Genomic DNA, 41,328 nt, shown 5'->3' with positions numbered 1-41,328 from the left:
GGCCAGACGCAGCACTGCGTCAACGCCCATTTCGCCTTCTTTGCCTTCCAGCGCCATACGTGCCGAACCTTTGATGATTGGCAGGTCGTCGCCTGGGAATTCGTACTTCGACAACAGCTCGCGCACTTCCATTTCAACCAGTTCCAGCAGCTCTGCGTCGTCGACCAGGTCGCACTTGTTCAGGAACACGATGATGTATGGAACGCCAACTTGGCGGGCCAGCAGGATGTGTTCGCGGGTCTGTGGCATTGGGCCGTCAGCTGCGGAGCACACCAGGATCGCGCCGTCCATCTGCGCGGCACCGGTAATCATGTTCTTGATGTAGTCGGCGTGGCCTGGGCAGTCAACGTGAGCGTAGTGACGGGTTTCCGTTTCGTACTCGACGTGGGCGGTGTTGATCGTGATACCGCGCGCTTTTTCTTCTGGAGCTGCATCGATCTGGTCGTATGCTTTAGCTTCGCCGCCGAATTTCTTCGACAGAACCGTTGCGATTGCAGCGGTCAGCGTGGTTTTACCGTGGTCGACGTGGCCGATGGTGCCGACGTTGACGTGCGGCTTGGTCCGTTCGAATTTACCTTTTGCCATTTTGAACTCCTAATGATTTGATTAGATTGCTCAGGCACACGCCCGACGGTCTGGTTTGAATTGCTTCTGTGCTGCCTGCTGCGAATTCTGGTGCCCTTGACGTGGATCGAACACGTGGCCTCTCCCTTACCAAGGGAGTGCTCTACCACTGAGCTACAAGGGCTGTAATTTGTTGCATGCGATGCATCAAGCATCTGAACGGAAACTGGAGCGGGTGAAGGGAATCGAACCCTCGTCGTAAGCTTGGAAGGCTTCTGCTCTACCATTGAGCTACACCCGCGAGGTATCGTTCACTTTATCTTCACTTGCTTTTTGCTACTACCCAGTTTTCCTTGCAAAAACTTGGTGGAGGGGGCTGGATTCGAACCAGCGTACTCATAGAGAACAGATTTACAGTCTGTCGCCTTTAACCACTCGGCCACCCCTCCGCGGGAACCGCAGAGTATGAAGCATCTACTCACAACTGTCAACCTTATTTACTGATGCCTGACTGCTGCATTTGCTTATAAAGAAGAAGTTGGCTGCTTCGGGGCGTGATTATAAGCTCCCGATTTGAGAATGTGCAAGGGTTGGCGCGAAAAAGTCGTCTTTTTTCGCATTTTTTTTAAGTCCCTCCCTTGCAGGCCGCATTTTCCCGTCTTTTGCCCCATATTCCCCCTGCTCAACGGGCATCGGGCGGGTGCATCCAGGAGGTGCCATGCGGCTTATATTTACGCAACAACTGCTGATGCAGACCGGACAGCACGGGCAATTTGGGGTTGCGCGGATCCAGGCGGCGCACGCCGGCAATAAAAACCAGCGCCTGCTGCCCCATGCGCTCATCCCAGCCTTCGTGCTCCAGGCATTTCAGCACGGCCACGGCCGCATTGAACACCACTTGCGGATTGTCGGGCAGGCGCGTGACAGCCTCGCCCATCAATTCAACGGCGCCGCGGAAGTCGCCCTCGCCCGCCCTGGCCGCGCCGGCCGCCACCATGTCGGCCACTTCCTGGCGGCTTTGCCGCGCCAGGGCCTTGGCCAGCTCCTCGCGCCCCGCCTGCTCAAACACGGCCATGGCGCGCGTCATGGCGGCGCTGTCGGGCGCATTGCGCATGACTTCGCGCATCACCTCGGCGGCACCATCCTCGCGCCCGTGCGCCAGGCAGTGGCGCGCCAGTTCCGTCTTCAGCGCATTCGAGCCGCCCACGCTGTGGCGGTTGGCGGCCAGGGCCGCGTCCAGCGACTGCTGCAGCCGCTCGGCGTTGCCCGTATGCGCATGCAGCATGGCGCTGCACAGGGCGCTGCACAGTTCCGCATTCTTTTGCCCGCCCATCGACTTTTCGAGGTCGCGGATGACGGCGCCCACCTGCAGCGGATCGCCCTTGCGCACCAGGGTCTGCACCAGGCGCACATGGTCTTCCGGGTCGCGGAATTCGGAATACTTGGCCTTGCTGACGACCAGCTTCAGGGCTTTTTCCGCCGTCTCGATATCGTCGGCCGCCAGGGCCGCCTCGCCCAGGCGGCGCAGACGGCGCACGGCGTGCGGCGACAGCGCCACCGCCTCGCTCAGGGCCGCTTGCGCCAGCTCCGGCTTGCCTTGCGCCAGATGCGTGCGCGCCAGCCAGTCATACGCGTCGAGAAAGCGCTTGTTGTTTTCCAGCAAGCCTTCCAGCGTGCCTTGCGCGGCGTCGTACTCGCCCAGCAGGAACTGCGTCTTGGCTTGCCCCAGGCGCGCCCAGCCGATGGCCTTGCTTTCATACAGGGCCGCGTAAATGGGTTCCGCGTCGGCCGCCTCGCCCAGCAGCAAATGCAGCTCGGCGCGCAGGCGCAGGAAATCGGTGGCGTAGCGCGGATACAGGCTGGCGCCCTCCGCGCAGGCGGCAATCGCCGCGCGCTCGTTGCCCACGTCGATCAGCGCGTACACGGGCACGAAGGCATTGCGCTTGTCGAGCGCGCGGCCGATGCGCTCAAGCATGTTATCTGCAGTAAACGGCTTCAGGATGTAATCGGTGGGCAAGAGCTCGACGGCGCTGACCACCTTGGCAAAGCTGCCTTCGCCCGTCACCATGAAGAACATGGTCGAGGCATGCATCAGTTTGTGGTGGCGCAAGTCTTCCAGCATCTGCTGGCCATCCTGCCCGCCTTCGAGGTCGTATTCGCACAGGATCAAATCATACGACTTGCTGCCCAGCATGCGGATCGCCTGGCCCGAACTGGCCGCGTCATCGATTTTCGCCAGGCCGCACAGGTTGAGCATATTGTGCAGGCTGGAACGCATGCCCGGATGCGGCTCGATGATCAGTGCGCTGAGGCCCTTGAGTTCTTTCATGTCGTGATGTCCGAAAACTCAGCGGCGCGCCACACTGGTGCGTGGCGCCAGCCAGCATGAGGCTGCCGAGTATATGACGGCGCCGCGCGCAAGGGAATGGCGCGGCGCCGAATGGCGAGGAAAAGCGGCAAATCAGGCGACGGCGCGCTCCGGATGCCACAGTTGCGGCTCGTGGTCGATCAGGTCGAGCAGCGCGGCCACCACTTCCGGATCGAACTGGCTGCCGCTGCGCTGCTCGATATATTCGCGCACCTGCGGATACGGCCACGGCTCCTTGTAGGGCCGCTCGTGCAGCAAGGCGTCAAAAACATCGACCACGGCAACGATGCGCGCGGCGACGGGAATGTCGCGCCCCTTGATGCCGTTCGGATAGCCGGCGCCATCGAAATGCTCATGGTGGCCGCCGGCGATCTGCGCGCCATACGTCAGGTAGCTGACGCCGTCGACCATGTTGGCGGCCCGTTCCAGAATGGTGCGCCCGACGCTGGCGTGCAGCTGCATCTGCGCCCGCTCCTCGTCCGTATGGCGTCCCGGTTTCAGCAGCACGGCGTCCGGCGTGGCCACCTTGCCGACGTCGTGCAGGATGCTGGCCAGGCCGATCATGTCGAGCAGCTGCGGCGTGAGCTCGTCGGCATACACGCCGCGCTGCTGCATGCGGCGGGCGATGGCGTCGGACAATTGCTGCACCCTGCGCACATGGCCGCCCGTGTCGCTGTCGCGGAACTCGGCCAGGTCGGCCAGCGCCACCACGGTGGCCTCCTGCGCCTTGCGCAGCTGGCCGAACATGTACAGATTGTCGAAGGCGGCGGCGATGCGCTGGCAAAACACTTCCAGCAGATCGCGCTGGATCTGCGCCAGCGGCCACGGCGGCGTGACGGAAATGGCCAGCTCGCGGTTGCCTTCCGTGTGGATGAACAGCACATTGGCCGGATGCTCGAACTGGCTGCGCTTTTCCGCGAAGGCCTTGTCGATGGTGGGCGTCAATGCATGGTCGGCCGGCAAGGCTTCCGATTCGGCCAGCACGGCATAGGTGCCCGTGGCGGCCACCACTTCGGGGCGCCCGGCGCCGCCCTGCATCAGGCACAGCACGCCGTCGGCGCCCACGTCGAGGATGGCGCTGACCTGGTTCAGCACGCCGGAGGCGAACTCGCGCAGCGAATGGATCTGGTACAGATTGGTGGCGCCGGCGAGGATCTTGCCCAGGCCGATGCGGCTGCGCTCGAGCATCATCAGGCTCTCGTAGGCGCGCAGGGCCGAGATGACGGTGGTAAACAGCTTCTGCGTCGTCAGCTCCGTCTTGGCCTTGTAGTCGTTGATGTCGTATTCGATGATGACGCGCTGCTCGGGCGCCTGGCCCGGCTGGCCCGTGCGCAGCACGACGCGCACGATGGCGTTGTTCAGCTCGGCGCGGATGCGCTTGGCCAGGATCAGGCCCGCGTCATCCGTTTCCATCACCACGTCGAGCAGCACCAGCGCGATATCGGGCGTGTCGCGCAGGATCTCGAACGCCTCGCGGCCGCTGTAGGCGGAAAACAGTTCCAGTTCGCGGCCCTTGAAACTGACATTGCGCAGCGCCAGCCGCGTAACCGCATGCACATCGACATCGTCATCGACTATCAAGACACGCCACAGGCGCTGGTCGGGTGCGGCCAGCCCGGCAGGACTGGCCACCGGCTCATCCTCGTCGAGCAGCCAGTTATCATCTGCATCGGCTTTGAGGTCGGTCATGAATACTCCTAATGGATAAGTTCGATGTGGACGCTGCATTGACGCCTATCAAGCATAATCAGATTAGATGCTGCTTACAACAGGATTCTGAGTGCCGGCTTCGCCAATGGACGGGTTGGCGGCGGTCGCGGGCGTGCCATGCTTGGCCTTGTCGCCGCAGCCATCCTGGCCGGGTTCGACCACCTGATAGCGGACTTCGTACTTGCCCGCGCTGAGCTGTTCCACCGTCAGCTTGTCATGCGCCAGGATGAACAGGTAGCGCACGTTCGAGCGCCGCTCCGTGTCGTACAGCTTGACGAACACGGGCGCCGCGTTGGCGCTGTTGTCGATGGTCAGCGCCAGTTCCTCGCCCTTGTTACCAATAGGGAAGCCATCCACATAACCGGACTGCGCCGGCCACGGTTCGCCATTCGGCGCCACCAGCGCGGGCGCGGGACCGCTGTCATCGCACACGGGCTTGCTGCTTTTCAGCACCAGCTGAGAGACGGCCTGCACGCGGATCTCGGGCGACCGGGCTTGCGCTGGCTCGGCCGCATAGGGCTTGCCCACGGCCCAGCTGTCGACGGCTACCGCTTCCGGCTTGGCCGCCGGCAGCAAGCCGGGTTCGCCCTCGGCGGACGCCGGCGCGCGCGGCTTGCCGCCATCGCGGGCCAGACCGCTCCAGGCCGACGCCAGCGCGCTGGGCACGGGCTGCGACGTATCGAGCATCAGCAAGGCGGCCAGCCAGCCCAGCAGCAGGCAGACCAGCAAACTCAGCCACCAGCGCCAGTTGCGCCAGATCGGCACGTGGCCGCGCCGCGCCTTGCCCGCAGGCGGCACATCCTGGGCCCAGCCCTGCTCGGCCTGCTGCGCATGGTGGCGGCCTTCCCTGGCCTTGCCTTCTTCCTGATGGGTGCTTTCCAGCCATTCGATTTCCCACTCCTCGGCGGCGATCCACTCGTCATGCTCCTTGCGGCGCTGCGGGTCGGACAGGGTGCCATAGGCGCTGTTGAGGATAGCCATGATGCGGGCCGCCTTCTCGTCGCCGGGATTCTTGTCGGGATGGTATTTCTGGCTGAGGGCCTTGTACGCGGCACGTATGACTTCCTGCGGCGCCAGGCGCGCCACTTTCAGGTTGTCATAGTGTGTATGTATCTTTCCCATCGTTCTATCTTGAAATCGGTGCGCGGCGACGGGTTCTTGCAGGATGGAACCGTGCTGTATCAATCATCATATACGATATGACAAGATAATAACCACCGGCGGACAGGAAATTGCAGGACGCGCACGCCCTGCCTTGACCTGGCTTGAGCGATTACAGGCGGTGGCTGCGGTCGCCTGACAACAGGGCTTCCGGCAATTCCACCCGGTGGCCCACCGTCAGCACCTTGAACAGCTCGCCCATCTCGGCCGGCGACAGCAGTTTCTGCACGGCGCTGGCCTGCGGCAGGTAAGTCTTGACTTCCTGCGGGTCGGTGCGCAGCAGCAGGTCGCCGATGCCGGCGCCCAGCAGGAAGGTGGCCTGGTTCATGTAGGCGAGCACATCGAGGCCCGCATCCTGCGCCGCCACGGCCATGGCCGTGAAGTCCACGTGCGCCGTGATGTCCTGCAAGCCGGGCAAATAAAACGGTTCCGCGTGGGCATGGTGGCGGTAATGGCACATCAGGGTGCCCGTGGCGCGCAAGTCCAGGTAATACTCGTGCGCGGGAAAACCATAGTCGAACAGCACGGCCGCGCCGCCCTTGCCATTGGTCAGCATCTGCGCCAGCGAGCGCATGAAACCGCAGGCCACGCCGTGGATTTCCGTGACATAGCCAACGGGCAAGGCATCCGCCTCGGGCACCTGCGCGGCGATCTGCGCCGCCACGTCGGCGCCGGCGGGCCGTTCCACAAAGATGAACTGGCCATCGGCGATGCTGACGTCAAGCTCGCACCAGCCGCCTGGCGTCTTGCTGATCAGGTTGACGGGCATGGCGTCCAGCACTTCATTGCCGAACACGGCGCCCTCGAAACTGTCGGGGAAGCCGTCAAGCCACACCACTTGCGGGAAGGCGGCCAGCGCCAGCTCCTGGCGCGCGCGCAATTCGCCGGACAATTCGACGATCGCATACTGTTCGATAGCGATGCCGGACTGCGCCGCTTCCGTCAGGATGTCGAAGGCCAGCTTGCCCGTGCCGGCGCCGAATTCGAGGATGCGCGGGGCCGTTTGCGCCATAATAGCGGCTGCCACATGGGCCAGCGTGGCGCCGAACAAAGGCGAGATTTCCGGTGCGGTTGTAAAATCGCCATCTTTGCCCAGCTTGGCGGCGCCGCCGCTGTAATAGCCGAGGTCAGGCGCATACAGCGCCAGTTCCATGAAGCGGACAAAGGGAATGGCGCCGTCATTGCGCGCGATTTCGGCGGCAATCTGGTGCTGCAAGGCATGGGACGCGGCCAGCGCGTCGCTATCGGGTGCGGGAAGAGACATACCGTATTGTAGCGAATCGGCGGCGCGGGCCGCCAGTACCGGCCCTGGCAAACCCGCTCACTTCACATATCAATACAGTAAATACATGACACCAGCATCGACATTGCCACACAGCACACCCCGCGTCGCCCTCGTCACGGGCGCGGCGCGCCGCCTCGGCCGCGCCATCGCCTTGGGCCTGGCGCGCGACGGCTGGGATATCGCCGTGCACTACCGCGCCTCGCATGAGGAAGCGCAGAGCCTGGTGGCGGAAATCACCGCCCTGGGCCGGCGCGCCCAGGCCTTCCCCTGCGACCTGGCGCAGGAAGACGCCGTGCGCCAGCTGCTGCCGCAGGTGCAGGCGGCGCTGGGGGCCGTGACTTGCATCGTCAACAACGCTTCGTTGTTTGAATACGACAATGCCGGCGATTTCTCGTTCACCGCGCTGGACGCCCACATGCACGCCAACCTGGCCGCGCCCATCCTGCTGGCGCAAGCCCTGTACCAGGCCACGCCCAGCGGCGGGCAAGCCGTGGTCATCAACTTGCTGGACCAAAAACTGTACAATCTCAATCCTGATTTCTTGTCGTACACCTTGTCCAAGGCGGCGCTGCTGTCGGCGACCACCATGCTGGCCCAGGCGCTGGCGCCGAAAGTGCGCGTGGTCGGCATCGCCCCCGGCATCACCATGGTGTCCGGCGAGCAAACGCAAGCGAACTTTGCCAAGGCACATGAAAACACGCCACTGGGCCGTTCCAGCACGCCCGAGGACGTGGCCGACAGCGTCTGTTATGTGGCCGGCGCGCGCGCATTGACGGGCACGACCTTGCTCGTCGACGGCGGCCAGCACCTGATCGGCTTGCCACGCGACGTCATGTTTTTAACCAAATAATCAGCAGTCCTGCCAAACAACCAGCATTCCAGCATTCCAGCATTCCAGCATTCCTAAAAGGTAAAACTATGTCGTCCGCCCTGTTCCACCCCCGCCTGGCCGATTGCCGCCGCCTGTTCCTGCGCAATTACGAGGTGCTCATCAATATCGGTGTCTACGACTTCGAGAAAAAGGGCGAGCAGCGCGTCCTCATCAACGTCGACCTGTACATTCCCCTGGCCCTGTCGACACCGAAGGATGACCAGCTGGAAGAAGTGGTCGATTACGACTTCATGCGCGAAACCATCGCCAAGCGCATGGCGCAGGGCCACGTGCAGCTGCAGGAAAGCCTGGTCGACGATGTGCTGGCCGCCATGCTGGCGCACCCGCGCGTGCGCGCCGCGCGCGTGTCGAGCATGAAACCGGACGTATATCCCGACTGCGAAGGCGTGGGCGTGGAAGTATTCAAGATCAAGGATGAAGCATGAACGACATGAACAACACAGCAATACTGGAAACGGCCGTGGAAATCCCCGCCAACGTGGAAGCGCAGAAACTGGCGCGCAAGAAGGCGGAAAAGATCGCCCTGGAAAACAACAAGCTGCACAAGCGTTTGTGCCGCCTGGTGGGGCAAGCCATCGGCGACTTCAATATGATCGAAGACGGCGACAAGGTGATGGTCTGCCTGTCCGGCGGCAAGGACAGCTACGCGCTGCTGGACATTTTGATGACCTTGCGCGAACGCGCGCCGATTCACTTCGATATCGTCGCCGTCAATCTGGACCAGAAGCAGCCGAACTTCCCGCCGGAAATCCTGCCCGCCTACCTGACGGAACTGGGCGTGGCCTTCCACATCGAAAACCAGGATACCTACAGCATCGTCAAGCGTTTGATCCCGGAAGGCAAGACGACGTGTTCGCTGTGCTCGCGTTTGCGCCGCGGCATCTTGTACCGCGTGGCCGACGAACTGGGCGCCAACAAGATCGCCCTGGGCCACCACCGCGATGACATCCTGGAAACTTTCTTCCTGAATATGTTCTTCGGCGGCAAACTGAAAGGCATGCCGGCCAAGCTGCAATCGGACGACGGCAAGCACATCGTCATCCGCCCGATGGCGTATGTGAAGGAAGAAGACACGCAGCGCTATGCGGAAGTGAAAGGCTTCCCCATCATTCCATGCGACCTGTGCGGCTCGCAGGAAAACCTGCAGCGCAAGCAGATCAAGGGCCTGATGCGCGAATGGGACAAGAAATTCCCCGGCCGCGTGGAAAGCATCTTCTCGGCCCTGTCGAACGTGGCGCCGTCGCACCTGATGGACCCGAAACTGTTCGGCTTCAAGGACTTGAAGGCCGACGGCCTGGCCAACCCCATGGGCGACATCGCCTTTGACGAGGAACCCTGCTCGACGCCGACCACCTTTGGCACCATCGCGCTGCAGCCGCTGTAATCGGCTGTTGTAAACTCCTGTTGTTTCGCCGCCACCGCCCAGGTGGCGGCGCCCTGCCCCTTTCCCCCCGCGTCCATTTGAGGTACCGTAGTTAGCTCTGCCGGTATGCGATGTGTCACGCGCGCATCCCTGCCCGGCGGTCAGCACGCATTCTTCCGACAACCTCACTGGAATGAACCATGACGCCATCCGCGCTCAAGCGCCCCCTGCTGTTCTCCCTGCTTGCCCTCAGCCTCGCCACCGCCTTCGCCGCCCCTGCGCAGGTCCCCGTACCCACCGACCGCCAGGCCGACCGCTGGGATCTGACCGCCTTGTATCAAAACGATGCCGCCTTCGATGCCGATGCCAAAAAGTTCTCGGCCCAGCTGCAGCAGCTGGCCGGCTGCAAGGGACAGTTGAAAACCTCGCCAGCCCGCCTGAAAAGCTGCCTGGACCTGTACGCGGATGCGCGCAAGCGCGTCAACATGCTGTACACGTATGCGGCGCAGTACTACGACCAGGACACGGGCGACAGCAAGGGCAACCAGCTGAACCAGCGCGCCGCCCTGCTGGGCAATGAGTTCAACCAGGCCACCACGTTCCTGCAGCCGGAAATCCTCGCCCTGGGCAGCAAGCGCATCGACGCCATGCTGGCGAAGGACAAGGGCTTGCAGCTGTACCGTTTTCAACTGAGCAACATGCTGCGCAGCGCGCCGCACACGCTGGACGCGGCCGGCGAGCAGCTGGTGGCGCAGTTCGGCCTGGCGACCAGTTCGGCCGCCAGCGTCTACCGCACCCTGGCCAACGCGGAAATCCCCTGGCCTACAGTGAAACTGTCGGATGACAAGGAGGTGCGCCTGGACCAGGCGGCCTATACGAAATACCGGGGCGACGACAACCGCGCCGACCGCAAGCTGGTGTTTGACGCCTTCTTCGGCAAGTGGAAAGAGTACGAGCGCACGTTTGGCGAAACCCTGTACGGCCAACTCAAGACGGATGCCGCCTACGCGAAAGTGCGCCACTACGCCGACTCGCAAAGCGCCGCGCTGGACGCCGACAATTTGCCGCCGGCCGTCTACCAGACCCTGATCGCCCAGACCAATGCCAACCTGCCCACGCTGCACCGCTACTTCAAGCTGCGCGCGCGCATGCTGGGCGTGAAGGACCTGGCGTACTACGACGTGTATGCGCCGCTGCTGAAAAGCGACCGCAGCTTCCCGCTGGCCGACGGCAAGCAGATGATGCTCGATTCCGTCGCGCCGCTGGGGCCCGACTATGTCAAGGCGCTGACGGCCGCCGTGAACGCGCGCTGGATGGATGTGTATCCGCGCCCGCGCAAGGTGGCGGGCGCCTACATGAATGGCGATGCGTACGACGTGCATCCGTTCGTGCTGCTGAACTACACGGACAACTACGAAGCCGTCAGCACCCTGACCCACGAATGGGGCCACGCCATGCACTCGGTGCTGGCCAACAAGGCGCAGCCATCGATCTATGCGCCATACAGCATCTTTGTCGCGGAAATCGCCTCGACCACCAACGAGGCACTGCTGCTCGACGCGCGCCTGAAGCAGGCCAAGGATGACGACGAGCGCCTGCTGTACCTGGGCGCGGCGCTGGAAAACCTGCGCGGCACCTTCTTCCGCCAATCGATGTTCGCCGAATTCGAAGCCGCCATCCACGGCAAGGTGGATAAAGGGGAATCGCTGACGGGGGAGGAGATCACGGCCATCTACGCCGGCATCCTCAAGCGCTACCACGGCGAAGCGCAGGGCGTCATGAAAATCGATCCGGCCTACGCGCTGGAATGGGCCTACGTGCCGCACTTCTACCACGGCTTCTATGTGTTCCAGTACGCCACCTCGATCGCGGCGGCGCAGGATTTCTCGCAGCGCATCCTCGACAAGGAACCGGGCGCGCTGGCCGCCTACCTGAAGATGCTCAGTTCCGGCGGCTCGGCCTACCCGTATGAACTGGTGAAAGCGGCCGGCGTCGACCTGGCCACGCCGAAACCCTACCAGGCGCTGGCGGCGCGCATGAATGGCATCATGGACCAGATCGAGGCGATTGAAGCGAAGCGGGGGAAATAAAGCCGGGATATGGCGTAGGTGGCGCAGGAGGCGTAAAAGGCGTAGGTCGGCTTAGCGCAAAGCGCGTAAGCCGACACCGCCAGCACTGTACGGATTACGCGGCTGCGCCGCTAATCCGACCTGCCGTTTTCCACCTTCTCTGCCGCAAACGCGGCTGCATCGCTCTCGAACATGTCTTCCAGTTCCTCGCGCGCCTGGCGCGTGAGGGACATGACTTTTTGCTGATCCTGGAAGTGCGGCGCTACTTCCAGCAGGGTTTTCAGGTTATGCCGGCCAAAGATGCCGGCAGCGCGCTGCGCCCGTTCCTCGCTGAAGCCCACCTGGCGCAAGGTCTGCTCGCCCAGCAGCAAGGCCGCCGCAAACGTCTCGCGTTCGATCAGGGTCACGCCCCGCTTCATCAATTCATAGTAATGCGTGACATTGCGCGCGCGCGCCAGAATCGTCAGCTGCGGCAGGCGCAGGCGCACGGCGTCGACCAGGGCCAGGCTGTCGTCGACGTTGTCGATGGCGATCACCAGGGCCCTGGCCTTCTCGATGCCGGCCGCCACCAGCAGATCGACGCGCGTGGCGTCGCCGTAAAACACTTTAAAACCGAACTTGCGCAGCAGGTCGATCTGGTCCGGATCGTGGTCGAGCACCGTCACGCCGATCTTGTTGGCCGCCAGCAGGCGGCCGATGATCTGGCCAAAGCGGCCAAAGCCGGCGATGACGATGGGATTGTCCTGCGCCTCGATATGGTCGTCCGGGCGGCGCTTCTTGTCACCTTGCAGGCGCGGCGCGACGAATTTATCGTGCAATAGCAGCAGCAGGGGCGTGGCCACCATCGACACGGTGACGACGACCACCAGCAGGGCGCCCGTCTCCGGCGAAAACACGTGCGCGGCCACGGCGGCGGCAAACACGACGAAGGCAAATTCGCCGCCCTGCGACAGCAGCAGCGCGAAGAACAGCTGCTGGCCACGGGGAATGTCGAAGAACTTCGACAACACATACAGCAGGGCGATCTTCACCGCCAGCAGCCCGGCCACCAGGGCCAGGATCAGCAGCGGCTGGGCGCGCAGCACGCCGAAATCGACGGACATGCCGACGGCGATGAAGAACAGGCCCAATAACAGGCCTTTGAACGGCTCCAGGTCGGAAATGAGCTCATGGCGGTATTCGGAATCGGCCAGCAGCACGCCAGCAACAAAGGTACCCAGGGCCATCGACAGGCCCACCGATTCCATCAGCACGCAGATGGCGATCACCAGCAGCAGGGCGAACGCCGTGAAGATTTCACGCAAGTCCGTTTTCGCGATGAAGCGCAGGATGGGGTTGACCAGGAAGCGCCCGCCGATCACCAGGGCCGCCAGCACGGCGGCCAGCTTGGCCACGCGCAGCCAGCCCGGTTCGCCGGCATGCGTGACCAGGCCGCCCAGCAGCGGCACCAGCGCGATCATGGGAATGGCGGCGATATCCTGGAACAGCAAAATGGAAAAGCCGGCGGAACCGGCCGGCGTACTCATCAACTTGCGTTCGCCCAGGGTGGCCAGCACGATGGCCGTCGACGACAGCGACAGGCCCAGCCCGCCCACCAGCGCCGTGCGCCAGTCGACGCCAAAGGCCATGGCCACGGCGCACAGTCCCGCGCTGACGACGGCCACCTGCGCCCCGCCCCAGCCAAAGATGGGGCGGCGCAGCAGCCACAAGCGCTTCGGTTCCAGTTCCAGGCCGATCAGGAACAGCAGCAGCACCACGCCGAATTCGGAGAAGCTGAGGATCACGTCGACATTCTTGATCAGCCCCAGGCCCCACGGTCCGATGACGACGCCTGCCACCAGGTAGCCCAGCACGGCGCCCATGCCCAGGCGCTTGGCCAGCGGCACCATGATGATGGCGGCCACCAGGTAAAACAGTATGTTGATGAGAAAGCTGTGGTGTTCCATGCGGGTTCCGGGCAGATGTGTGGATGAAACGACATCATGCCTGAAGTGGCGCGCCTGCGTGAAGTTGCTGCCGCGCCAGGCGACGCGGACCGTGTATCAGGGCTGCGGCGCGTCGATACGCGCACGCATCTCGTCCACATTCACGCGCGACAGATAGCGTTCGATGTTTTTCCACACGGCGTGGTAGCCGTAGCCGCCATTTTTCAGCTCGTCGATCGCCTTCTCGCGCGGCCAGTCCTGGTACAGCATGCGGTACATGGCCGCCATCATGCCGGTGCGGTCTGCGCCGTGCAGGCAATGCAGCAGCACGGGCCCATGCTGCCCAGCCGCGCGGATGGCACGCATCGTTTCGATCACATGCCTGTCGCGGATGGCCCAGGTATTGATGGGAATGCGGATGGCGCGGATGCCGCTGCCTTCCAGCACCTGCGTATCGGCATGGAAGGAACGCAGGCTGATGACAGTCTTCACCCCCAGCGCCTGCAGCTGCGCCACGTCTGCCGTGTCGAGCTTTGCGCTGCGGTACAGGCGCGGCGTCACCTGGTGCAGATTGGAGACGTGGGGCAGCGGCGTGGCCCACTCGGCGTTGCGCTCCGGTGGCGGAGGCGGAGGCGCCTGGGCGCCAGCGGAACTGGCCGCCAGGAGCAGGGATAACAGCAGCAGATGCGGCAAGATCATGACTTCCTCTTGTATGAAAACCACAGCAGCACGCCGGCGAGCAGCAGCGAAACCCAGTAATCGGTGGGGGCAAACCACAGCCAGTGCTTGTGCCAGGCGATATGCGCCGGATTGAAATGCGCCACGCCATAGGCGGGATTGAGCACGAACCACAAATAGTCTTCGATGATCCAGAACAGCATGATGCAGCCGATGGCGCGGCATTCGAAGCGCAGCGACCATTGCCCCAGGAAGATCATGGGGAAATGGAAGAACAACGCAATGAAGGGAAAGACCCAGGCGTGGTAGCCCGTCATGGGCCGTCCGCCCCAGAAGATGTCGAGCAGCCAATGGCTTTCGATGCGCCAGGTCGGCAAGTTCGCGGCCCAGCCGGCAGCGCCTTCGATCTGGATTTCCACCTGGGCGAAAAACAGGCCAAGCAAGGCGACCCAGGCCAGGGTCAGGGCGATCTGCCACGGTTTGGCCACGCCCCCCGTCACGCCTGCTCCGCCGCCACGCCGTCTGCCAGCACCCGCGCCAGCACCTCGCAGGCGGCGCGTGGGCGGCCCAGCGCCAGCGCTTTGGCGCGCATGGCTTGCAACTGCTGCGGCTGCGCGAGCAGCAGGCGCACGCGGTATTCCAGGGTCACGGCGTCAAACGCTTTCAGGGCCACGCCCTGCTCCAGCAGGTAGTCGGCATTGCGTTCTTCCTGGCCGGGAATCGGCGAGTTGACGATCATGGGCAAGCCCAGTGCCAGGCATTCGGACGTGGTCAGGCCGCCCGGCTTGGTGATCACCAGGTCGGCGCACGCCATCAGGCGCTCGACTTCGCTGGTAAAGCCCTGCGCCAGCAGGCGGCCCGGATACTGGCTGGCCAATGTCCGCAGCGCCGCCAGGGCGGCGGCATTTTTCCCCGCCAGCACGATCAGCTGGAAATCACCCGGCAGCGCCAGCAGACGCGCGGCGACGGCATCGAGGCTGCCCAGCCCTGCCCCGCCGCCCATCAGCAGGATCGTCGTACGCCGCGGATCGAGGCCAAAGGCTTGCGCGGATGGCACGCGCGCGGGCGCCTGCGCAAAAGCGGGCATGATCGGGATGCCCGTGACATGGATGCGTTCGGGGGGAATGCCTTCGTGGCGCATGCGGAACGCCACTTCGTCGGTAGCGGCGAAATAGCCTTGCATATGCTCGTGCACCCACATGCGGTGCAGGTCGAAATCCGTGACCTGCACCCACACGGGGCACGCCAGCTGGTGCTGGCGCAGTGCCCGCGACAGCAGCTCGGCGGGCAGAAAATGCGTGCAGACGATGGCGTCGGGCCGGAATGCGGCGATCTTCGCCATCAGCGCGCGCGTGTTCAGGCGCTCGACGCCCCGGCGCAAACGCTGTATCGAACTGTCCTTGGGCGCGTCATGGGTGGCGTGGTAAAGGTAGCCCCACAGCGCAGGCGCCTTGTTGACCAGCTTGATGTAGAAATCCGTGTACAGCTTGCGGAACGCGGGCGTCACGAAATCCATCACGTCCAGATGGCAGGCCGTCGCCGCAGGCGTGGCGCCGCCAGGGTGCGCCGCATACGCCTCGATGGCTTGTGCCGCGCGCATATGGCCGGCACCGGCCGAGACGCTGAGGATCAGAATTTTTTTCGCTGCTGGCTGCGACATGCGCTGTTGCTCCATCGGAAACCCTTATCGGGAAAGCAAGCACAATAGCATTTTCCTGGCCGCGCAGCTTGTGCATGCACAAGGCGGCGCGGCCTTCCTTACTTCTGTGCCGGCGCCACATCCGTGCGCAGCACCGGATACAGGTTCAGGCGCTCGTCCCACGAGCTGTGGCGGCGGGCGAAAAATTCCAGGCGCGCCTGCGGGCTTTTGGCAAACGCGGGATCATTCGCCAGGCGCGCGTGGAACTGCGCCGCCAGCGCCGGGTCGGCCGCCAGCTGGGCGCGCGCCACGTCCTCGGCCACATAGTCTTCCATGTATTCCTTGCGCTCGAAAGCCGTGTTGAAACTGCCCCAGGCCAGCAGCGAGTCGGGCGCGCGCGGTTCCAGCAGCGCCACCACCAGGCGCGCCTTGGCCTGGTTGACGGGCACGTACAAGTCGCCGGCGCCGATCACGCGCGCCTCGTTTTGCCATGCGCCCTGCACGGCCGCCGTCTGGCGTCCCTCGAACGACTGCGCGCCGAATTTCACCTGCGTGGCGCGGAACGCCTGCACTGGCTGCTGGCCCCAGGCCGTGGCCAGCACCTGGTAACTGACGCCATGCTGGCGCAGCTTGGCCGCCACCATCGGCGCCTGCGCGGCCGGCACCAGGTAGCCGGCCTTCGGCGCGGCCTGCTGCAGGTCGGGTACGATCTCGTCGCGCAGCGGCACGGTCCACAGCTGCGGCGTGTTTTCATCGTAGCGCGTCATCAGCGCGCCGGAAATGTCCGATGGCGTGCGCGTGTAGGCATAGCCGCGAAACGCGATCATGTGGCTCTTGTCCGTCGTCTTGTAAGTGAGCGGCAAGGTGCTGCCGGCCAGCTGCGCCGCGCGGCTGTCGGCGTCCAGCGCCACTTGCCGCCACTGCGCGCCATGCTGCGCCACTTGCGACAACAGCGAAACGATGGTGTTGCGCGTGATGCGCACGCGGGTCGGATAGTCCTTCCACGAGTGGGTTTCCACCAGCATGCCGAAGCGGTTGCGCAGCATGAAATAGCCATGTGAAAAACGCGGATTCGGCGTCGAGTCGACAAAGCCCGATTGCGGATTGTCTTCTTCGGCAAACGAGATATAGAACGGCTTCGGATCCGAGCCCTGCTTTGCCAGGTCGGCCAGGACATTGTCGCGCAGGGCCGTGCCGGCCACGCGCAAGGCAGCATCGCCCGCGTGCACGGGTTCGACCTGGATCGAGATGTCCGGCTCGAACTGCGCGCCATCGGTGACGTGCAGGTCGACATACGCCAGCGGGTCCCAGGCGTTCACCAGCGCCAGCATGTGCTGCATCTCGGGCGCATCGGCCTTCACGTAGTCGCGGTTCAAGTTGAAATTTTGCGCCGTGCTGCGCCAGCCCATTTCCACGGGGCCGCGCTGGTTCGGACGATTCCACTGGCCAAAGCGCTCGTGGCCATCGATGTTAAACACGGGCACGAACAGCAGCACCTGCTTGTCCAGCGCGCCGGGCGCCGCCTTGCCTTCCAGGACTTCGCGCAGGGCCAGGAAGCCGGCATCCTTGCCGTCGATTTCACCGGCATGGATGCCGCCCTGCACCAGCAGCACGGGCAGCTTGCGGCGCGCCGCCTCGGCCGGCGTCAGCGCGCCCGTATTCGTCACGGCCAGCGCCAGCATGGGCCGGTTTTCCGGCGTGCGGCCAAATTCCACGCAGCGCACCTGCTTCGGATAGCGCGCCTGGAACTGCCGGCACAGCGCTTCCACTTCCGCGTAGCGGCCCGTGTGCAGAAAGCCCGAGCGCTCGGCCACGGTGCTCAGCGGCGAGGCAGCGGACGCAGGCAAGGCAACGGTGGACAACAAGGAGGTGGATAACACGGCGGCGGACAGCAGGGCGTGGCGTAGCATCGGAAGGCTCCGGCGAGAGTGGACAAGCGGGCAATTATAGGGGCGGCGGCAGGTGTAAAACTGACGGGGAAATAAAAAACCGGGACAGCGTTGGCTGTCCCGGCTGTGATGCCGGGGTCAGACCCGACGGGTCTGCCCCCGGCTTGGCTCCCGGGTGAAATCAGCTGCCAAAGTGATAGTTGAATTCAACCCAGCCCTGGCGTCCTTGCGGGCTGTAGTTCCCCACCGGGTAGTACGGCCAGCCGCCGCTGTTGTCGCGCTTGATCTTGTCGAACACGTTGTTGACGATCAGCGACAGGGTGGCGCGGTCGTTGATGCGGTACACGGTGCTGATATTGGCCAGCGCCGTTGGCGTCAGATAGGCCGTGCCAGCACCGTTCGGGATCTTGCCGTAGCGCGTCACCAGCAGGGTGTTCGACCAGTCGCCCGCGCTCCAGTTGACGCTCAGGTTCAGCTTGTCCGGCCAATCCGTGCTGCTCATGTCCTTCAGCTCGTCGATCTCTTCATCGCCCACGAACTGCTGCGATTTCTTGCTCAGCACCTTGGCGTAGTTGGCCTTGAAGGCGAAGCGGCCATAGTCCGTCGTGCGCAGCAGATATTTCAGGCTGATGTCGACGCCGCTGGTGCTTTGTTTCGCCGCGTTGATCGGGTTGACGGTGATGGTCTTGATCTCGCCGGCGCGGTTGAGCGCATTGGCCGCGAAGCGCTCAACGCGGTTCAGGGTATCGACGCAGGTCGGCGAGTTGATGTCGGTCTTGCCCAGGCGGCAATCGGCTTCGTCGCGCAGGATCTTGTCGGCACTCAGATTGGTCACCAGATCGTCGATCTTGATGTTCCAGTAGTCGACGGAGACGTCGAAATTGGAGCTCGGCGACCAGACGGCACCGACGCCGAACGATTTGCCCTTCTCCGACTGCAGATCCTTGCTGCCGTTCTGCACATAATCGGCACCCGGCGATTTGTTCGCGTAGTCGCAGTCCTCGATGGCCTGGCCGGCGACGCCGCAGCGGTAGTAATCGGTGGTGCTCGAATAGTAGCCCGTGCCGCGCGCCTTGTAGATGTAGTTCATGTCCGGCGCGCGGAAGCTGGTGGCGTAGTTGGCGCGCAACAGCAGTTCGCGCGTCGGGCGCAGTTCCAGGCCGCCGTTATAGGTGAACTTGCCGTCGCTGCGGCCGGCAAAGTTGTAGCGGTCATAGCGTCCGGCCAGGGTGCCCGTCAGCTTCTCGTGCAACGGCAGGTTGATCTCGGCGCCCAGCGCGTAGCGCGTGCGCGTGCCGGCCGTGATGTCGGACTTGGTGGCGACGTTGAAATAGCCTTCGTTGAGGCGCGCATCGGGCACATTGCTGAAGCCCTGCTTGCCCGCTTCGGCGATGGTAGCGATCTTCGCCACGCCGGCCGGCAGCTGGAACAGGTCGCCATTGGTGGCCAGGCTCAGGGTATTCGTCCAGGCCTTGTCGTCGCTGTCGGAATTGCCCGTGATGCTGTCAAATTCGGCGGCCGTCAGGCGGCGCGACAAGCGTGCAGGGTCCGGTGCATAAATGGCCACGCCGCTGGCGTCCGTGCCCAGTTTCGGGCCCAGGAAGAAGCTGTCGATATTGGCCAGCGCGCGCGGCGTGTGGCTTTCGCTCTTGTACAGCGAGGCGTTGTAGTTGGCTTCATACTGCCACGATGCGGTGCCGGGAATGCGGCCCTTGGCGCCCAGCGAGATGGCGGTGGCCAGGTCGTCCCACTTGCGGTTGTAGCGCGATACGCCGCCCATTTCCTCGGGCGCGATGTAGCGCGTCCAGGCCTCGTACTTGCCCGTGGTCTGGTTCTTGAAGTAGCTGTTGCCCGTCGACTGCGACGTCCACGACGGGCCGCGCGTATTGTTTTCCGTGGCGTTCTTGCCGATCAGGAAATCGGCAAACAAGGTCGTTTCCGGCGACAGCTCATAGTTGGCGCTGCCGAACACGTTCTGGCTGCGGTTCTTGGTCTGCGTGGTCCAGTAGGTCGGGCCCACCTTCGGGCTGGCGCAATAGCTGCCGTTCTTCGCCTGGTACTTGATGACGCTGCCGCCAAACAGGTCGCCGAACTGGCTGCAGGTGTCGCCCAGGTCCTGATAGGTGCCGGAGGTGCCCGCCTGCACCACGCGGCGCGAGGCGATATTCGTCGGCGTGCCCGAGCGCGTGGACATGAAGTCGCGGTCCAGGCTCGACAGCGGATCGCGCTGGCTCAGCTCCACGCTGAACAGGGTATGCAGCTTGTCGAAATTGCCGCCGCCCGTCAGTTGCACGCGCTGGTTGCCGCCGCCGCCGCGCGTGGTGCTGCCCGCCTTGACGTTGATATCAAAGCCTTCCGTCTGTTTTTTCAGGATCACGTTGATCACGCCGGCGATCGCGTCCGAGCCATAGATGGCCGAGGCGCCGCCATTGAGGATTTCGATGCGGTCGACAATGCTCGACGGGATATTTGCCAGGTTGGTGAAGTTCACCGTGCCTTCGTAGGCGACGGGGAAGTCGGCCAGGCGGCGCCCGTTCAGCAGGATCAGGGTGTGGTTCGGGCCCAGGCCGCGCAGGCTGATGGTATTGGCCGACGGCGTGAAGGTGTTGCCGAAATCTTCGCCTTGCGTAAAACCGCTGTTCTGCACCTGGTTGCTCAGGGCGTCATATACGTTTTTATAGCCCTGCTTGGTGATCTCGTCGCCGGTCAGGATGGTGACGGGCGACGGGCCTTCCAGGCTGGCGCGGGGAATGCGCGAACCGGTGACGACGACCGCATGCGCGCCCGCTTCCGGCTGGCCCTGCGCGGCAGGCGCGGCTGTCTGGGTCTGTGCCTGCGCGGTAACGCTGGCGACGAGGGCCAGGACAGCAACGCTGAACGCTGATAACTTGAACTGTATAGACATCTTTTCGCTTCTCAAGGTGGGAGAAAGACTGAAAGATATCAAGATGTCAGTATTTACAGAACGAATACTTTGTTCTTTCTATATACCATCATTGTTATATAGAAATATTTCAGAGAAGAAAACCGCGCCGCCATGGGCGCGGCCAGGAAAAGAAAAGCCCCGTTTATGGTTTTCTTATCGAAATTTCCTTGTACTGGGGCCGCAGCACGCGCATGGCGGTCTCGGTCGGATTCTCCACCGCGCCCAGCAGCCGGGTCGCACCCGACACCGAGGCCGCGGCGCAGGCACCGGCGGTGCGGTAGCGCAGCGCCGCCGCCAGCATCCCCTCGGCCGTATCGCCCAGCGCGTGCTGGTAATCGTCCGCCACCTCGCAGGTCGGCGCCATGCCGTCGGCATAGTCGCCGAAACCCTTGGCATTCACACCCTGGAACTGCACCGCGAAATAGGTGGTGCCGCAGTTCGGCTTGGGGTAGAAGCCATACGGCTTGCCGCACGTCGTGCCGCCGATCAGGTTGACCTGCACATCCACGCCGCGCAAGCCGTTGATGATCGACTCGCTGGCCGAGCAGGTGTTGGCGGTCGTCAGCAAGGTCACGCGCTTGAGGCCCAGGTAAGGCAGCGCGGTGCCAGAGGCGACGGGATTCGGGGCAGGAAAGCCCAGGCTGCGCGCGTGGAAAGGCATCGGTGCTTCCTGACGGGTCTTGTCGTTGGCCAGCACCTGCTCGAAGACCTTGCCCGTCGTCGCCTGCGGGCCGGCAATCATGTAGGCCAGCTCGCTGGCGACATCCAGCAGACCGCCGCCGTTGTAGCGCACATCGAGCACCAGGTCGCTGATGCCGGCCGCCTGGAAGCGGCGCATGGTGTCGATCAGCTGGCGTTCGGCCACGTTGTTGTGCGTGTTGAAGGTCAGATAGCCGACCTTGCCCGTGGGCGTATCGATGATGCGCTCGTTTTGCACGGCGCTCGTATTGACCTCGATGGCTTGCAGCGACGCGCTGAGCGGCGTGCCGCCACGGCTGAAGCCCAGCGTATGCGTGCCCTGCGCCTCGGGGAACAGGCCCGCATTGATGGTCTTCACGCTGGCCGTATCGGGGGCGTTGACGAAGTCGACGCCATCGACGGTTTGCAGCACGTCGCCGCGCTGCAGGCCGGCCCGCGCCGCCGGCGAACCCGGTTCGACAATCGTGATCACGGCCTTGCGTGGCGGCGTGGTCTGCGTCACGGCCAGCAGCATGCCGTAGCCCAGTTCGATGCCGTTCTGCGACGCCTCCCACTCCGCCGTCGCATTCGTGAAATGGAAACGGTCCTTGGGCTTGCCGGACGCCGTCGTCGCCGTGGTTTTCAGTACATCGAAATACGCGATGGGCGTGGCAAAGCTCTGCGGCTGGTAGGTGGTCGGTACTTCGCGGTACCACAGATAGGTTTCATCGATCCAGCTGCGCACCCACGTCAGTTCATCGAGCAAGCTGCCCTGCGCGTCCACGCCGTTGCCAGGACGCGGCTTTTCGCAGCGGTTCGCCACCGTGGATGAGGCTACCAGTGCTGTCGGGCCCGTCGAAGTCACGGGATTGCCGGCCGGCGCGCTGCTGCCGCCGCCACCACCGCAGGCGCTCAGCAGCAAGACGAAGGGAACAGCCAGGGAGTTAAGGTGCACTGAACGCATGAGTAACTTTCCAGGAGAAATTATCTAAAAATTATAATGAATTTTGCGCGTAAGAAACGTCTAACAAGACAACAAATTTTCCCGATTCGGCGCCGATGGCGTCGCCAAAGCGCTATTTCCCGGCGAACTGCAGGTCTGCACAAGCTGGACATTGTCACTCTAAAGCCACGTCTCTCCCGCGTGCTATAAGACTGGTCCTAAATCACGTCAAAACCAGCGGGGCTGGCCAGATGGCTTCACCTCCCAAGTCCCTGCCTTGTTTTCTGCGACATGAAAATGGCGCCCGCAGGCGCCATTTTCATCGTGTGTTGCGCAAGCGCTTAGGCCACGGTGGCCGCCACCGCAGCTGGCGCGGCAAGGGATGCGGGGACAGGTGCTTCCAGCGGCGCATTAAAGGCGATCAGCAAGCTCGCTTCCTTCTCTTTTGCCGCCTTGAAGTGACGCTCCTTCACGTGGCCATAGCCGCGGATGTCTTCCGGAATGCTGGCGATGGCCACGGCTTGCGCCAGCCTGGCCGTCGTCAGTTTCGGCAGCAGGCCGCCCACCGTCGCGCGGTACTCCAGAATCAGCGCGCGCTCCATCTTGCGCTCGGCCGTGCGGCCGAAGATGTCAAACGCCGTGCCGCGCAAGCCTTTCAGCTTGGCCAGCAGGCCAAACGCTTTCATCATCCACGGGCCGAATTCCTTTTTCACCAGATGGCCCTGGGCGTCGGTTTTCGCCATGATCGGCGGCGCAAGGTGGAACTTGAGCTTGATGTCGCCTTCGAACATGGCGGCGATCTTCGCCTGGAAGGCGCCGTCCGTGTACAGGCGTGCCACTTCGTACTCGTCCTTGTACGCCATCAGCTTGTAGAAATAACGGGCCACGGCTTCCGTCAGGCGCAGGTGCGGGCCATTCAGGGCGCTTTCGGCGGCGCGTACCTGGCCGACGAAGTCCAGGTACTGCTGCGCATACGCGCGGTCCTGGTAGGCCGTCAGCAGGGCCACGCGCTTTTCGATCAGGTCGTCGAGCGTTTCGATGCGCTTGAATTCCACCACTTTCGCCGGTGTGGTCATGCGCACCAGGCTGGCCGCATCATGCGCGCCGGCGCGGCCCCAGTTGAAGGCGGCCTTGTTGAACGCCACGGAGACGTTGTTCAAGTCGATGGCCTTCATGATGGCCGCTTCGCTCAGCGGCACTTTGCCTTTTTGCCAGGCGTAGCCCAGCATGAACATGTTGGTGGCGATCGAGTCGCCCATCAGCGCCGTGGCGATCTGGCCCGCGTCGATGAAGTCCACGTGATCCGCGCCGCAGGCCTTTTCAATTTCCAGGCGCGCGCCGACGCCGGGGAATTGCCAGTCCGGGTTTTTCACGAAGGCCGCCGTCGACGAACTGGTCGAATTGATCATGGCCCAGCTGCGGCCTTCTCCCATGCGCGACAGGGCGTCGCGGCTGGCCGTGACGATCAGGTCGCAGCCGATCACGAGGTCCGCCGCGCCGGTGCCGACGCGCGTCGAATGGATATCTTCCTGGCGGTCCGCCAGGCGCACGTGCGACATCACGGGGCCGCCCTTCTGTGCCAGGCCGCTCATGTCCAGCACGGAACAGCCCTTGCCTTCCACGTGGGCCGCCATGGCCAGGATCTGGCCAACCGTGACGACGCCCGTGCCGCCGATGCCGGTGACCAGGATGCCGAACGGTTCCGCCGTCGACGGGATCGTCGGCGTCGGCAAGGCCGGCACTTCCGGGCCGCCCTTGTCGGCACTGGCCGCCTTCTTCGGCTTTTTCAGGCCGCCGCCTTCCACCGTCACGAAACTGGGGCAGAAACCCGTGGTGCACGAAAAGTCCTTGTTGCAGGACGACTGGTTGATCTGGCGCTTGCGCCCCAGTTCCGTTTCCAGCGGTTCCACCGACAGGCAGTTCGATTGCACGGAGCAGTCGCCGCAGCCTTCGCAGACGGCTTCGTTGATGACGGCGCGCTTGGCCGGGTCCGGGTATTCATTGCGTTTCCGGCGGCGGCGTTTTTCCGAGGCACAGGTCTGGTCGTAGATCATGGCCGACACGCCCGGCATGTCGCGCAGTTCGCGCTGCACGTCCATCAATTCCGAACGATGGCGCACGGTGACGCCTTCCGCCCAGGCGTAGTCGGACGGGTATTTTTCCGGTTCATCGGTGACGACGATGATGGGGCCGACGCCTTCGGCGGCGATCTGGCGCGAAATGATGGCCGGCGATAGCGGACCGTCGAATTCCTGGCCACCCGTCATGGCTACCGCGTCGTTGAACAGAATCTTGTAGGTGATGTTCACCTTGGCCGAGACGGCCGCGCGGATGGCCAGGATGCCCGAGTGGAAATACGTGCCGTCACCAAGGTTGGTAAACACGTGCTTCTCGTTCGTGAACGGCGCCTGTCCCACCCAGGTGACGCCTTCGGCGCCCATGTGGGTAAACGTCGACGTTTCGCGGTCCATCCACAGCACCATGTAGTGGCAGCCGATGCCGGCCAGCGCGCGCGAGCCTTCCGGCACTTTGGTGGAACTGTTGTGCGGGCAGCCGGAGCAGAAGAACGGCGTGCGGTCTTTTTGCGGATCGGGTTTCACGCTGATCGCTTTCAGCACATTCTCTTTGGCTTCCAGGTAGGCGATGCGTTCCTTCACGCGCTGCTCGACCGGATGGCCCGCGTAGTAGCGCGAAATGCGGCTGGCGATCGCCCGCGCGATCATGGCGGGATTGAGTTCATAGGTAGCCGGCAGCAGCCAGTCGCCGTGGCCCGTGCCCTTCTGGTTGCTCCATTCGCCCGTGTCGTCGAACTTGCCGACCACGCGCGGACGCTCACCATCCTTCAGGTTGTACAGCTCTTCCTTCAGCGCGTATTCGAGAATCTGCCGCTTTTCTTCCACCACCAGGATCTCGTCGAGGCCCTTGGCGAATTCGTGCACGCCGTCCGCTTCCAGCGGCCAGGTCATGCCGATCTTGTACAGGCGGATGCCGATGTCGGATGCCGTCTGCTCGTCGATGCCCAGGTCGGCCAGCGCCTGGCGCGTGTCCAGATACGACTTGCCGGCCGTGATGATGCCGATGCGCGCTTTCGGGCTGTCCCAGATGATTTTATTGAGCTTGTTGGCACGCGCATACGCCAGCGCCGCATACCATTTGTAGCTGTTCATGCGCACTTCCTGCTCCAGCACCGTATCGGGCCAGCGGATGTTCAGGCCACCGGCCGGCATCTCGAAGTCGGTCGGCAGGGTGATCTGCACGCGGTCAGGATCGAAGTCGACGGCGGCGCCCGACTCGATGATGTCGGTCACGCATTTCATCGACACCCACAGGCCCGTATAGCGGCTCATGGCCCACGCATGCAAGCCGTAGTCGATGTATTCCTGCACCGACGACGGGTACAGCACGGGAATGCCGCAGGCGTTCAGGATATGGTCGGACTGGTGCGCCGTGGACGACGATTTCGCCGCATGGTCGTCGCCGGCCAGCACCAGCACGCCGCCGTGCTTGGCGGAGCCAGCGTTATTCGCGTGCTTGAACACGTCGCCGCAGCGGTCGACGCCGGGACCCTTGCCGTACCACATGCCGAACACGCCGTCATATTTGGCGTCTTCAAACAGATTGGTCTGCTGCGTGCCCCAGACGGCCGTGGCGGCCAGGTCTTCGTTCAGGCCCGGGTGAAATTTGACGTGGTGTTCGTCGAGGTATTTCTTGGCCTTGATCGCCGTCATGTCGACGGACGTCACAGGCGAACCGCGGTAGCCGGTAATGTAGCCGGCCGTATTCAGTCCCGCTTTCAGGTCGCGTTCGCGCTGCAGCATGGGCAGGCGGATCAGCGCCTGCGTGCCGGTCATGAAGGCGCGGCCACGTTCCAGCGTGTATTTGTCGTTCAGGGAAATTTCGGACGCGTGCGCGCCCGGCTCAAGACTCGAGCCCTTGATTGGTGCATTCATTACTTGTCTCCATTATTCTCTGTGCTACGCGTGCAAAGTCGGTTGAACTCACACGTACCGGCCGCGCTTTATGAGCAATGCCGGTGCGGAAAAATGACTTGTTTGTCGTAGACTACCACAGGAAGGCGCGCAGTTCTTTTGCTGCACTGCACTCCTGCGTTCGTACCTTTTGCTGCTTTTTAATGCTTCTTTTTGCGGGCATGTCGGGTTACGCCAACCTGGCTAACCCGACCTACATTACTGGCCCCAGCCGTAGGTCGGCTTAGCAGGAACGGCGTAAGCCGACAAACACCACCAACTTACGCCGCGCTCGTATCTTTCAGCACGCCGCGCTTGATCTGATCCAGCTCGATCGACTCGAACAGGGCGCGGAAGTTGCCTTCGCCGAAGCCCTGGTCGCCCTTGCGCTGGATGATCTCGAAGAAGATCGGGCCGATCACCGTCTGCGTGAAGATTTGCAGCAGCAGTTCGCGTTCGTTTTCCGTGCTGTGGCCATCGATCAGGATGCGCAGCCGGCGCAGTTCTTCCAGCTGCTCGCCATGGTTCGGCAGGCGGCGGTTGACCAGCTCATAGTAAGTTTCAATCGTGTCCTGGAAATCGATACCCGTATCGCGCATGCCTTGCACGGACGCGTAGATATTGTCCGTGCCCAGCGCGATATGCTGGATGCCTTCGCCGTGGTACTGATCCAGGTATTCGGCGATCTGCGACTTGTCATCCGACGATTCGTTGATCGGGATGCGGATCTTGCCGCATGGCGAAGTCATGGCTTTCGACTTCAGACCCGTATGCTTGCCTTCGATGTCGAAGTAGCGCACTTCGCGGAAGTTGAACAGGCTTTCATAGAAACCGGCCCATTCCTTCATGCGGCCACGGTGCACATTGTGCGTCAGGTGGTCGATATACGTCAGGCCATGGCCGACGGGGTTGGCGACGGCGCCGGGAATGGCGACGAAGTCGACGTCATAGATGCTGATGTCGCCGATGCCGCCTGGTGCGGCCGCGTCCGGCTTGTCGGCACCCTTGCCGCGCCAGCGGTCGACGAAGTACAGCAGGGAATCGCCCACGCCCTTGATGGCGGGAATGTTCAGCTCCATCGGGCCGTTTTTATTGTCGAAACCCCAGGCGCCCAGTTCCAGCGCGCGGCGGTAGACGAAGGCCGCGTCATCGACACGAATGGCGATGGCGCACACGGACGGGCCGTGATGACGGGCAAAACGTTGCGCGAACGAATCTTGTTCGGCATTGATGATGAAATTGATGTCGCCCTGGCGGTACAGGGTCACATCCTTGTGGCGGTGGCGCGCGATGGCCGTGAATCCCATGTTCTCGAACAGCTTGCCCAATGCTTTTGGGTCTGGTGCTGCATACTCGACGAACTCGAAACCATCGGTACCCATCGGGTTATCCCAAGGCTGAAATTGCATGATGTCTCCTCCAAGAAGTAGCGCACAGTATAGGCGCGGTCTGTGGGCATTAAATGCCAAAGATCTCCCGAACAATCATGATTTGCGCAATAATATTGCGTGAAACAAGATCCTCCGGAGGAAGCATGAGCAAAATTACGCTGGATAAAACGGACCGCAAGATCCTCGCCGTCCTGCAGGCCGATGGCCGCCTGTCAAACCAGGATGTGGCCGAGCAGGTCAGCCTGTCGCCGTCGCCATGCTTGCGCCGCGTCAAACGGCTGGAGGAAGCGGGCGTGATCCGACAGTACGTGGCCCTGCTTGACCCGGAAAAGATCGGCTTGGGCTTGCTGGCCTACGTCAATGTGCGCCTGGAAAAGCACAGCGACGCCACCGCGCACAGCACGGCGCGGGTGCTGGCGCCGAATCTGGTGACGAATACCTCGCCGCGCGCCGACTTCGCCGTGGCCGTGGCGCAATGGCCGGAAGTGGTGGCCTGCTATGCGATGACGGGTGAAATGGATTATCTGCTGCGCGTGCACGTGGAAGACATGGAGCACTTTTCGCGCTTCATGATGGCGACCCTGCTGCGCCACCCGGCCGTGCTGGACGTGAAATCGAGCTTTGCGCTGCAGCGCATCAAGGATACGACGGCCCTGCCGCTGGTGTAATCAGTCCGCGGGCGGGGCTGGCGGCGGCGCTGCCGGCTTGCTCTTCTTGCGGCCCGGCAAGCGGTCCCACAGCTTGGACGCGGCGCGCGCATTCGCCTTGAAGGTGTAATCGAACATGGCGAACTGTTCCTGCACGGCTTCCTGCAGCATGCTGCTGGGGTTCGGCGGCAACAGTTTCAAATACGCATCGGCTTCGCCATAGTCGCGCTGGATTTCCATGCCCGCCTTTTTGGCGATATGCATCATCGTCTTGTTGGACGACAAACAATGCATATACAGGGTATCGACATCGTTGTTGCGGCAGTGAATCGCCGCCCGCTCGAACAGTTTGGAACCGACGCCCATGCCGCGCATGGATTTCGATACCGACACGCCAAACTCGGCCACCTGCTCCTTGTCCGTCACGACGCTTTTCGCCGGCGACGTGTCTTTCGGCGCGAAGGCCAGGTGCCCCACGCCCACCAGCTTGAACAGGCTGTTGTAGACGCCGTAGACCATGTCGCGCGAAAAATCCATCTTCTGCACATACTGCGCCACGAGTTCATCGGGCAAGGCGCTGCCAAAGCGCAGCAGGCGGTCGCTTTTTTCCAGGCTCAGGAAATGCTTCATCATGCGGCGCCGGTCGCGCTCGTGCAATTGCTTGACGAGCACGACAGGACGAGCGCTGGCATGACCCTTGAGCCAGCGGCGAAACGGGTTCTGGAACAGTTTGGGCAGGGTCATGGCCGTTCCGTGCTGCTGATCACGTTCATGACGGCCTCGACCCGCGCCGCATGGATCACGGCAGGAATGCGTTTTGGCTCGTGTGCACACGCTTGTGCCAGCGCTCCCGCATCGACGCCGCGCACGGCCGCCAGCATCGTTTGCAGCCAGGCGGACTGTGGAAACGCGGAATCGTCTGCCTGCACATCGCAGGCGATGGCGTTCAGCATCTGCACGAAACGCTGCGGCTTGCGCAAGCCGTCGCAGCGTTCGCACAAACTCACCAGTTCGTCGGCGCCCAGGGCCAGCGCACCGGCGACCACCGCCTGCTCGCGCGCTGCCATCACGGCCAGCTCGCGGCAATCGTTGGGCACGCGCAGGCGCTCGCTGAGCGCATTGATCTGCGCCACCGGCACGGCCAGCATCAGCACGGCAAAGCGCACGCACAGCTCGTGGCCCGCGCCGGCCGCGCGGTCGATCACTTGCAGCAGGTGCGCGTCGACCTGCAGTTCCGGCACGATGCGCGCCAGGGCGCCGCATTCCTGCAACACCGCCAGCATGCGCGACGGTCGCGCCTCCATCAAGCCTTTCGCCACTTCCTGCCACACGCGCTCGGCCACCAGGGCGTCGACTTCGCCGTTGGCCACCATCTGGCGCATCAGCGCCATGGTGGCCGGCGCAACGGTAAAGGTGTCGAAACGGGCGGCAAAGCGCGCCAGGCGCAGGATGCGCACGGGGTCTTCGCCAAACGCGTCCGAGACATGCCGAAACATTTTATTCTGAATATCCGCGATACCGCCGAACGGGTCCGTCAAGGTGCCGTCCTCGGCTTGCGCGATGGCGTTGATGGTCAGGTCGCGCCGCACCAGGTCTTCTTCCAGGGTGACGTCGGGCGCCGTGTGGAAGACAAAGCCCCGGTAGCCGGGGGCCGTCTTGCGCTCCGTGCGGGCCAGCGCGTATTCTTCCTGCGTCTTCGGATGCAGGAAAACGGGAAAATCCTTGCCGACGGGGCGAAAACCCTGGCGCAGCATGTCGTCGGGCGTGGCGCCGACGACGACATGGTCGCGGTCTTTCACGGGCAAGCCCAGCAGTTGGTCGCGCACCGCGCCACCGACCGTGTATATCTTCATAACATTCTTTTCTTAGTCAGGCAGTTCCGCGTCGTGCTTGGCAGCCACTTCCGTCTCGGCCAGCGCTTCCGTGATCCAGCGGGCCACGGCAGGGTGCGCCTGCACGCGCTCGCAATACGCGTTCAGGGCCGGCGCCAAACTCACGCCATACGTACGGAAACGCATGACGACGGGGGCGAAATACGCGTCGGCGATGGAAAAATCGCCAAACAGGAACTGGTGGTGGCCAAAGCGCGACAGGCACTCTTCCCAGATCTCGCTGACGCGGCCGATGTCGGCCTGCGCGGCGGGCGTGCGGCCCCGGCCTGGCAGTTTTGCCTTGATATTCATCGACATGGCCGTGCGCAAGCCGGCGAATCCGGAATGCATTTCCGCGCAGACACTACGCGCCATGGCGCGCGCTGCCACGTCCTGCGGCCACAAATGCTTGTCCGGAAACTGTTCGGCCAGGTATTCGCAGATCGCCAGGCTGTCCCAGATCGTCATTTCGCCGGCCAGCAGCACGGGCACCCTGCCGCAGGCCGAGTATTCGGCGATTTTCGTCGCCGTGTCCTGCTGGTCGAGCAAGACGCGCACTTCCTGGAACGGGATGCCGAACGCCGTCATGGCCACCCACGGCCGCATCGACCACGACGAGTAATTCTTGTTGCCGATGATGAGGGTCAGACCTGGCTCGCGCGCGGCGGCCAGGGCTTGCGTCAAACTGGGATCAAGGATGGTGGTTTGCATGCTCGGCACTCTTTAGTTGGATGATGGCAAATCGGCCGCGACGGCGCTGTTTTTCGGACCCACGGTCCCCAGGCGCGCCTTCAGCGACTGCGGGCTTTTCTCGAACAAGGCCGCGTAATAGGTGGCATTGGCCATCACGTTTTTCACGTAGCCGCGCGTTTCCGTGTAGGGAATGATCTCGGCAAAGACGGCGCCTTCCAGCGGGCGCGTCATGGTGGCGCGCCAGATGCGCAAGCGCCCCGGCCCCGCGTTGTAGGCGGCGCTGGCCAGCACTTGCGAGCCGTCCAGGCCGCCAAGCACCATGTTCAGGTAATTGGTGCCCAGCAAGACGTTGGTGCGCACATCGCTCAAGGTTTCCGTGACGAAATCGGTGAGGCCGATCTTCTTGGCCACATAGCGGGCCGTCGACGGCATCACCTGCATCAGGCCGGAAGCGCCCACGTGCGATTGGGCATCCATGATGAAACGCGATTCCTGGCGGATCAGGCCATATACCCAGGCTTTATCCAGGCCCAGGGTCTGCGTGGCCGGATGCATGACGTCGTCGTGCGGCGTCGGGTAGCGTTGCGTGTAGTCCACTTCCAGGCGCGTGCGGTCCGAGGTGTTGACCATGCGGTCAAGCACATTGTTCTGGCGCGCGAATTCGGCGGCCGCCAGGTGCTGGCGGTCCGTCATCGAGCGCAATTCCCAGTTCCACTCGCGCGTGCCTTCGAAGCGCAAGCGCATGTTGAAGAACTTCAAGGCCCGCTGCAAGCCCGGATTGGCGGCCATGGCGGCAATTTCCGCCGGGCTGACGGGCTGGCCCGGCGGCGGCAAGACCAGGTGGTTGCCCAGCTCTTCATTTGCCAGCAAGCCATAGAAATTCGATTGCCCGCTGATCGTGCGGTACAGGGCGTCCGCCTGCGCGTTCGGGCGGTCCGGCGTTTCCGCCTGTTGCGCGCGCGCCAGCCAGTAGATCCAGGTGGGGTCCGCGCGCAGGGATGCCGGCATGGCCTGGATGGACGATTTGACCACGGGCCAGTTACCTTCGCGCAAGGCGATGCGCGCCTTCCACTGCATCTGCTCCTGGGTCAATGGCGCGCCATTGGTTTTTTGCCAATACTCAAACGCTTCCGGTGCCAGCGAATACGACGCTTGCAGGGCCAGGCTGGCCCAGCCGATGGCCTGCTCCTGCGCCGTCAATTGCCCGCTGGCCTTCTGCAAGGCCGCCACGCCCAGTTTCAGGGTGCTTTTCGCCATGCGGCCCACCGCCACCAGATACATTTCATGGTCGGCGCGGCTGGCGCCAGCGCCCTTGGCCAGCACCAGCGCCGGCAAATCGATGGCTTGCGCCATCTTCGCGTCCGAGGCGCCCAGCAGCAGCGCGATGCGGCGCGCCGGGCCCGTGGCATTGGTCTGGCCCGCCAGACGGATCTGCGCCCACAGGTCATTCGTGTCGAACTGGCCATTTTGCGCCAGCGCGGCGATCAGGCTGCCGCACGCTTCGCCGTAGCCAGGCGGCGACACCAGCAGGTTGCGCGCCTCGGGCGCCACGTTCTGCCCCTTGGCGGCGCGCGACATCAGCGCGTAGCACTTGAGCTGGGTATCGTCGTCGAGGGCGAATTGCGGATATTGCTCATCGAAAATAACCCAGTCGCGCTTGCGGCCCAGCTCCAGCAGCCAGTCGTTGCGGAAGCGGTCGGCGATGGCGCTGCCCTTGTAGCGGTTCAGGTAATCGCGAAATTGCGCTTCGCTCAACTGTTTGATGCGCGGTTTCAGCCGATAATAGTCAACATACGAGGGAATCTGGTAATTCGTCAGGCGTGCCGCATAAAAGTCGGCCTTGTCGATATCATCCTTGCGCGCGGCGTCGCGCAGCAGCAGGAAGGCATCGTCCTCGCTGCGCGTGTCGGGGGCGGCTGGGGATACGGTGGTCGATACCTGGGCCAGGGCGGCCAGGGGAGAGATGGCCGATGCAACACACAGCATCGTGCCGGCGATCCATTTCAGTGGGGAAATCAATGTACGACTCTCAATCTTAACTTGATGGTGATATGAATAGCGACCCTAGAATAACATGCGATCCGGCTACACGGCCACCCATTGCGCCGCAGGAAAAAGCCGGCTTGCGCAAAGCCTTGCTGACGGCCCGGCGCGCCCTGCCTGACGCCACGCGCACGCAGTGGGACGCGGCCATCGCGCAGCGCCTGCTGGACTGGTGCGCAGACGAAAATATCGGGGAACTGGGCGTGTACTGGCCCTTGCACGGCGAGCCGGACTTGCACGGCGCGTATGCGCAGCTGGCAGCGCGCGGCGTGGCCTTGTGCCTGCCCGTGGTGCTGGAAAAGCACGCGCCGCTGGCATTTAGCGACTGGACGCCGGGCGAAGCCATGGTGAAAGATGGCATGGGCGTGGCCGTGCCGGCCCGTTTGCGCCTGCGTGCGGCGCCCGCCACTGTGCTGGTGCCCTGCCTGGGGTTTAATGTGCAACGTTTCCGGCTTGGCTATGGCGGCGGCTATTACGACCGTACCCTGGCGGCCACGCCGCGTCCGCGCACCCTGGGCATTGCCTATGCCTGCCTGGCGGCAAGCTTTCCCAACAGCGAATACGACATCGCCCTCGATCACATCGTGACCGAGGGCGACATTTTCTGACGCATCAGACGGCGATTACTTGACCAGGCGCTGCCACAAGGCCGTCGTGGCGGCCGCCTGGTTCATGCTATAGAAATGCAAGCCGGGCGCGCCGCCTTCCAGCAGGCGTTCGCACAAGCCCGTCACCACGTCCAGGCCGAAGGCCTTGATGGACGCGCTGTCGTCGCCAAAGCTGGCCAGCTTCAGCCGCACCCAGCGTGGAATTTCCGCGCCGCACATGTCCGAAAAGCGCATCAGCTGCGTGTAGTTCGTGATCGGCATGATGCCGGCCACGATCGGCACGTTGATGCCCATCTTCTGCGTCTGCTCGACAAACTGGAAATACGCGTCGGCATTGTAGAAGTACTGGGTGATGGCGGCATTCGCACCGGCCTGCACCTTGCGCGCGAACGCGTTCAGGTCGTCCTGCGGCGAACGGGCTTGCGGATGCACTTCCGGATAGGCGGCCACTTCGATATGAAAATGGTCGCCCGTCTCGGCGCGGATGAATTCCACCAGCTCGTTGGCGTAGCGGAACTCGCCCGAGGCGCCGTAGCCGCTCGGCAAGTCACCGCGCAAGGCCACGATACGGTTCACGCCAGCCGCCTTGAAGTCGGCCAGCACGGCGCGGATCGAATCGCGCGAACCGCCCACGCAAGACAGATGCGGTGCAGCCTGTTCGCCGGCCGCCAGGATCTCGCGCACGGTGTCGAGCGTGCCCTGCTGCGTGGTGCCGCCGGCGCCAAAGGTCACCGAGAAATACTTCGGATGCAATTCAGACAATTTGGCACGCGTGGCGCGCAGCTTTTCCGCCCCTTCCGGGGTTTTCGGCGGGAAAAACTCAATACTGAAATTATGCTTTTCCATCGTCATTACTCAAAAGTAAGGTCGACAGGGCCCATGAAATGATGCTGTACAGAATGGCACCACCGACGGCCGACCAGAAACTGGCGACATGGAAACCATCGATCATCTGCGCCACCAGCCAGAACATGAAGCCGTTGATGACCAGGATGAACAGGCCCAGCGACAGGAACGTCACGGGCAGGGTCAGCAGGATCAGCAGGGGACGGATCAGCGCATTGACCAGGCCCAGCACGGCAGCGGCCAGCAGCGCGGTCCAGCCGCTGCTCATCGTCACCGAGTGCATCAAATAAGGAACGGCAAACAGGGCTGCCGCATTGATAAACCAAATCAGTAGCAAGCGCATTTCTCTAGCCTGTCAAAGAAAGTCAGGCCGGCAACAGCCGGCACAAAAGATATACCGATCAGTCTTGTTGCCTCAGGAACCGTAGCGAGCGGATGCGCGGCGTGGCCGAGAAGCGCAGCTGTACGAAGGTACAGCGAGCATCGCCGGCCGCGCCCCGCACCGCGCAGTAGGTTCATGAGGCAACCATCTTAGTAGCGGTAGTGCTCTGGCTTGTAAGGGCCTTCTTGACGCACGCCGATGTAGTCGGCTTGCTCTTGCGTCAGTTCCGTCAGCTGCGCATTCAACTTTTTGAGTTGCAAACGGGCGACTTTTTCATCCAGGTGTTTCGGCAGGGTGTACACGCCGACCGGGTAGTTGGCCGTGTTCGCGTACAGTTCGATCTGCGCGATCGTCTGGTTGGCGAACGACGAGCTCATCACGTACGACGGGTGGCCCGTGCCGCAGCCGAGGTTGACCAAACGGCCTTCGGCCAGCAGGATGATGCGGCGGCCCGACGGGAAGATGATGTGATCGACTTGCGGCTTGATGTTTTCCCACTCGTATTGTTTCAACGAAGCGACATCGATTTCATTGTCGAAGTGACCAATGTTGCAGACGATGGCCTGGTCTTTCATGCGCGTCAGGTGATCGTGCGTCAAGATGTGATAGTTGCCGGTGCAGGTGACAAAGATGTCGCCGTGTTCGCACGCGTAATCCATGGTCACGACGCGGTAGCCTTCCATCGCCGCCTGCAGCGCGCAGATCGGATCGACTTCCGTCACCCACACTTGCGCCGACAGCGCGCGCATGGCTTGGGCCGAACCCTTGCCGACGTCACCGTAGCCGGCGATGACGGCCACTTTGCCGGCGATCATCACGTCGGTGGCGCGCTTGATGCCGTCAACCAGCGACTCGCGGCAGCCATACAGGTTGTCGAACTTCGATTTGGTGACGGAATCGTTCACGTTGATCGCAGGGAAAGCCAGCTTGCCTTCCTTGTGCATCTGATACAGACGGTGCACGCCGGTCGTCGTTTCTTCCGTCACGCCGAGGATTTCCGGCAGACGCTTCGAATACCAGGTCGGATCGGCCAGCAAGTGCTTCTTGATCGAGTTGAACAGGCAGATTTCTTCGTCCGAGCCGGGGTTGGCCAGCACCGACAGGTCGGTTTCCGCACGCACGCCCAGGTGCAGCAGCAGGGTGGCATCGCCGCCATCGTCGAGGATCATGTTCGAGTAGACCGCCTTGCCGTCCACGTTCGGCCATTCGAAGATGCGGTGCGTGTATTCCCAGTAGTCGTCCAGCGACTCGCCCTTGACGGCGAACACCGGCGTGCCGGCGGCAGCGATGGCGGCGGCGGCGTGGTCTTGCGTCGAGTAAATGTTGCACGATGCCCAACGCACTTGCGCGCCCAGTGCTTCCAGGGTCTGGATCAGCACGGCGGTCTGGATGGTCATGTGGATGGAACCGGTGATGCGCGCGCCTTTCAAAGGCTGCGCTGCCGCGAATTCTTCGCGGATGGCCATCAGGCCGGGCATTTCCGTTTCAGCAATCTTGATTTCTTTGTCGCCCCATGCGGCCAAGGTGATATCGGCGATGGTGTAGTCGTGTTGCGATTTGAGTACGGCGTTCATCACGCCCTCCTTTCAGTTGAAAAAGGTACGTGAGCGCGGTTGCAGGATATTCCGAGCCTGGCGAATTTCTTCGTCGCAACGCTCCTCGGACACGGGAGTTTAACATCGGCAAGGCCGGCGCGCCAGCCTGTTCGCCATGCATTGCCGCGTAACAACACATAAAAAAAGCGCCCGCGGCCAGAAGCCGGGGCGCTTTTCTTGCAAGTCGAACTAGATTACTTCAGGCCGGCGGCGTCGCGCAGCAGCGCGACCTTGTCCGTGCGCTCCCACGTGAATTCCGGCTCTTCGCGGCCGAAGTGGCCGTAGGCGGCGCTCTTCTGGTAGATCGGGCGCAGCAGGTCGAGCATTTGCACGATGCCTTTTGGACGCAGATCAAAGTGCGCCAGCACCAGCTTGGCGATTTCCGTATCCGGAATCACGCCCGTGCCTTCCGTGTAGACGGTGATGTTGATCGGCTTGGCCACGCCGATGGCGTAGCTGACCTGCACCTGGCACTGGCGCGCCAGGCCGGCGGCAACGATGTTTTTCGCCACGTAACGGGCCGCGTAGGCTGCCGAACGGTCGACTTTCGACGGGTCCTTGCCCGAGAACGCGCCACCGCCATGCGGCGCCGCGCCACCGTAGGTGTCGACGATGATCTTGCGGCCGGTCAGGCCGCAATCGCCTTGCGGACCGCCGATGACGAAACGGCCCGTCGGGTTGACGAGGAATTTGGTGTCGGTCAGCCATTCGCGCGGCAGGATCGGCTTGATGATTTCTTCGATGACGGCTTCTTCGATCTGCGAATGCGAGATTTCCGGCGCATGCTGGGTCGACAGCACGACGGTGTGCACGCCAACCGGACGACCGTCGACGTAGCGCAGGGTCACTTGCGATTTCGCATCCGGACGCAGCCATGGCAGACGGCCATCCTTGCGCAGCTGCGACTGGCGCTCGACCAGGCGGTGCGCGTAGTGGATGGCGGCGGGCATCAGCTCGGCCGTTTCATCGCAGGCGTAGCCAAACATCAGGCCCTGGTCGCCAGCGCCTTGATCCAGGTCAATGCCCGCACCTTCATCGACGCCTTGCGCGATGTCCGGCGACTGCTTGTCGTAAGCCACCAGCACGGCGCAACCCTTGTAGTCGATGCCGTATTCCGTGTTGTCGTAGCCGATGCGTTTGATGGTTTCGCGCGCAACTTGAATATAATCCACGTTGGCGTGCGTGGTGATCTCGCCAGCCAGCACCACCAGACCGGTGTTGCACAGGGTTTCGGCAGCCACGCGGGCCGCTGGGTCCTGGGTCAGGATGGCGTCAAGGATGGCGTCGGAAATTTGATCGGCAACCTTGTCGGGATGGCCTTCCGAAACGGATTCGGAAGTGAAGAGATAGTCGTTTGACATTGCAAGCTCCTGATTACTATGTGAATGTTCTGTCGCAGTAAAGAGGATTTTGCCTGCGACGCTTTAGCGATATTTATATTCCGCTTCGCAAGTTGTCTATTAACTCAGCGGTTACTGCATACGTGGTATTTTACGCTTCTTAAAAAATTTTGGCACGGCAACACGCCATTCCTGGAACCAGCTCATTCATGTTAGTCCCTATTTTCCGCTTTTTATCCCGTTTTCCCTTGCCCGTCCTGCATGGCCTCGGCGCCGTGCTTGGCTGGGTGATTTACGCCATTTCCCCGTCCTACCGGCGCCGCATGCGCGAGAACATGCAAGGTGCGGGGTTTTCGCAACACTTGCACACGGCCGTGGCCGAAGCGGGCAAGAGCGTACTGGAATTGCCCTTCATCTGGTGCGCGCCGGCCGAGCGCGTGGCGCGCCATGCCACCGTGGAAAACTGGGAACTGGTGGAAAAAGCGCTGCAGCATGGCCGCGGCATTGTCTTCCTGACACCACACCTGGGCTGCTTTGAAATCGTCGCCCAGCAAATCGCCCTGCGCACGCCGCTCACCGTGATGTACCGCCCGCCCAAGCGCGCCGCATTGAAACCGCTGATCGAAGGGGCGCGCGCGCGCGAAAACCTGATGCTGGCGCCGGCCAATATGTCGGGCGTGCGCATCTTCGCCAAGTGCCTGAAGAAGGGCCAGCCGATCGGCCTGCTGCCCGACCAGGTGCCGCAGGAAGGCGAAGGCGTGTGGGCCGATTTCTTTGGCCGCCCTGCCTATACCATGACCCTGCCGGCCAAGCTGGCGCAGATGGGCGGCGCCGAAGTCATCATCACCTACGCGGAACGCCTGCCGGGCGGGCGCGGCTACGTCGTGCATTTCGTGCCGTTCACCGAGTCGCTCGACAGCACCTCGGCCGAGCAGGCGCGCACCATCAACGCGGCCATGGAGCAACTGATCGCCCGCAGCCCCGCGCAATACCTGTGGAGCTACAACCGCTACAAGGTGCCGCGCGGCGCGCCGCCACCGACATCCGCCAGCGCCGAAGCTGCCAAGGAGCCGGCATGAGACTGCTGATCGCCTTCATGTGGCTGCTGCACTGGCTGCCCCTGCCCATTCTCGGGCGCTTCGGCGTGGCCGTCGGCAGCCTGCTGTTCATCGCCATGCCCACGCGGCGCGCCATCGCCCTGACGAACTTGCGCCTGTGCATGCCGGAACTGACGGAAGCCCAGCGCGTGGCCCTGGCGCGCCAGCATTTCCAGGCGTATTCGCGCAGCGTGTGGGAACGCAGCATCCTGTGGTGGTCGTCGGAAGCGCGCCTGAACCGCCTGATCAAAAAGGTGCCCGCCTTCCCGGGCCAGCAGATCGCTGCAAAACCCACCATTTTGCTGTGCCCGCACTTTGTCTGCCTCGACGTGGCAGGCGCCGCCACGGCCATGGAAATTTCCGCCTCGTCGATGTATGTGCAGCAAAAGAACGCCGCCTTCGACCAGGCCTTGCGCAACGGCCGCTCGCGCTTCAAGCCGCCCAAGCTGTTTACGCGCCAGGACGGCATCAAGACGATTCTGCGCGCGCTGCGCGACGGCTTGCCGTATTTCATGCTGCCGGACATGGATTTCGGCGAAAAGGATGCGGAATTCGTGCCCTTCTTCGGCGTCCCGGCCGCCACCCTGACGGCCACGGCGCGCCTGGCGCTGGCCGCCCGCGCGCAGGTGATCCCCGTCATCGCCACCTTCCTGCCCAACTACCAGGGCTGGAAGGTGACGTACTACCCGGCCTGGGATGACTATCCGGGCGACGACATCACGGCCGCCACGCGCCGCATGAACGAGTTCATCGAAGAACGGGTGCGCGAAGCGCCGGCCGAGTATTTCTGGACGCATAAACGCTTCAAGACGCGTCCGGGAGGCGAAGCGTCGTTCTATAACCAGCACAAGTGAAACGCCAGAACATGAAACTGCAATTTACCAAGATGCATGGCGCCGGCAATGACTTCATCGTCATCGATGCCATCAATCAAGAAATCGACTTCACCCCGGCCCAGTGGCAGCGCCTGGCCGACCGCCGTTTCGGCATCGGCGCCGACCAGATCCTCGTGGTGGAAAAGCCGCGCCTGCCCGGCTGCGACTTCCGCTACCGCATCTACAACAACGATGGCGGCGAAGTCGAGCAATGCGGCAACGGCGCGCGCGCCTTCGTCAAGTTCGTCAGCGAAAAAGGCTTGTCGGACAAAACCAGCATCAGCGTGGAAACCATGGCCGGCGTCATCGCGCCGCGCCTGGAACTCGACGGCAGCATCACGGTCGACATGGGCGCGCCCGTGCTGGAGCCAGCACTGGTGCCTTTCGATGCGGCTGGCTTGACGGGCGTGGCCGCGGGTACTGATCTGCTGTGGCCGCTGGACCTGGCCTTGCCGGGCGACGCCGCCACGGTGCTGGTGTCCGTCGTCTCGATGGGCAATCCGCACGCCGTGCAAGTAGTCGACGATGTCGAGGCGCAAGACCTGGAAACATCGGGTCCGCTGATCGAGCACCATCCGCGTTTTCCGCGCCGGGTCAATGCCGGCTACATGCAGATCGTCGACCGCCATCACGTGAAACTGCGCGTATTTGAACGGGGTGCGGGCGAAACCCTGGCCTGCGGCACGGGCGCTTGCGCTGCCGCCGTGGCCGGCATCCGGCGCGGCTTGCTCGACTCGCCCGTGCGCATCAGCGCGCGCGGCGGCGAACTGTCGATCGCCTGGCAAGGCGCGGGCCAGCCCGTGCTGATGACGGGCCCGGCCGTGACCGTGTTCGAAGGCACGATCGAGCTGTAACGCCAACGCGCCTCAGCCGCGCATCGCGGCTGGCATCATGCCGCCTGGAATTGCTGTTCTGATGACAATGGTTCCTGCGACACATCCTGTTCCGCCAGGTAGCACTTCAGGCGGTACAGGCGCTGGCGGTAATTGCCTTCCGGACCATCCACGCCGCAATCGACGCGCTCGAACAGGCGCACCACCCGGTCGAGCACCTGGCGCTCCTGCGCCGTGCGGATCAGCACCAGGCGCCGCTTGCCGCGGCCATGCGTGGCGCTGATGTCGATCAACAAACAATGTCCCTGGTCGGCCGCCACCACGTCGAGCAGCAAGGCTTCGGCGCGCGACAGGTCAAACCAGCGCGCCAGTTCCAGGCGTGCCGCCAGCAGCGGATGATTCTGTCCCAGCTGGCGCAGCTGCGCGCCCGCGTGCGGCACGCTGCCCTGCCCCCAGTCGCCAGGGCTGCCGCGCGGCGCGATCTTCTCCAGCACCGCCTGCGCTTCCGTGCTGCCTTGCGCCTGCGCCTGCAACAGCCAGTAGGCGGCGCGCACATCGCTGTTGACGCCGTCGCGGCGGTTACGCCAGGCATGCATGCCGCATTCGAGCTGGGCCGGGCCATGTCCCAGGTCGGCCGCACGTTCCAGGCAGGAATGCGCTTCGACCACATTACGCTGGGAAAATTCCGGTTTGGTATAAATGCGCGACAGCACGAACCAGGCTTCGGCCAGGCCCTGCTCGCCCGCCTGCGTCAGCCAGCGCACGGCGCGCTTGAAATTGGCCGCGCCATTGCGCGTGGCCAGGCGCTGGCCATGCGCATCCATGCGCGCATAGCCAAGCCCCAGTTCCAGCTGCGCCGCGCGGTCGCCGCCATGCGCGGCCAGTTCGCAGCATTGCCAGCCTTCGGCGCTGCCGCCCGGCGCCAGCGCCTGCGCGCAACGCGACAGCAGCAGCACTTGCTGCGCATCGAGCGCGATGCTGCGCGTGCCCGCGGCGGCCTGGCGCTGCAGCAATTCGCGCGCCAGCGGCAAGCCGTGCGCCAGATAGCC

32 protein-coding genes, 3 tRNA genes and 1 riboswitch are annotated in these 41,328 nt (G+C 63.2%); of the genes, 9 read left to right on the top strand and 26 right to left on the bottom strand.

Annotation, left to right across the window (positions count from 1 at the left end; translation table 11 throughout):
* The 8 genes from JaAD80_RS22280 to JaAD80_RS22245 all read right to left on the bottom strand — a co-directional run.
* Positions 1–585 (bottom strand): GTP-binding protein (locus tag JaAD80_RS22280; RefSeq protein ID WP_146012479.1); only part of this gene is annotated, 585 nt, incomplete at its 3' end.
* Between the two features lie 88 nt (positions 586–673).
* Positions 674–748 (bottom strand) — tRNA-Thr (locus JaAD80_RS22275).
* 43 nt (positions 749–791) lie between these two features.
* Positions 792–865 (bottom strand) — tRNA-Gly (locus tag JaAD80_RS22270).
* A 63-nt stretch (positions 866–928) separates the two neighbouring features.
* Positions 929–1,013, bottom strand: a tRNA-Tyr gene (locus JaAD80_RS22265).
* 233 nt (positions 1,014–1,246) lie between these two features.
* The gene (locus JaAD80_RS22260) at positions 1,247–2,893 is read right to left on the bottom strand and encodes a tetratricopeptide repeat-containing response regulator (protein ID WP_102297554.1); all 1,647 of its coding nucleotides are present in this window, start codon (positions 2,891–2,893) and stop codon (positions 1,247–1,249) included.
* 132 nt (positions 2,894–3,025) lie between these two features.
* The gene (locus JaAD80_RS22255) at positions 3,026–4,621 is read right to left on the bottom strand and encodes a DUF3369 domain-containing protein (RefSeq protein ID WP_102297553.1); all 1,596 of its coding nucleotides are present in this window, start codon (positions 4,619–4,621) and stop codon (positions 3,026–3,028) included.
* A 63-nt stretch (positions 4,622–4,684) separates the two neighbouring features.
* Positions 4,685–5,764, bottom strand: coding sequence for a J domain-containing protein (locus tag JaAD80_RS22250; RefSeq protein ID WP_102297550.1), 1,080 nt, complete (start codon positions 5,762–5,764; stop codon positions 4,685–4,687).
* A 151-nt stretch (positions 5,765–5,915) separates the two neighbouring features.
* Positions 5,916–7,067 (bottom strand): class I SAM-dependent methyltransferase, encoded by a 1,152-nt coding sequence (locus JaAD80_RS22245; RefSeq protein ID WP_102297547.1) that lies wholly within the window; start codon positions 7,065–7,067, stop codon positions 5,916–5,918.
* An 85-nt stretch (positions 7,068–7,152) separates the two neighbouring features.
* Here JaAD80_RS22245 and JaAD80_RS22240 point away from each other — a divergent pair, with 85 nt between their 5' ends.
* The 4 genes from JaAD80_RS22240 (at position 7,153) to pepF (ending at position 11,433) form a co-directional block, all read left to right on the top strand.
* The gene (locus tag JaAD80_RS22240) at positions 7,153–7,938 is read left to right on the top strand and encodes an SDR family oxidoreductase (RefSeq protein ID WP_102297545.1); all 786 of its coding nucleotides are present in this window, start codon (positions 7,153–7,155) and stop codon (positions 7,936–7,938) included.
* Positions 7,939–8,006: 68 nt separating this feature from the next.
* Positions 8,007–8,405, top strand: a complete 399-nt coding sequence (locus JaAD80_RS22235) for a dihydroneopterin aldolase (RefSeq protein WP_102297542.1) — start codon at positions 8,007–8,009, stop codon at positions 8,403–8,405.
* 5 nt (positions 8,406–8,410) lie between these two features.
* Complete coding sequence (gene ttcA, locus JaAD80_RS22230; RefSeq protein WP_102297563.1) at positions 8,411–9,364, top strand: tRNA 2-thiocytidine(32) synthetase TtcA; 954 nt, start codon at positions 8,411–8,413, stop codon at positions 9,362–9,364.
* 179 nt (positions 9,365–9,543) lie between these two features.
* Positions 9,544–11,433: an oligoendopeptidase F gene (pepF, locus tag JaAD80_RS22225; protein ID WP_102297539.1), complete on the top strand. Its 1,890-nt coding sequence runs from the start codon at positions 9,544–9,546 to the stop codon at positions 11,431–11,433.
* A 110-nt stretch (positions 11,434–11,543) separates the two neighbouring features.
* Here the strand turns inward: pepF and kefC are convergent, their stop codons facing one another.
* The 9 genes from kefC to hppD all read right to left on the bottom strand — a co-directional run bounded on the left by kefC (position 11,544) and on the right by hppD (position 27,467).
* Positions 11,544–13,358: a glutathione-regulated potassium-efflux system protein KefC gene (kefC, locus tag JaAD80_RS22220; protein ID WP_102297537.1), complete on the bottom strand. Its 1,815-nt coding sequence runs from the start codon at positions 13,356–13,358 to the stop codon at positions 11,544–11,546.
* 96 nt (positions 13,359–13,454) lie between these two features.
* On the bottom strand, positions 13,455–14,036 hold the full coding sequence (locus tag JaAD80_RS22215; RefSeq protein ID WP_102297535.1) for a dual specificity protein phosphatase family protein: 582 nt from the start codon (positions 14,034–14,036) through the stop codon (positions 13,455–13,457).
* Positions 14,033–14,515, bottom strand: coding sequence for a hypothetical protein (locus tag JaAD80_RS22210; RefSeq protein WP_102297532.1), 483 nt, complete (start codon positions 14,513–14,515; stop codon positions 14,033–14,035). Before JaAD80_RS22210 ends, JaAD80_RS22215 begins: the two co-directional genes overlap by 4 nt.
* Complete coding sequence (locus tag JaAD80_RS22205) at positions 14,512–15,690, bottom strand: glycosyltransferase (RefSeq protein WP_258003123.1); 1,179 nt, start codon at positions 15,688–15,690, stop codon at positions 14,512–14,514. The genes JaAD80_RS22210 and JaAD80_RS22205 overlap by 4 nt, the downstream gene beginning before the upstream one ends.
* An 83-nt stretch (positions 15,691–15,773) precedes the next feature.
* Positions 15,774–17,564, bottom strand: coding sequence for a M14 family metallopeptidase (locus JaAD80_RS22200; protein WP_102297529.1), 1,791 nt, complete (start codon positions 17,562–17,564; stop codon positions 15,774–15,776).
* Between the two features lie 160 nt (positions 17,565–17,724).
* Complete coding sequence (locus JaAD80_RS22195) at positions 17,725–20,448, bottom strand: TonB-dependent siderophore receptor (RefSeq protein WP_102297526.1); 2,724 nt, start codon at positions 20,446–20,448, stop codon at positions 17,725–17,727.
* Between the two features lie 163 nt (positions 20,449–20,611).
* Complete coding sequence (locus tag JaAD80_RS22190) at positions 20,612–22,111, bottom strand: S41 family peptidase (protein WP_102297523.1); 1,500 nt, start codon at positions 22,109–22,111, stop codon at positions 20,612–20,614.
* Positions 22,112–22,431: 320 nt separating this feature from the next.
* Positions 22,432–26,040, bottom strand: coding sequence for an indolepyruvate ferredoxin oxidoreductase family protein (locus JaAD80_RS22185; protein WP_102297520.1), 3,609 nt, complete (start codon positions 26,038–26,040; stop codon positions 22,432–22,434).
* Between the two features lie 299 nt (positions 26,041–26,339).
* A complete protein-coding gene (gene hppD, locus JaAD80_RS22180) occupies positions 26,340–27,467 on the bottom strand; it encodes a 4-hydroxyphenylpyruvate dioxygenase (protein ID WP_102297518.1) in 1,128 nt (375 codons plus the stop codon).
* A 125-nt stretch (positions 27,468–27,592) separates the two neighbouring features.
* Here hppD and JaAD80_RS22175 point away from each other — a divergent pair, with 125 nt between their 5' ends.
* On the top strand, positions 27,593–28,117 hold the full coding sequence (locus tag JaAD80_RS22175; RefSeq protein WP_092798605.1) for an Lrp/AsnC family transcriptional regulator: 525 nt from the start codon (positions 27,593–27,595) through the stop codon (positions 28,115–28,117).
* Here JaAD80_RS22175 and JaAD80_RS22170 read toward each other — a convergent pair whose 3' ends face one another.
* The 4 genes from JaAD80_RS22170 to JaAD80_RS22155 are packed head-to-tail and all read right to left on the bottom strand — an operon-like array spanning position 28,118 to position 32,679.
* Positions 28,118–28,840, bottom strand: a complete 723-nt coding sequence (locus tag JaAD80_RS22170) for a GNAT family N-acetyltransferase (RefSeq protein ID WP_102297516.1) — start codon at positions 28,838–28,840, stop codon at positions 28,118–28,120.
* Positions 28,837–29,949: a multifunctional CCA tRNA nucleotidyl transferase/2'3'-cyclic phosphodiesterase/2'nucleotidase/phosphatase gene (locus JaAD80_RS22165; protein WP_102297513.1), complete on the bottom strand. Its 1,113-nt coding sequence runs from the start codon at positions 29,947–29,949 to the stop codon at positions 28,837–28,839. Before JaAD80_RS22165 ends, JaAD80_RS22170 begins: the two co-directional genes overlap by 4 nt.
* Positions 29,950–29,961: 12 nt before the next feature.
* The gene (locus JaAD80_RS22160; RefSeq protein ID WP_102297512.1) at positions 29,962–30,678 is read right to left on the bottom strand and encodes a glutathione S-transferase family protein; all 717 of its coding nucleotides are present in this window, start codon (positions 30,676–30,678) and stop codon (positions 29,962–29,964) included.
* A gap of 12 nt (positions 30,679–30,690) precedes the next feature.
* On the bottom strand, positions 30,691–32,679 hold the full coding sequence (locus JaAD80_RS22155) for a lytic transglycosylase domain-containing protein (protein WP_102297509.1): 1,989 nt from the start codon (positions 32,677–32,679) through the stop codon (positions 30,691–30,693).
* Positions 32,680–32,783: 104 nt separating this feature from the next.
* Here JaAD80_RS22155 and JaAD80_RS22150 point away from each other — a divergent pair, with 104 nt between their 5' ends.
* Complete coding sequence (locus JaAD80_RS22150) at positions 32,784–33,311, top strand: 5-formyltetrahydrofolate cyclo-ligase (RefSeq protein ID WP_102297506.1); 528 nt, start codon at positions 32,784–32,786, stop codon at positions 33,309–33,311.
* Between the two features lie 15 nt (positions 33,312–33,326).
* Here the strand turns inward: JaAD80_RS22150 and metF are convergent, their stop codons facing one another.
* From metF to metK, 4 genes are all read right to left on the bottom strand, one after another.
* Positions 33,327–34,157 carry a methylenetetrahydrofolate reductase [NAD(P)H] gene (gene metF, locus JaAD80_RS22145; protein ID WP_102297504.1) on the bottom strand — a complete coding sequence of 277 codons (831 nt, stop codon included), beginning with the start codon at positions 34,155–34,157 and terminating at the stop codon, positions 33,327–33,329.
* Complete coding sequence (locus tag JaAD80_RS22140) at positions 34,144–34,500, bottom strand: phage holin family protein (RefSeq protein ID WP_102297501.1); 357 nt, start codon at positions 34,498–34,500, stop codon at positions 34,144–34,146. The genes metF and JaAD80_RS22140 overlap by 14 nt, the downstream gene beginning before the upstream one ends.
* A gap of 188 nt (positions 34,501–34,688) precedes the next feature.
* Positions 34,689–36,113: an adenosylhomocysteinase gene (ahcY, locus tag JaAD80_RS22135; RefSeq protein ID WP_102297498.1), complete on the bottom strand. Its 1,425-nt coding sequence runs from the start codon at positions 36,111–36,113 to the stop codon at positions 34,689–34,691.
* A 24-nt stretch (positions 36,114–36,137) separates the two neighbouring features.
* Positions 36,138–36,206: riboswitch (S-adenosyl-L-homocysteine riboswitch) on the bottom strand.
* Positions 36,207–36,328: 122 nt separating this feature from the next.
* On the bottom strand, positions 36,329–37,495 hold the full coding sequence (metK, locus tag JaAD80_RS22130) for a methionine adenosyltransferase (protein WP_102297496.1): 1,167 nt from the start codon (positions 37,493–37,495) through the stop codon (positions 36,329–36,331).
* A gap of 188 nt (positions 37,496–37,683) precedes the next feature.
* Here metK and JaAD80_RS22125 point away from each other — a divergent pair, with 188 nt between their 5' ends.
* The 3 genes from JaAD80_RS22125 to dapF are packed head-to-tail and all read left to right on the top strand — an operon-like array spanning position 37,684 to position 40,300.
* On the top strand, positions 37,684–38,553 hold the full coding sequence (locus JaAD80_RS22125; protein ID WP_102297493.1) for a lysophospholipid acyltransferase family protein: 870 nt from the start codon (positions 37,684–37,686) through the stop codon (positions 38,551–38,553).
* The gene (locus JaAD80_RS22120; protein WP_102297490.1) at positions 38,550–39,425 is read left to right on the top strand and encodes a lipid A biosynthesis acyltransferase; all 876 of its coding nucleotides are present in this window, start codon (positions 38,550–38,552) and stop codon (positions 39,423–39,425) included. The genes JaAD80_RS22125 and JaAD80_RS22120 overlap by 4 nt, the downstream gene beginning before the upstream one ends.
* 11 nt (positions 39,426–39,436) lie before the next feature.
* A complete protein-coding gene (dapF, locus tag JaAD80_RS22115) occupies positions 39,437–40,300 on the top strand; it encodes a diaminopimelate epimerase (RefSeq protein ID WP_102297557.1) in 864 nt (287 codons plus the stop codon).
* Positions 40,301–40,335: 35 nt separating this feature from the next.
* Here dapF and JaAD80_RS30845 read toward each other — a convergent pair.
* Positions 40,336–41,328: tetratricopeptide repeat protein (locus JaAD80_RS30845; protein ID WP_180979534.1), on the bottom strand; the 993-nt coding region annotated here is incomplete at its 5' end.

It is taken from the genome of Janthinobacterium sp. AD80 (assembly GCF_002878455.1).
GTDB lineage: Bacteria > Pseudomonadota > Gammaproteobacteria > Burkholderiales > Burkholderiaceae_D > Janthinobacterium.
Note: the sequence above shows the minus strand (reverse complement) of the source record. Positions and strands in the feature narration are given on the sequence as shown.

Coding starts and splice junctions, on each gene's coding strand:
- JaAD80_RS22260 (WP_102297554.1), bottom strand. CDS start 2,893: ATGAAAGAACTCAAGGGCCTCAGCGCACTGATCATCGAGCCGCATCCG.
- JaAD80_RS22255 (WP_102297553.1), bottom strand. CDS start 4,621: ATGACCGACCTCAAAGCCGATGCAGATGATAACTGGCTGCTCGACGAG.
- JaAD80_RS22250 (WP_102297550.1), bottom strand. CDS start 5,764: ATGGGAAAGATACATACACACTATGACAACCTGAAAGTGGCGCGCCTG.
- JaAD80_RS22245 (WP_102297547.1), bottom strand. CDS start 7,067: ATGTCTCTTCCCGCACCCGATAGCGACGCGCTGGCCGCGTCCCATGCC.
- JaAD80_RS22240 (WP_102297545.1), top strand. CDS start 7,153: ATGACACCAGCATCGACATTGCCACACAGCACACCCCGCGTCGCCCTC.
- JaAD80_RS22235 (WP_102297542.1), top strand. CDS start 8,007: ATGTCGTCCGCCCTGTTCCACCCCCGCCTGGCCGATTGCCGCCGCCTG.
- ttcA (WP_102297563.1), top strand. CDS start 8,411: ATGAACAACACAGCAATACTGGAAACGGCCGTGGAAATCCCCGCCAAC.
- pepF (WP_102297539.1), top strand. CDS start 9,544: ATGACGCCATCCGCGCTCAAGCGCCCCCTGCTGTTCTCCCTGCTTGCC.
- kefC (WP_102297537.1), bottom strand. CDS start 13,358: ATGGAACACCACAGCTTTCTCATCAACATACTGTTTTACCTGGTGGCC.
- JaAD80_RS22215 (WP_102297535.1), bottom strand. CDS start 14,036: ATGATCTTGCCGCATCTGCTGCTGTTATCCCTGCTCCTGGCGGCCAGT.
- JaAD80_RS22205 (WP_258003123.1), bottom strand. CDS start 15,690: ATGGAGCAACAGCGCATGTCGCAGCCAGCAGCGAAAAAAATTCTGATC.
- JaAD80_RS22200 (WP_102297529.1), bottom strand. CDS start 17,564: ATGCTACGCCACGCCCTGCTGTCCGCCGCCGTGTTATCCACCTCCTTG.
- JaAD80_RS22195 (WP_102297526.1), bottom strand. CDS start 20,448: ATGTCTATACAGTTCAAGTTATCAGCGTTCAGCGTTGCTGTCCTGGCC.
- JaAD80_RS22190 (WP_102297523.1), bottom strand. CDS start 22,111: ATGCGTTCAGTGCACCTTAACTCCCTGGCTGTTCCCTTCGTCTTGCTG.
- JaAD80_RS22185 (WP_102297520.1), bottom strand. CDS start 26,040: ATGAATGCACCAATCAAGGGCTCGAGTCTTGAGCCGGGCGCGCACGCG.
- hppD (WP_102297518.1), bottom strand. CDS start 27,467: ATGCAATTTCAGCCTTGGGATAACCCGATGGGTACCGATGGTTTCGAG.
- JaAD80_RS22175 (WP_092798605.1), top strand. CDS start 27,593: ATGAGCAAAATTACGCTGGATAAAACGGACCGCAAGATCCTCGCCGTC.
- JaAD80_RS22170 (WP_102297516.1), bottom strand. CDS start 28,840: ATGACCCTGCCCAAACTGTTCCAGAACCCGTTTCGCCGCTGGCTCAAG.
- JaAD80_RS22165 (WP_102297513.1), bottom strand. CDS start 29,949: ATGAAGATATACACGGTCGGTGGCGCGGTGCGCGACCAACTGCTGGGC.
- JaAD80_RS22160 (WP_102297512.1), bottom strand. CDS start 30,678: ATGCAAACCACCATCCTTGATCCCAGTTTGACGCAAGCCCTGGCCGCC.
- metF (WP_102297504.1), bottom strand. CDS start 34,157: ATGGAAAAGCATAATTTCAGTATTGAGTTTTTCCCGCCGAAAACCCCG.
- JaAD80_RS22140 (WP_102297501.1), bottom strand. CDS start 34,500: ATGCGCTTGCTACTGATTTGGTTTATCAATGCGGCAGCCCTGTTTGCC.
- ahcY (WP_102297498.1), bottom strand. CDS start 36,113: ATGAACGCCGTACTCAAATCGCAACACGACTACACCATCGCCGATATC.
- metK (WP_102297496.1), bottom strand. CDS start 37,495: ATGTCAAACGACTATCTCTTCACTTCCGAATCCGTTTCGGAAGGCCAT.
- JaAD80_RS22125 (WP_102297493.1), top strand. CDS start 37,684: ATGTTAGTCCCTATTTTCCGCTTTTTATCCCGTTTTCCCTTGCCCGTC.
- JaAD80_RS22120 (WP_102297490.1), top strand. CDS start 38,550: ATGAGACTGCTGATCGCCTTCATGTGGCTGCTGCACTGGCTGCCCCTG.
- dapF (WP_102297557.1), top strand. CDS start 39,437: ATGAAACTGCAATTTACCAAGATGCATGGCGCCGGCAATGACTTCATC.